This is a genomic window from Pseudomonas sp. RW409, from assembly GCF_003184125.1.
Classification (GTDB): Bacteria; Pseudomonadota; Gammaproteobacteria; order Pseudomonadales; family Pseudomonadaceae; genus Aquipseudomonas; species Aquipseudomonas chlororaphis_I.
Genome location: NZ_QHHP01000021.1, coordinates 113,994 through 169,568, shown reverse-complemented (window position 1 = coordinate 169,568; position 55,575 = coordinate 113,994). Strand labels below are relative to the sequence as shown.

55 protein-coding genes and 1 tRNA gene (1 of these 56 cut by a window edge) are annotated in these 55,575 nt (G+C 61.4%); 24 read left to right on the top strand and 32 right to left on the bottom strand.

All coding sequences use genetic code 11. From position 1 onward, the window contains the following. Positions 1–262: 262 nt before the first annotated feature. From DK261_RS09575 to DK261_RS09540, 8 genes are all read right to left on the bottom strand, one after another. Positions 263–1,018: a secretin N-terminal domain-containing protein gene (locus DK261_RS09575; RefSeq protein WP_110175640.1), complete on the bottom strand. Its 756-nt coding sequence runs from the start codon at positions 1,016–1,018 to the stop codon at positions 263–265. Positions 1,019–1,214: 196 nt separating this feature from the next. After that, complete coding sequence (locus tag DK261_RS09570) at positions 1,215–1,640, bottom strand: GNAT family N-acetyltransferase (RefSeq protein ID WP_041986238.1); 426 nt, start codon at positions 1,638–1,640, stop codon at positions 1,215–1,217. Then, the gene (locus DK261_RS09565; RefSeq protein WP_009049780.1) at positions 1,633–2,799 is read right to left on the bottom strand and encodes a cupin domain-containing protein; all 1,167 of its coding nucleotides are present in this window, start codon (positions 2,797–2,799) and stop codon (positions 1,633–1,635) included. The genes DK261_RS09570 and DK261_RS09565 overlap by 8 nt, the downstream gene beginning before the upstream one ends. Positions 2,800–2,881: 82 nt before the next feature. After that, on the bottom strand, positions 2,882–4,252 hold the full coding sequence (purB, locus tag DK261_RS09560) for an adenylosuccinate lyase (protein ID WP_007929192.1): 1,371 nt from the start codon (positions 4,250–4,252) through the stop codon (positions 2,882–2,884). 126 nt (positions 4,253–4,378) lie between these two features. Continuing rightward, entirely contained in the window at positions 4,379–5,002 is a 624-nt protein-coding gene (gene hflD / locus DK261_RS09555) for a high frequency lysogenization protein HflD (RefSeq protein WP_009049779.1), read from the bottom strand. After that, on the bottom strand, positions 4,999–6,123 hold the full coding sequence (gene mnmA / locus DK261_RS09550) for a tRNA 2-thiouridine(34) synthase MnmA (protein ID WP_110175639.1): 1,125 nt from the start codon (positions 6,121–6,123) through the stop codon (positions 4,999–5,001). The genes hflD and mnmA overlap by 4 nt, the downstream gene beginning before the upstream one ends. Positions 6,124–6,194: 71 nt before the next feature. Continuing rightward, positions 6,195–6,641, bottom strand: a complete 447-nt coding sequence (locus DK261_RS09545) for an NUDIX hydrolase (protein WP_103331606.1) — start codon at positions 6,639–6,641, stop codon at positions 6,195–6,197. A 208-nt stretch (positions 6,642–6,849) separates the two neighbouring features. Further along, entirely contained in the window at positions 6,850–9,075 is a 2,226-nt protein-coding gene (locus tag DK261_RS09540) for an NADP-dependent isocitrate dehydrogenase (RefSeq protein ID WP_101282824.1), read from the bottom strand. A gap of 504 nt (positions 9,076–9,579) precedes the next feature. On the opposite strand from DK261_RS09540, the gene icd reads away from it, so the two are divergent. Continuing rightward, complete coding sequence (gene icd, locus DK261_RS09530) at positions 9,580–10,836, top strand: NADP-dependent isocitrate dehydrogenase (protein WP_110175638.1); 1,257 nt, start codon at positions 9,580–9,582, stop codon at positions 10,834–10,836. Positions 10,837–10,929: 93 nt separating this feature from the next. Here icd and cspD read toward each other — a convergent pair whose 3' ends face one another. Then, positions 10,930–11,187, bottom strand: coding sequence for a cold shock domain-containing protein CspD (gene cspD, locus DK261_RS09525; protein WP_009049775.1), 258 nt, complete (start codon positions 11,185–11,187; stop codon positions 10,930–10,932). A gap of 225 nt (positions 11,188–11,412) precedes the next feature. Here cspD and clpS point away from each other — a divergent pair, with 225 nt between their 5' ends. Both clpS and clpA read left to right on the top strand, forming a co-directional pair. Further along, on the top strand, positions 11,413–11,775 hold the full coding sequence (gene clpS, locus DK261_RS09520; RefSeq protein ID WP_009044582.1) for an ATP-dependent Clp protease adapter ClpS: 363 nt from the start codon (positions 11,413–11,415) through the stop codon (positions 11,773–11,775). A 29-nt stretch (positions 11,776–11,804) separates the two neighbouring features. Next, complete coding sequence (gene clpA, locus DK261_RS09515; RefSeq protein WP_009049774.1) at positions 11,805–14,075, top strand: ATP-dependent Clp protease ATP-binding subunit ClpA; 2,271 nt, start codon at positions 11,805–11,807, stop codon at positions 14,073–14,075. A gap of 138 nt (positions 14,076–14,213) precedes the next feature. On the opposite strand, the gene infA is transcribed toward clpA, so the two are convergent. From infA to trxB, 4 genes are all read right to left on the bottom strand, one after another. Then, positions 14,214–14,432, bottom strand: coding sequence for a translation initiation factor IF-1 (infA, locus tag DK261_RS09510; protein ID WP_002553999.1), 219 nt, complete (start codon positions 14,430–14,432; stop codon positions 14,214–14,216). Positions 14,433–14,532: 100 nt separating this feature from the next. Beyond that, on the bottom strand, positions 14,533–15,240 hold the full coding sequence (locus DK261_RS09505) for an arginyltransferase (RefSeq protein WP_007929216.1): 708 nt from the start codon (positions 15,238–15,240) through the stop codon (positions 14,533–14,535). Positions 15,241–15,297: 57 nt separating this feature from the next. Then, the gene (aat, locus tag DK261_RS09500) at positions 15,298–15,978 is read right to left on the bottom strand and encodes a leucyl/phenylalanyl-tRNA--protein transferase (RefSeq protein WP_110175637.1); all 681 of its coding nucleotides are present in this window, start codon (positions 15,976–15,978) and stop codon (positions 15,298–15,300) included. Positions 15,979–16,049: 71 nt separating this feature from the next. Continuing rightward, positions 16,050–17,000: a thioredoxin-disulfide reductase gene (gene trxB / locus DK261_RS09495; RefSeq protein ID WP_110175636.1), complete on the bottom strand. Its 951-nt coding sequence runs from the start codon at positions 16,998–17,000 to the stop codon at positions 16,050–16,052. Between the two features lie 318 nt (positions 17,001–17,318). On the opposite strand from trxB, the gene ftsK reads away from it, so the two are divergent. The 6 genes from ftsK to cysG all read left to right on the top strand — a co-directional run bounded on the left by ftsK (position 17,319) and on the right by cysG (position 24,838). After that, positions 17,319–19,727: a DNA translocase FtsK gene (ftsK, locus tag DK261_RS09490; RefSeq protein ID WP_009049771.1), complete on the top strand. Its 2,409-nt coding sequence runs from the start codon at positions 17,319–17,321 to the stop codon at positions 19,725–19,727. A gap of 68 nt (positions 19,728–19,795) precedes the next feature. After that, a complete protein-coding gene (gene lolA, locus DK261_RS09485) occupies positions 19,796–20,419 on the top strand; it encodes an outer membrane lipoprotein chaperone LolA (protein ID WP_007929220.1) in 624 nt (207 codons plus the stop codon). Between the two features lie 30 nt (positions 20,420–20,449). Then, positions 20,450–21,775 carry a replication-associated recombination protein A gene (locus DK261_RS09480; RefSeq protein WP_038633628.1) on the top strand — a complete coding sequence of 442 codons (1,326 nt, stop codon included), beginning with the start codon at positions 20,450–20,452 and terminating at the stop codon, positions 21,773–21,775. Then, positions 21,772–22,146, top strand: coding sequence for a fluoride efflux transporter CrcB (gene crcB, locus DK261_RS09475; RefSeq protein WP_016701881.1), 375 nt, complete (start codon positions 21,772–21,774; stop codon positions 22,144–22,146). The genes DK261_RS09480 and crcB overlap by 4 nt, the downstream gene beginning before the upstream one ends. Positions 22,147–22,162: 16 nt before the next feature. After that, positions 22,163–23,443: a serine--tRNA ligase gene (serS, locus tag DK261_RS09470; RefSeq protein ID WP_110175635.1), complete on the top strand. Its 1,281-nt coding sequence runs from the start codon at positions 22,163–22,165 to the stop codon at positions 23,441–23,443. Beyond that, positions 23,444–24,838: a siroheme synthase CysG gene (cysG, locus tag DK261_RS09465; RefSeq protein WP_016701880.1), complete on the top strand. Its 1,395-nt coding sequence runs from the start codon at positions 23,444–23,446 to the stop codon at positions 24,836–24,838. It abuts the gene before it with no gap. Between the two features lie 98 nt (positions 24,839–24,936). On the opposite strand, the gene DK261_RS09460 is transcribed toward cysG, so the two are convergent. The 8 genes from DK261_RS09460 to DK261_RS09425 form a co-directional block, all read right to left on the bottom strand. After that, the gene (locus DK261_RS09460; protein ID WP_016701879.1) at positions 24,937–25,944 is read right to left on the bottom strand and encodes a glutathione S-transferase family protein; all 1,008 of its coding nucleotides are present in this window, start codon (positions 25,942–25,944) and stop codon (positions 24,937–24,939) included. A gap of 89 nt (positions 25,945–26,033) precedes the next feature. Beyond that, entirely contained in the window at positions 26,034–27,035 is a 1,002-nt protein-coding gene (locus DK261_RS09455; protein ID WP_110175634.1) for a glycosyl transferase family protein, read from the bottom strand. Beyond that, positions 27,032–27,367, bottom strand: a complete 336-nt coding sequence (locus DK261_RS09450) for a TusE/DsrC/DsvC family sulfur relay protein (protein ID WP_016701877.1) — start codon at positions 27,365–27,367, stop codon at positions 27,032–27,034. The genes DK261_RS09455 and DK261_RS09450 overlap by 4 nt, the downstream gene beginning before the upstream one ends. After that, a complete protein-coding gene (gene tusB / locus DK261_RS09445; protein ID WP_009049763.1) occupies positions 27,364–27,663 on the bottom strand; it encodes a sulfurtransferase complex subunit TusB in 300 nt (99 codons plus the stop codon). Before tusB ends, DK261_RS09450 begins: the two co-directional genes overlap by 4 nt. Then, positions 27,663–28,025, bottom strand: a complete 363-nt coding sequence (gene tusC, locus DK261_RS09440) for a sulfurtransferase complex subunit TusC (protein ID WP_009049762.1) — start codon at positions 28,023–28,025, stop codon at positions 27,663–27,665. The genes tusB and tusC overlap by 1 nt, the downstream gene beginning before the upstream one ends. A 3-nt stretch (positions 28,026–28,028) precedes the next feature. Beyond that, a complete protein-coding gene (gene tusD / locus DK261_RS09435; protein WP_009049761.1) occupies positions 28,029–28,421 on the bottom strand; it encodes a sulfurtransferase complex subunit TusD in 393 nt (130 codons plus the stop codon). Positions 28,422–28,485: 64 nt separating this feature from the next. Then, positions 28,486–29,190, bottom strand: a complete 705-nt coding sequence (locus DK261_RS09430; RefSeq protein ID WP_009049760.1) for a YoaK family protein — start codon at positions 29,188–29,190, stop codon at positions 28,486–28,488. 51 nt (positions 29,191–29,241) lie between these two features. Further along, on the bottom strand, positions 29,242–29,574 hold the full coding sequence (locus DK261_RS09425; RefSeq protein ID WP_009049759.1) for a DUF6388 family protein: 333 nt from the start codon (positions 29,572–29,574) through the stop codon (positions 29,242–29,244). 282 nt (positions 29,575–29,856) lie between these two features. Here DK261_RS09425 and DK261_RS09420 point away from each other — a divergent pair, with 282 nt between their 5' ends. After that, a complete protein-coding gene (locus DK261_RS09420; RefSeq protein WP_009049758.1) occupies positions 29,857–30,105 on the top strand; it encodes a DUF1652 domain-containing protein in 249 nt (82 codons plus the stop codon). Positions 30,106–30,195: 90 nt separating this feature from the next. Here DK261_RS09420 and DK261_RS09415 read toward each other — a convergent pair whose 3' ends face one another. Beyond that, on the bottom strand, positions 30,196–30,432 hold the full coding sequence (locus DK261_RS09415; protein ID WP_009049757.1) for a DUF6555 family protein: 237 nt from the start codon (positions 30,430–30,432) through the stop codon (positions 30,196–30,198). Between the two features lie 482 nt (positions 30,433–30,914). Between DK261_RS09415 and DK261_RS09405 the strand changes: the two genes are divergently transcribed. From DK261_RS09405 to DK261_RS09395, 3 genes are all read left to right on the top strand, one after another. Next, on the top strand, positions 30,915–31,250 hold the full coding sequence (locus DK261_RS09405) for a hypothetical protein (protein WP_016701875.1): 336 nt from the start codon (positions 30,915–30,917) through the stop codon (positions 31,248–31,250). 707 nt (positions 31,251–31,957) lie between these two features. Continuing rightward, positions 31,958–33,604 carry a malate dehydrogenase (quinone) gene (gene mqo / locus DK261_RS09400; protein WP_038633613.1) on the top strand — a complete coding sequence of 549 codons (1,647 nt, stop codon included), beginning with the start codon at positions 31,958–31,960 and terminating at the stop codon, positions 33,602–33,604. 258 nt (positions 33,605–33,862) lie between these two features. Then, complete coding sequence (locus DK261_RS09395; RefSeq protein WP_038633611.1) at positions 33,863–34,261, top strand: hypothetical protein; 399 nt, start codon at positions 33,863–33,865, stop codon at positions 34,259–34,261. Positions 34,262–34,273: 12 nt separating this feature from the next. Here DK261_RS09395 and DK261_RS09390 read toward each other — a convergent pair whose 3' ends face one another. From DK261_RS09390 to DK261_RS09365, 6 genes are all read right to left on the bottom strand, one after another. Then, the gene (locus tag DK261_RS09390) at positions 34,274–36,457 is read right to left on the bottom strand and encodes a TonB-dependent siderophore receptor (protein ID WP_110175633.1); all 2,184 of its coding nucleotides are present in this window, start codon (positions 36,455–36,457) and stop codon (positions 34,274–34,276) included. Between the two features lie 326 nt (positions 36,458–36,783). Continuing rightward, entirely contained in the window at positions 36,784–38,190 is a 1,407-nt protein-coding gene (locus DK261_RS09385) for an ATP-binding protein (protein ID WP_038633605.1), read from the bottom strand. Continuing rightward, positions 38,187–39,998, bottom strand: a complete 1,812-nt coding sequence (locus DK261_RS09380; RefSeq protein WP_110175632.1) for a DAHL domain-containing protein — start codon at positions 39,996–39,998, stop codon at positions 38,187–38,189. Before DK261_RS09380 ends, DK261_RS09385 begins: the two co-directional genes overlap by 4 nt. Then, complete coding sequence (locus DK261_RS09375; RefSeq protein ID WP_016701870.1) at positions 39,995–40,948, bottom strand: cytochrome-c peroxidase; 954 nt, start codon at positions 40,946–40,948, stop codon at positions 39,995–39,997. Before DK261_RS09375 ends, DK261_RS09380 begins: the two co-directional genes overlap by 4 nt. 25 nt (positions 40,949–40,973) lie before the next feature. Further along, the gene (locus DK261_RS09370) at positions 40,974–42,842 is read right to left on the bottom strand and encodes a GGDEF and EAL domain-containing protein (RefSeq protein ID WP_009049749.1); all 1,869 of its coding nucleotides are present in this window, start codon (positions 42,840–42,842) and stop codon (positions 40,974–40,976) included. Further along, a complete protein-coding gene (locus tag DK261_RS09365; RefSeq protein ID WP_053269436.1) occupies positions 42,839–45,115 on the bottom strand; it encodes an EAL domain-containing protein in 2,277 nt (758 codons plus the stop codon). Before DK261_RS09365 ends, DK261_RS09370 begins: the two co-directional genes overlap by 4 nt. A gap of 213 nt (positions 45,116–45,328) precedes the next feature. On the opposite strand from DK261_RS09365, the gene DK261_RS09360 reads away from it, so the two are divergent. Further along, complete coding sequence (locus DK261_RS09360; protein WP_009049747.1) at positions 45,329–46,687, top strand: HD domain-containing phosphohydrolase; 1,359 nt, start codon at positions 45,329–45,331, stop codon at positions 46,685–46,687. A gap of 17 nt (positions 46,688–46,704) precedes the next feature. Here the strand turns inward: DK261_RS09360 and DK261_RS09355 are convergent, their stop codons facing one another. Next, on the bottom strand, positions 46,705–47,418 hold the full coding sequence (locus tag DK261_RS09355) for a murein L,D-transpeptidase catalytic domain family protein (protein ID WP_009049746.1): 714 nt from the start codon (positions 47,416–47,418) through the stop codon (positions 46,705–46,707). A 141-nt stretch (positions 47,419–47,559) separates the two neighbouring features. Between DK261_RS09355 and DK261_RS09350 the strand changes: the two genes are divergently transcribed. The 8 genes from DK261_RS09350 (at position 47,560) to DK261_RS09315 (ending at position 52,748) form a co-directional block, all read left to right on the top strand. After that, positions 47,560–49,131, top strand: coding sequence for a murein L,D-transpeptidase (locus tag DK261_RS09350; RefSeq protein WP_101282814.1), 1,572 nt, complete (start codon positions 47,560–47,562; stop codon positions 49,129–49,131). Positions 49,132–49,238: 107 nt separating this feature from the next. Further along, positions 49,239–49,511, top strand: coding sequence for a hypothetical protein (locus DK261_RS09345; protein ID WP_009049744.1), 273 nt, complete (start codon positions 49,239–49,241; stop codon positions 49,509–49,511). A 171-nt stretch (positions 49,512–49,682) separates the two neighbouring features. Next, the gene (locus DK261_RS09340; RefSeq protein ID WP_169751699.1) at positions 49,683–50,006 is read left to right on the top strand and encodes a hypothetical protein; all 324 of its coding nucleotides are present in this window, start codon (positions 49,683–49,685) and stop codon (positions 50,004–50,006) included. A 153-nt stretch (positions 50,007–50,159) separates the two neighbouring features. After that, on the top strand, positions 50,160–50,396 hold the full coding sequence (locus tag DK261_RS09335) for a hypothetical protein (RefSeq protein ID WP_028682827.1): 237 nt from the start codon (positions 50,160–50,162) through the stop codon (positions 50,394–50,396). Between the two features lie 83 nt (positions 50,397–50,479). Continuing rightward, the gene (locus DK261_RS09330) at positions 50,480–50,896 is read left to right on the top strand and encodes a VOC family protein (protein WP_009049741.1); all 417 of its coding nucleotides are present in this window, start codon (positions 50,480–50,482) and stop codon (positions 50,894–50,896) included. 130 nt (positions 50,897–51,026) lie between these two features. Continuing rightward, positions 51,027–51,218, top strand: coding sequence for a hypothetical protein (locus DK261_RS09325; RefSeq protein WP_009049740.1), 192 nt, complete (start codon positions 51,027–51,029; stop codon positions 51,216–51,218). 311 nt (positions 51,219–51,529) lie between these two features. Beyond that, positions 51,530–52,105, top strand: coding sequence for a hypothetical protein (locus tag DK261_RS09320; protein WP_016701863.1), 576 nt, complete (start codon positions 51,530–51,532; stop codon positions 52,103–52,105). A gap of 208 nt (positions 52,106–52,313) precedes the next feature. Beyond that, the gene (locus DK261_RS09315; RefSeq protein WP_110175822.1) at positions 52,314–52,748 is read left to right on the top strand and encodes a GNAT family N-acetyltransferase; all 435 of its coding nucleotides are present in this window, start codon (positions 52,314–52,316) and stop codon (positions 52,746–52,748) included. 151 nt (positions 52,749–52,899) lie between these two features. On the opposite strand, the gene DK261_RS09310 is transcribed toward DK261_RS09315, so the two are convergent. After that, positions 52,900–52,987 (bottom strand) — tRNA-Ser (locus DK261_RS09310). A gap of 123 nt (positions 52,988–53,110) precedes the next feature. Here DK261_RS09310 and DK261_RS09305 point away from each other — a divergent pair. Next, entirely contained in the window at positions 53,111–53,782 is a 672-nt protein-coding gene (locus DK261_RS09305; protein ID WP_007929309.1) for a Bax inhibitor-1/YccA family protein, read from the top strand. 121 nt (positions 53,783–53,903) lie between these two features. On the opposite strand, the gene DK261_RS09300 is transcribed toward DK261_RS09305, so the two are convergent. Further along, positions 53,904–54,233, bottom strand: a complete 330-nt coding sequence (locus DK261_RS09300; protein ID WP_036985051.1) for a YceK/YidQ family lipoprotein — start codon at positions 54,231–54,233, stop codon at positions 53,904–53,906. Positions 54,234–54,316: 83 nt separating this feature from the next. Beyond that, positions 54,317–54,754 (bottom strand): Lrp/AsnC family transcriptional regulator, encoded by a 438-nt coding sequence (locus DK261_RS09295; protein ID WP_009049736.1) that lies wholly within the window; start codon positions 54,752–54,754, stop codon positions 54,317–54,319. 132 nt (positions 54,755–54,886) lie between these two features. On the opposite strand from DK261_RS09295, the gene DK261_RS09290 reads away from it, so the two are divergent. Next, on the top strand, positions 54,887–55,575 hold the 5' portion of the coding sequence (locus DK261_RS09290) for a DMT family transporter (RefSeq protein WP_009049735.1). 208 nt of this gene lie beyond the right edge of the window; the window shows 689 of its 897 coding nt (coding positions 1–689); the start codon lies at positions 54,887–54,889; its stop codon lies beyond the right edge, outside the window.

The window sequence follows — 55,575 nt, the reverse complement described above, 5'->3', positions numbered from 1 at the left end:
TCTACCTAATTAGCTTCCGTCCCTCGGGACAACCTCGTTCCAGTCGCAATCTCGTCAAACACACCTTGTGGGCGGTACAGACACGAATCGGCTCAGGTGGGTAGGTTAGAGCGGCGATCCGAAGGCCCTTGCCAGGGCCCCTGATTAGCGGGAGCGAGGCCATCATGCCTTCGGTTTTTTGCCTCGTCAAACGTTTTGTAGTGCTTTTTTTCTAACACTACATCTTTGGTCTAATACGACTAATCAGTCAGTTTTCGGTGCTTTAGTCCAAGGCGTCGACTTTCACTCGCAAGGTCATGTCATCCCGGCCCTGAGTCGAGTAGCTGCGGGTTCCAGCCTGTTTGTCGGCCTGGTTCTGGCGATTGACGCCGGCCAGGGTGATCCACTCGCCAAGACGGCCGCTGACAGTTGTGTCGGTACTTTGCACATTCACTACATCAGGACGTTCCTGGCTCATGCGGTCACGGTTGGTACTGATGCTCAGGTGAACGGTTTCGCCGGTGACGCTGGCCGTGACGTAGAAGCCCTGGGTGACATTGCGATACTGGGTCTGGTTCTGCAGGCGACCGTAAGGGTCGGTCTGGGTGGTGGTCAGTGGCACGCTCTGGCCGACCTGGATCAGGGCCGGTATGCCTTCGCTGGCCTGAATCTGCTGTATGCCGCCATCGCGGCTGACGGTGCTGCGGGTAATGGTGCGGGTTTGCGGAGCTCCGTTGACCGAATAACCCTGATTGTTCTGGGTGTTGTTTTCGTTGGTGTCGACCGTGATCAGCAGGCGTTTGGCGGCGGTATCCAGTTGCGCGATGAAGGCGCGCAGTTCCTCGATCTTCTCCGGTTCAGCGTTGACGATCAGCTGGTTGCCGTAGGCGCTGACCCGGCCTTCCTTGCCGAGGAAGTTCTGGGCGACGGGCAGCAGGTCGGCGCTGGTGCGGTTGTTCAGGGGCACGATCTCGGTCGCGGCCGTGACTGAAAAGCTCGCAGTCAGCAGCAGCGTCGTGAGCAGGGTGCGTAGGGACATGTCCGTTATCTCCGCTAGGGGTGGAAGCCTTGAGTTTGACAGTTTGTCGGCTCGCGGTGGGGCAAGTTGAATCGCCGATGGCAAAACGCCCCGGCCTCCAGGGAGCCAGCTTAGCTTGCTGGATCCGGGGAGGGCGGGGCGTTGTGTGACGGCTGGCAGGATATCGCCAGCAGGCTCGCTGCTGCGCAGAGCTTGCTCAGGCGCTGCCGCGGACCATGTCGACGTGAGGAATGCCTGCTTCCAGGAATTCCTCGCTGACGATACTGAAGCCCAGGCGCTCGTAGAAGGCGGTGGCCTGAACCTGGGCGCTGAGCATCAGCTGCTTGAGACCGCGTTTCTCGGCTTCGCCGATCACTGCCTGCATCAGTGCGTCGCCGACCTTCAGGCCGCGCCAGTCCTTGAGGACCGATACCCGGCCGACCTGCCCGTCGGGCAGCAGGCGTGCGGTGCCGATCGGAAAGTCGCCTTCGAGCGCGAGGAAATGCACCGCGCTGTCGTCGTCGGCGTCCCACTCCAGTTCAGGCGGGACGGATTGCTCGACGATGAACACCGCTTCACGAATGCGCCGGATCTCGGCGTTATCCTTTTGCCAGTCTGCGACACGTACGCGAATCTTATTCATCGGCAAATCCCAGGCTTCCTTGCTTGACCAGTTCGCACAGCAGGCCGCGTCCATCCTCGTCCGCCAGCCATGGGCCGAGGTTGTCGAGGTGCAGCGCGTCGGCGGCGCAAATCATCTTCAGCAGTTCACGCAGCTTGCCCGGCAGGTAGCGGCTCTGGCCGCTGGCGAACAGCAGCAGGTCGTCGTCGACTTCGGACCAGGCCAGGCGCGCGCTCGGGTTGCGGATCAGGATGGCGCCCTGTTCGAGGCTACCGAGCAGGTCTTCTTCTTCCAACTCGGGGCCGACCACCAGTTCCGGGTAGCGCGGCTCGGTCATGAACTGGCCGAACCAGGTCAGCAGCATGCGCTCGTCGCTCATGTGTTCGGCCAGCAGGCCCTTGAGGCGATCGAGGGCGTCGTGCTGGATCTGGTGCGGATCGCTGACAGGTTGCACGTCGGCGTCGGTATAGCGGTCTTCGTCCGGCAGGTACTGGCTGAGGAAGTCGGTGAAGTGGGTCAGCACTTCGGCGGCGCTCGGGGCGCGGAAGCCCACCGAGTAGGTCATGCAGTCGTTCACCGCGACGCCATAGTGGGCCAGGCGCGGTGGCAGGTAGAGCATGTCGCCGGGTTCCAGGACCCAGCTCTCGGTTTCTTCGAACTCGGCGAGGATACGCAGGTCCGCGTGCTGCAGCAGTGGGCTCTCGGCGTCGCACATCTGGCCGATCTTCCAGTTGCGCTTGCCGTGGCCTTGCAGCAGGAACACATCGTAGTTATCGAAGTGCGGACCGACGTTACCGCCGGGAGCGGCGAAGCTGATCATCACGTCGTCGATGCGCCAGCTCGGCAGGAAGCGGAAATGCTCCAGCAGTTCGGCGACTTCCGGCACGAACTGGTCGACAGCCTGGACCAGCAGGGTCCAGTCACGCTCCGGCAGCTTGCTGAACTCGTCTTCGGCGAACGGGCCGCGGCGCAGTTCCCAAGGGCGTTCGCCGTGCTCGATGACCAGGCGCGACTCGACCTCTTCTTCCAGCGCCAGGCCGGCCAGTTCGTCGGCGTCGATCGGGCTTTCGAAGTCGGGCAGGGCCTGACGGATCAGCAGGGGCTTTTTCTGCCAGTAGTCACGCAGGAATTCCCGTGCGCTGATGCCGCCCAGAAGTTGAAGAGGAATGTCAGGATTCATGTGTAACCTATTGAAAAAATGCACTTTTCATACGGGAATAAAAACGCCCGGCGCTGCCGGGCGTCAAAGGTCTTGCCATCGATCAGATGCGTTTGGCTTGGGCCGCGGCATTACCGATGTAGCTGGCCGGGGTGAGCTTTTTCAGCTCGGCCTTGGCGGCTTCAGGCATTTCCAACGCGTCGATGAAGGTCTGCAGCGCTTCAGGGCTGATGCCCTTGCCACGAGTCAGTTCCTTGAGTTTTTCGTACGGGTTTTCGATGTTGTAGCGGCGCATCACAGTCTGGATCGGCTCGGCCAGGACTTCCCAACAGGCGTCCAGGTCTTCGGCGATCTTCTGGGCGTTGAGCTCCAGCTTGCTGATGCCTTTGAGGCTGGCTTCGTAAGCGATCACGCTGTGGGCGAAACCGACACCGAGGTTACGCAGGACGGTGGAGTCGGTCAGGTCGCGCTGCCAGCGGGAGATCGGCAGTTTGCTCGCCAGGTGCTGGAACAGCGCGTTGGCGATGCCCAGGTTGCCTTCGGAGTTCTCGAAGTCGATCGGGTTGACCTTGTGCGGCATGGTCGAGGAACCGATTTCGCCGGCGATGGTGCGCTGCTTGAAGTAGCCCAGGGAGATGTAGCCCCAGATATCGCGATCGAAGTCGATCAGGATGGTGTTGAAGCGGGCGATGGCGTCGAACAGCTCGGCGATGTAGTCGTGCGGCTCGATCTGCGTGGTGTACGGGTTGAAGCTCAGGCCCAGCTCGTCTTCGATGAAGGCGCGGGCGTTGGCTTCCCAGTCGATTTCCGGGTAGGCCGACAGGTGCGCGTTGTAGTTGCCCACGGCGCCGTTGATCTTGCCCAGCAGCGGCACGGCGGCGACCTGAGCGATCTGGCGCTCCAGGCGGTACACCACGTTCGCCAGCTCTTTGCCCAGGGTGGTCGGCGAGGCCGGCTGACCGTGGGTGCGGGACAGCATTGGCACGTCGGCGAAGCGCAGAGCCAGTTCGCGGATAGCCCCGGCGGTCTGGCGCATCAGCGGCAGCATCACCTCGTCACGGCCTTCGCGCAGCATCAGGGCGTGGGACAGGTTGTTGATGTCCTCGCTGGTGCAGGCGAAGTGGATGAATTCGCTGACGTTGGCCAGTTCAGGCAGCTTGGCGGCCTGTTCCTTGAGCAGGTACTCGATGGCCTTGACGTCGTGGTTGGTGGTGCGTTCGATCTCTTTGACGCGCTCGGCGTGTTCCAGAGAGAAGTTTTCCGCCAGGGTGTTCAGCACGGCGTTGGCTTCGGCGGAGAACGCCGGTACTTCACTGATGGCGGAATGGGCGGCCAGGCGCTGGAGCCAGCGCACTTCGACCAGGACGCGAGCACGGATCAGGCCGTATTCGCTGAAAATGGGGCGCAGGGCCTGGGTTTTGCCGGCGTAGCGGCCGTCAACAGGGGAAACCGCAGTGAGCGAAGAGAGCTGCATGGGGTGTTCTCGGACAGTCGGGCAACGAAATGGGGCGCGTATCATACATGAAAATATCCGCCGGTCCGTTGCCAACTGACCAGCGTCTTACGCGTTACTGACTACAAAAGGTCTTGCGGGCGCAGTTCAGCTGCTGCGCATCAGCGGATAAAGCTCTTTGAGCAATTTGCGGCGGCTGATCACCAGCTGCCAGCGGTGGCCACCCAACTGGCGCCACAGGCGCGCCGAACGGATGCCGGCCAACAGCAGCGCGCGGATCTTCGAGGCGTTGCTCGGCTGCTGCAGGTTGCGCATGTCGCCATGCACCTGGATCCGCTGGCGCAGGGTGCTCAGGGTGTCCTGATACAGCGAGCCGCAGGCGGCAATCACGTTTTCGTGGGCCGGGCCGAAATGTTCGACCTGGGACTGAATCTGCGGCAGGCGCTTGCCGATGATTTCCAGCAGGTCGTCGCGCTTGGCCAGCTGGCGCTCGAGACCGAGCATCGACAGGGCATAGCGCAGCGGCTCGCGCTGCAGGGTGCTGGGGTCGCGTTCCAGGGCGCCGATCAGGGCGCGATAACCTTCACGCAGATTGATGTCGTCGCCACCGTAGACTTCCAGGGTGTCTTTCGGGTCGCGGATCAGCAGGCTGCCGAGCATGCAGCTCAAGGCTGCTTCGGTGACCTGGCCGGTCTTGGCGATCTTGTCCACCAGGACGGCGGCGAGAAACACGCCGCCCAATGCCGTCAGTTGTTCCTGGGTCGGGCTCATGCCTTGCTGCTCCAGGGCTCTGCGACTTCGATCACGCCGCCGCCCAGGCAGATTTCGCCGTCATAGAAGACGACGGATTGGCCGGGGGTGACCGCGCGTTGCGGGTCGTCGAAGGTGGCGCGATAGCCGTTAGCGGTCTTTTCCAGGGTGCAAGGCTGGTCGCTCTGGCGATAGCGCACTTTCGCGGTGAGGCGGCGCGGTTCGCTCAAATCGATCGGGTTGACCCAATAGATGTCGGAGGCGAGCAGGGCGCGGGAGAGCAGCCACGGGTGATCGTTGCCCTGGCCAACGATCAGCTCGTTGTGTTCCAGGTCCTTGATCAGCACGTACCACGGCTCATCACCCGCGTCCTTGAGGCCGCCGATACCCAGGCCCTGGCGCTGGCCGATGGTGTGGTACATCAGGCCGTGGTGGTGGCCGATCACTTCACCTTCGGTGGTCTTGATCTCGCCGGGCTGGGCCGGCAGGTATTGCTTGAGGAAGTCGCTGAAGCGTCGTTCACCAATAAAGCAGATACCGGTGGAGTCCTTCTTCTTGGCGGTGGCCAGGTCGTGTTTCTCGGCGATCGCGCGGACTTCGGGCTTTTCCAGCTCGCCGACCGGGAACAGGGTCTTGGCGATCTGCTCGCCGCCGACGGCGTGCAGGAAGTAGCTCTGGTCCTTGTTCGGGTCCAGGCCCTTGAGCAGTTCGGTGCGCCCGTCGATGTCGCGGCGGCGCACATAGTGGCCGGTGGCGATCAGGTCGGCGCCGAGCATCATGGCGTAGTCGAGGAACGCCTTGAACTTGATTTCACGGTTGCACAGGATGTCCGGGTTCGGCGTGCGGCCGGCCTTGTATTCGGCCAGGAAGTGCTCGAACACATTGTCCCAGTACTCGGCGGCGAAGTTGGCGGTGTGCAGCTTGATGCCAATCTTGTCGCACACGGCCTGGGCGTCCGCGAGGTCGTCCATGGCGGTGCAGTACTCGGTTCCGTCGTCTTCCTCCCAGTTCTTCATGAACAGGCCTTCCACCTGGTAACCCTGCTCCATCAGCAGGAGGGCGGAAACGGAAGAGTCCACGCCGCCGGACATGCCGACGATGACGCGCTTCTTTTGGGTGTCAGAAGGGGCTGGATCACGCATAGGAATTCAACGGGTGTCTTGAAAAAGGACGCGATTCTAACAGGCTGAGGCCTGCAAGGCTAAAACTGCGGTTAAAGCGACGGACGGATCAGCTCGAGGCTGTGCAGTTGCCCGGCCAGATAGTCGTCGACGCAGCGGATGATCAACTCGCTGCGCCATTGCGGGCGCAAGGCCAGCAGTTCGTCGCGGCTCAGCCAGCGCGGGCCGATGATGCCGTCGTCCAGTGGGTAATCGGGGTGGTGCCTGAGCGGTTTGCCGGCAAAGCAGACGCGCTGGTAGGTCACGCCATTGCTGGGGGCGGTGTACAGATAGATGCCGACCACGCCGGTCAGCTCGATGTCCCAGCCGGTTTCTTCCAGGGTTTCGCGAATGGCGGCCTGGAGCAGGCTTTCGTCCGGATCCAGGTGCCCTGCGGGCTGGTTGAACACCGCCTGGTCGCCCTGGAACTCCTCGACGAACAGAAAGCGTCCCTGGTTCTCAATGATGGTGGCGACGGTGATGTGGGGTTGCCATTCCATATATAAAGCTCTGTCTTGAGTGGGTGGTCATCATAAGGCGAACGCCAGTCCTGTAGGAGCGAAGCTGGCTCGCGATGAAAGCAGCGCGTTTCGCCTGACTCACCGCAGCGCCACTATCGCGAGCAAGCTTCGCTCCTACAGGGAGGGTGTTGTCCAAAAAAGCACAAACCCCGGCACCTGGCCGGGGTTTGTATTACAGCGGTGTTGCTTAGACCAGCGCAGCGATAGCCGCGTTGAGGGTGGCGCTTGGGCGCATGGCCTTGCTCACCAGCTCAGGGTTGGCGCTGTAGTAGCCGCCGATGTCCACTGGCTTGCCTTGAACGCCGTTGAGCTCGGCGACGATGGTCGCTTCGTTCTCGGTCAGGGTCTTGGCCAGGGTGCTGAACTGCGCTTGCAGGGCGGCATCTTCGGTCTGGGCGGCCAGGGCCTGGGCCCAGTACAGCGCCAGGTAGAAGTGGCTGCCGCGGTTGTCGATGTTGCCGACTTTGCGCGATGGCGACTTGTTGTTGTCCAGGAACTGACCGGTTGCCTGGTCGAGAGTCTTGGCCAGTACCAGCGCTTTCGGGTTGTTGTAGGTGGTGCCCAGGTGCTCCAGGGAAGCGGCCAGGGCCAGGAACTCACCCAGGGAGTCCCAGCGCAGGAAGTTCTCTTCCAGCAGCTGCTGCACATGCTTAGGAGCCGAACCGCCGGCGCCGGTTTCGAACAGGCCGCCACCGTTCATCAGCGGCACGATCGACAGCATCTTGGCGCTGGTGCCCAGTTCCATGATCGGGAACAGGTCGGTCAGATAGTCGCGCAGCACGTTGCCGGTAACGGAGATGGTGTCCTTGCCTTCGCGGGTGCGGGCCAGGGTGAACTTCATGGCATCGACTGGCGACATCACACGGATGTCCAGGCCGGCGGTGTCGTGATCCTTCAGGTACGCCTGGACCTTCTCGATCATCACGCCGTCGTGGGCGCGCATCGGGTCCAGCCAGAAAATCGCTGGAGTGCTGCTTGCGCGAGCGCGGTTGACGGCCAGTTTGACCCAATCCTGGATCGGCGCGTCCTTGGTCTGGCACATGCGGAAGATATCGCCGGCTTCGACGGCCTGTTCCAGCAGCAGGTTGCCCTTGCTGTCGGTGACGCGTACGACGCCGTCAGCCTTGATCTGGAAGGTCTTGTCGTGGGAACCGTACTCTTCGGCTTTCTTCGCCATCAGGCCAACGTTCGGCACGCTGCCCATGGTGGTCGGGTCGAAGGCGCCGTTGGCCTTGCAGTCTTCGATCACGGCCTGGTAGATGGTGGCGTAGCAGCGATCCGGGATCAGCGCTTTGGTATCGTGCAACTGGCCGTCGGTGCCCCACATCTTGCCGGAGTCACGGATCATGGCCGGCATCGAGGCGTCGACGATCACGTCGCTCGGCACGTGCAGGTTGGTGATGCCTTTATCGGAGTTGACCATGGCCAGGGCAGGGCGCACGGCGTAGACGGCCTGGATGTCGGCTTCGATCGCAGCTTGCTGCTCTGCAGGCAGGGCCTTGATGCGGGCGTACAGGTCGCCAATGCCGTTGTTCAGGTTGAAGCCGATCTGGCTCAGCACGTCGGCGTGCTTGCTCAGGGCGTCCTGATAGAACTCGGCAACGATCTGGCCGAACATGATCGGGTCGGAAACCTTCATCATGGTGGCTTTCAGGTGTACCGACAGCAGTACGCCTTGTTTCTTGGCGTCTTCGATCTCGGCGGCAACGAAAGCACGCAGGGCTTTCTTGCTCAAGACTGCGCAATCGAGGATCTCGCCGGCTTGTACGGCGGTTTTTTCCTTCAGGACGGTAGCGCTACCGTCTTGAGCGATCAGCTCGATCTTTACGGTGTCCTGGGCGTCGATCAGGGCGGCTTTTTCGCTGCCGTAGAAATCGCCCTGGCTCATGTGAGCCACGTGGGACTTGGAGTCTTTGGCCCAGGCGCCCATTTTGTGCGGGTGCTTGCGCGCGTAGTTCTTGACCGACAGTGGAGCGCGGCGGTCGGAGTTGCCTTCACGCAGGACCGGGTTCACGGCGCTGCCCTTGACCTTGTCGTAGCGCGCCTTGGCGTCTTTGTCGGCGTCGCTGGTCACGGTTTCCGGGTAGTCCGGCAGGGCGTAGCCCTTGGCTTGCAGCTCTTTGATCGCGGCCTGAAGCTGCGGTGCCGAGGCACTGATGTTCGGCAGCTTGATGATGTTGGCTTCAGGGGTTACAGCCAGGTCGCCCAGCTCGGCCAGGTGGTCCGGTACGGCTTTGTCGCCCAGCAGCTCCGGGAAGCTGGCAAGAATACGCCCTGCGAGAGAGATGTCGCGGGTTTCCACGGCAATATCAGCGGAAGCGGTGAAGGCTTCGACGATAGGTAGCAGCGAGTAGGTGGCGAGGGCGGGGGCTTCGTCGGTGAAGGTATAGATGATCTTCGAGCGGGTGGGCATATTCGGATTAACTCTCTTCTTTGCTAAAGCGTGCGCAGAAACTCGAGGGGCGCCGGGTAAGCGCGTTCGTTCAAAGTCATCCATGAACCGAATATCGAGGTTTCTTCGCGGTGATGTTGGGTGCATCAGTCGAGCGTCAAGCGGGTGGGCTGCGATAACAACCCGGCTTTGGGCGGAAAGTCTCGGCTCCTTTTTTCCAGTAGCAGAGCGCTCAGCCGTCGTGACTCTGTGGTCAGCGGCGGCATTATACATAGGTAGCTGGCAAAACGCCGACGGTTCATATGCAACCGCTCTCGTCCATTGGTCTAAAGGTCGCAGGCGGGGCGGCGGCGTAGAGTCCTGCGCAGTGCTCGAGTTTGGCGCTTTTCCCTTTGCTTTCAGGCTTGTAGGCCACGAACTGCGCCGCCTTCACGGTAGATGAGTGGAACATGAGGTTCCCGTCCAGATTCAACTGGGGTACGCTCGAACGCAGCCAGATGTTCAATCCACACAACGGAGTTCAGCATGGGATACAAGAAGATTCAGGTTCCAGCAGTCGGCGACAAAATCACCGTCAACGCAGACCATTCTCTCAATGTTCCTAACAACCCGATCATCCCTTTCATCGAAGGTGATGGTATTGGCGTTGATATCAGCCCGGTCATGATCAAGGTTGTCGATGCTGCTGTTAAGAAGGCCTACGGCGGCGAGCGCAAAATCTCCTGGATGGAAGTCTATGCCGGCGAGAAAGCAACTCAAATGTACGACCAGGACACCTGGCTCCCTCAGGAAACCCTGGACGCAGTCAAGGATTACGTGGTTTCCATCAAGGGCCCGCTGACCACTCCGGTAGGTGGTGGTATCCGTTCCCTGAACGTGGCCCTGCGTCAGCAGCTTGACCTGTATGTGTGCCTGCGCCCGGTGCGCTGGTTCGAAGGCGTGCCGAGCCCGGTGAAGAAGCCTGGCGATGTCGACATGACCATTTTCCGTGAGAACTCGGAAGACATTTACGCCGGTATCGAATGGAAGGCCGGCTCCGCCGAAGCCACCAAGGTCATCAAGTTCCTCAAAGAAGAAATGGGCGTCACCAAGATCCGTTTCGACGAAAACTGCGGTATCGGCGTCAAGCCGGTTTCCCTGCAGGGCACCAAGCGCCTGGCGCGCAAAGCGCTGCAATATGTGGTCGACAACGATCGCGATTCGCTGACCATCGTGCATAAAGGCAACATCATGAAGTTCACCGAAGGTGCCTTCAAAGAGTGGGCCTATGAAGTGGCGGCGGAGGAGTTTGGCGCGACGCTGCTCGATGGCGGTCCGTGGATGCAGTTCAAGAACCCGAAAACCGGCAAGAACGTGATCGTCAAGGACGCCATCGCCGATGCGATGCTCCAGCAGATCCTGCTGCGTCCGGCCGAATATGACGTGATTGCGACCCTCAACCTGAACGGCGATTATCTGTCCGACGCACTGGCTGCCGAAGTAGGCGGGATCGGTATCGCTCCGGGCGCCAACCTGTCCGACACCGTGGCCATGTTCGAGGCGACCCACGGTACGGCGCCGAAGTACGCGGGCAAGGACCAGGTGAACCCGGGTTCGCTGATCCTCTCCGCGGAAATGATGCTGCGTCATATGGGCTGGACCGAAGCGGCCGACCTGATCATAAAGGGCACCAACGGCGCCATCGGTGCCAAGACCGTGACCTACGACTTCGAGCGCTTGATGGAAGGCGCCACGCTGTTGTCATCGTCGGCGTTCGGCGATGCGCTGATCTCGCACATGTAAGCAGTACGCATCAAACGAAGCGGCCGGTTCAAATGATTGAACCGGCCGTTTTTTTATGACTGTTTTTTAGGGTTGGATCTGGATACAGGTGTTTCAGCTCAGGACCGTTTCCTGCTGGGGGGAGGCTGCGGCGGAGGCATTCTGGGTCTTGATGGAGTTGATCTTCACCGCGTGCAGGCCCTTGGGCCCTTGGGTGATCTCAAAACTCACGGCCTGTCCGGCTTTCAAGGTTTTGTAGCCTTCCATCTCGATGGCCGAGTAATGGGCGAAAAGGTCGTCGCTCTTGCCCTCCTCATTAATGAAGCCATAACCCTTGGCGTTGTTGAACCACTTGACCTTGCCGCTTGCCATGCTCATATCCCTCTGCAACAGACTCCATCACTGGAGTATCATCCTGTTAATCCGTACCGAAATCCGCAATATAGGATTGACTGTACGGACCTTTATTACCCAATGTGGGCTCTATTGGTTGTAACACCGTTTTGCCGATAGTCAAGGTGACCCGGCGGTCGGAGTTGAAATCCCCCCAGAGCGCCCCCACCACTGTATTTGCACAACTAACGAACCTTTCTTTCCATGCATGCAATCAGCCAGATTCGACTAACATTCAATCAGGATCGCCCGGATTTCCAAGACGACGATTCCGCTGGCTTGGCTGTACAGGAAGCTAAGCCGACGTTGCAGGCTCCGCCGATGTACAAGGTGGTTTTGTTCAATGATGACTACACACCGATGGATTTCGTCGTCGAAGTGCTCGAGGTGTTTTTTAACCTGAATCGCGAGCTGGCGACCAAGGTAATGCTGGCCGTTCATACAGAAGGACGGGCAGTATGTGGATTGTTTACCCGCGACATCGCCGAGACCAAGGCCATGCAGGTCAACCAGTACGCCAGGGAAAGCCAGCATCCGCTACTCTGTGAAATCGAGAAGGACGGTTAACGCCGACCACTTGGGTATGAGGTGAAGCTATGTTAAACCGCGAGCTCGAAGTCACCCTCAATCTCGCCTTCAAAGAGGCTCGTTCGAAGCGTCATGAGTTCATGACCGTCGAGCACCTCTTGTTGGCTCTTTTGGATAATGAGGCCGCCGCCACCGTTTTGCGTGCCTGCGGAGCAAACCTCGACAAACTCAAGCATGACCTGCAGGAGTTCATCGACTCCACCACGCCGCTGATTCCCGTGCATGACGAGGATCGCGAAACCCAGCCAACCCTGGGCTTCCAGCGTGTACTGCAGCGTGCTGTCTTCCATGTGCAGAGCTCGGGCAAGCGCGAAGTGACTGGCGCCAATGTGCTGGTTGCGATCTTCAGTGAGCAAGAGAGTCAGGCGGTGTTCCTGCTGAAACAGCAGAGCGTTGCCCGTATCGATGTCGTCAATTACATCGCCCATGGCATCTCCAAGGTGCCCGGGCATGGCGATCATTCTGAAGGTGAACAGGATATGCAGGACGATGAAGGCGGTGAGTCTTCCTCTTCAGGTAATCCGCTGGATGCTTATGCCAGCAACCTCAATGAACTGGCGCGCCAGGGGCGTATCGACCCGTTGGTGGGGCGTGAGCAGGAAGTCGAGCGTGTGGCGCAGATTCTTGCGCGCCGGCGCAAGAACAACCCGCTGCTGGTAGGCGAGGCCGGTGTAGGTAAAACCGCGATCGCCGAAGGTCTGGCCAAACGCATCGTCGATAGCCAGGTGCCTGATCTGCTGGCCAGCAGCGTGGTGTACTCCCTGGATCTCGGTGCATTGCTGGCGGGTACCAAATACCGCGGCGATTTCGAGAAACGCTTCAAGGCGTTGCTGGGCGAGTTGAAGAAACGTCCGCAGGCGATCCTGTTCATCGACGAGATTCACACCATCATTGGCGCCGGTGCGGCGTCCGGTGGGGTGATGGACGCCTCGAACCTGCTCAAGCCGCTGCTTTCTTCGGGCGACATCCGTTGCATCGGTTCGACCACCTTCCAGGAATTTCGTGGAATTTTCGAGAAGGACCGGGCCTTGGCTCGTCGCTTCCAGAAGGTCGATGTATCCGAGCCTTCGGTAGAAGACACCATTGGTATTCTGCGTGGCCTCAAGGGGCGTTTCGAGCTGCACCACGGCATCGAGTACAGCGATGAGGCATTGCGCGCGGCTGCCGAACTGGCGTCGCGCTATATCAATGACCGGCATATGCCCGACAAAGCGATCGATGTGATCGACGAGGCGGGCGCCTATCAGCGTCTGCAGCCGTCCGACAAGCGCGTCAAGCGCATCGAGGTGGCTCAGGTCGAGGATATCGTGGCGAAAATTGCGCGAATTCCGCCGAAACACGTCACCAGTTCCGACAAGGAGCTGCTGCGTAACCTCGAGCGCGACCTGAAGCTGACAGTATTCGGCCAGGATGCAGCGATCGACTCGCTGTCGACCGCGATCAAGCTGTCCCGTGCCGGCCTGAAATCGCCAGACAAGCCTGTCGGTTCGTTCCTGTTCGCCGGACCTACCGGTGTCGGTAAGACCGAGGCCGCGCGGCAGTTGGCCAAGGCGCTGGGCATCGAGCTGGTGCGTTTCGACATGTCCGAGTACATGGAGCGCCACACCGTATCGCGTCTGATCGGTGCGCCTCCAGGTTATGTCGGTTTCGACCAGGGCGGTTTGCTGACCGAAGCGATTACCAAGCAGCCTCACTGCGTATTGCTGCTCGATGAAATCGAAAAGGCACACCCGGAAGTCTTCAACCTGCTGCTGCAGGTGATGGACCACGGTACCTTGACCGATAACAACGGGCGCAAGGCGGATTTCCGCAACGTGATCGTGATCATGACCACTAACGCAGGCGCCGAAACGGCGGCTCGGGCTTCCATCGGGTTCACTCATCAGGATCACTCTTCCGATGCCATGGAAGTGATCAAGAAGAGCTTCACGCCGGAATTCCGTAACCGTCTGGACACCATTATCCAGTTTGGTCGCCTCAGTCATGAGGTCATCAAGAGCGTGGTGGACAAGTTCCTTACCGAACTGCAGGCGCAGTTGGAGGACAAGCGCGTTCAGCTGGAAGTCACCGATGCGGCCCGCAGCTGGCTGGCGGCAGGTGGTTACGATGTGACCATGGGCGCTCGTCCTATGGCGCGCCTGATCCAGGACAAGATCAAGCGTCCGCTGGCGGAAGAGATACTCTTTGGCGAACTGGCCGAACATGGCGGTGTGGTGCACATCGACATCAAGGATGGCGAGCTGACCTTCGAGTTCGAGACCACCGCAGAAATGGCCTGACCGGCCGCAATGAAAAAGGCGCCGCAAGGCGCCTTTTTTATATCTGTTCTGTCTTTATATCTGTTCTGTCGGCATGCAGGGCAAATCGCAGGCAAACAAAAACGCCCGGCATGAGCCGGGCGTCTTGTATTGACTTGCTTAGCGAGCGCGGTAAGTGATGCGCCCTTTGCTCAAGTCATAGGGCGTCAGTTCGACGCGCACTTTGTCACCGGTAAGAATACGAATGTAGTTCTTGCGCATCTTGCCGGAGATATGCGCGGTTACGACGTGCCCATTTTCCAACTCCACACGAAACATGGTGTTGGGCAGGGTGTCGACGACAGTGCCTTCCATTTCGAAGCTGTCTTCTTTCGACATGCAGTAAAGCCCTCGGTGTCCAGTGAATGGCCCGGTGCAACTGCGCCAGGCAAAAGCGGCGTGCATTGTGCCCGAAAAGTGGGGTTCAAGCCAAGGGCTTCTAGTTCAGGATGACCCATCTCTGGTTGATCAGCAGCTCAATGGGCCGATATTGGGTCTTGTAGTTCATCTTTTTGCAGTTCTTGATCCAGTATCCGAGGTAGACCGCGTCCAGGCCCAGGCGCAAGGCCTCGCCGATTTGCCACAGAATGGCGTAGCGACCGAGGCTGCGACGCTCTTCATCGGGTTCATAGAAGGTGTAGACCGCGGAAAGGCCATTGGGCAGCAGGTCGGTGACGGCCACGGCGAGCAGGCGCCCATCGAGGCGAAACTCGTAGAACCTGGAGAAGGGCAGGTCGCGCACCAGAAAAGTCGAGAACTGATCGCGGCTGGGCGGGTACATGTCGCCATCGGCGTGGCGTTGCTCGATGTAACGCTGGTAAAGGTCGAAATACTCTTCGCTGAACCCCGGTTTGACAGGTTGGACCTTCAGGTCGGCATTGCGTTTTAGAATGCGTTTTTGCTGACGATTGGGTACAAACTGCGCGGCAGGAATGCGGGCAGGAACACAGGCATTGCAGTTCTGGCAATGCGGCCGGTACAGATGGTCGCCACTGCGACGAAAGCCCATTTCCGACAGGTCTGCGTAGACATGCACATCCATGGGCTGACTAGGATCGAGGAACAGCGTGGTCGCCTGTTCTTCGGGCAGGTAGCTGCAAGAGTGGGGTTGAGTGGCATAAAACTTCAAACGCGCCAACTCGGTCATGAATCAACCCTCGGGATTAGCTTTGAATTAAGTGTAAGCCACACCGGCAAAACCCGCCTAGGAAACCCATATGGCGCGGCTGGGCTGGTCCAGATGGCGCTGCAGATAGCCGGCGAACTCCTGGCGTGGAATGGCGCGGGCGCCCAGGCTGTGCAGGTGGTCGGTGGGCATCTGGCAGTCGATCAGGGCAAAACCCCATGCCTGTAAATGTTGGACCAGCGTGACGAAACCGAATTTCGACGCATTGTCGGCCCGGCTGAACATTGATTCGCCAAAAAACAGCTGGCCCATTGCCAGTCCATACAGTCCACCTACCAGTGCCCCCTGATCCCAGACTTCGACCGAATGGGCATGGCCGCGCCTGTGCAACTCGAGGTAGGCATTCTGCATCGATTCGGTGATCCAGGTGCCGTCGGCATAAGGGCGTGGCGCCGCGCAGGCGCTGATGACCGCGGCAAAATTCTGATCGAAGGTGACCTGATAGCGTTGCTGGCGCAGTAGCTTGCCCAGGCTGCGGGATACATGCAGTTCGTCTGGAAATAACACGGTGCGCGGGTCGGGTGACCACCAGAGGATGGGCTGGCCTTCGGAAAACCAGGGAAAGCAGCCGTGGCGATAGGCCTGGATCAGCCGGTCGGCCGACAGGTCGCCGCCGGCGGCCAACAGGCCGTTGGGGTCGCGCAGGGCCTTTTCCAGTGGGGGAAAGTCGAAGTTGTTGCGTTGTAACCAGGTCAGCATGGCATTCAGACTTGCGGAAGGGGAGGGCGGTGGCGGGCCTGCAAGGCCCGCCGCAAGCGTAGGTCGGGAGGTCAGTTGTCGTCGAGGAATTTCTCCGCATCCAGGGCCGCCATGCAGCCCGCGCCCGCGGACGTGACGGCCTGGCGATACACATGGTCGGCCACATCGCCCGCGGCGAACACGCCCGGGATGCCGGTGGCCGTGGCGTCGCCTTCGCTGCCGCCCTTGACCAGCAGATAGCCGTCGCGCATTTCCAACTGGCCCTTGAACAGGTCCGTATTGGGCTTGTGGCCGATGGCGATGAAGACGCCGGTCAGCGCCAATTCCTGGGTTTCTCCGCTGAGGCTATCGCGCAGGCGTGCGCCAATGACGCCGCTGGCATCGCCCAGCACTTCGTCGAGGTTCTGGTTCCAGTGCAGGCGGATATTGCCCTTGGCGGCTTTGTCGAACAGCTTGTCCTGGAGGATTTTCTCCGCGCGCAGCTTGTCGCGTCGGTGCACCAGGTGTACCTCTTGGGCGATGTTGGAGAGGTACAGGGCTTCCTCCACGGCGGTGTTACCGCCGCCGATCACGGCAACTACTTGATTGCGATAGAAAAAGCCGTCGCAGGTAGCGCAGGCCGAGACACCCTTGCCGGCGAAGGCTTCTTCGGAGGGCAGGCCCAGGTACTGGGCCGATGCGCCGGTGGCGATGATCAGTGCATCGCAGCTGTAGACGCCGCTGTCACCCTTGAGGATAAAGGGTCGCTGCTGCAACTCCGCGGTATGGATGTGGTCGTAGACGATCTCGGTGTCGAAGCGTTCAGCGTGTTTTTGCATGCGTTCCATCAGCACCGGGCCGGTCAGGCCCTCGACATCGCCAGGCCAATTGTCGACTTCGACAGTGGTGGTCAACTGGCCGCCCGCTTGCAGGCCGGTGATGACGGTCGGTTTGAGGTTGGCGCGGGCGGCATAAACGGCAGCGCTGTAACCGGCAGGGCCGGAGCCCAGAATGATCAGGCGTGAATGCTTCGCTTCGGTCATAAAAACACCTCATAAGCCTTTGTCACAAAAGAGAATGCGTGCTCAAATTGAATACTGCGTAAAGTGTTCCTGACTTATGCTACACCCAGTATTGAGCCGCGTGGCACGGCGCTTACAAACCCGTACAATGCGGATTTGCACGCCTATATGGAATCCATCGGCATTGCACGCAGCAGCTCTTACAGTTTCGCAATGCGTGGGCAGAATGTTAAAAGTAGCCCCAGTTACGCTCGTCAACTTTTTTACCTGCTCGGATTGGGCAGTATTTTTTAGTCGATCAACAGTTGGACGCGCCCATGGCGCAGGAAAAGACGCGTTTTGAAGAAATCCACCGCAGCACCTAAAACAGTAGTCCCACTCTGGCGCCAGCAATTGCACTACCGCCTCAAGGAAGGTGCGTTGATCGCCATTGGGGCCTTGTGCCTGTTTCTGATGATGGCATTGCTGACATATGGCAAAGACGATCCGGGCTGGAGTCATAACAGCAAGATCGAAGATGTGCAGAACTTCGGTGGTCCTGCCGGTTCTTACAGCGCCGATATCCTGTTTATGGTCTTGGGTTACTTCGCCTATATCTTCCCGTTGTTATTGGCGATCAAGACTTATCAGATCTTCCGTCAGCGCCATGAGCCGTGGCAGTGGAGCGGCTGGCTGTTTTCCTGGCGCCTGATCGGCCTGGTGTTCCTGGTGCTGTCCGGTGCCGCGTTGGCGCATATCCATTTCCATGCGGCGACTGGCCTGCCGGCCGGCGCGGGCGGGGCGTTGGGCGAAAGCCTGGGCGACCTGGCCAAGAACGCACTGAACATCCAGGGCAGTACCCTGATGTTTATTGCGTTGTTCCTGTTTGGCCTGACCGTGTTTACCGATCTTTCCTGGTTCAAGGTCATGGATGTGACCGGCAAGATCACCCTCGACCTGTTCGAACTGTTCCAGGGCGCCGCCAACCGCTGGTGGGCGGCCCGTACCGAGCGCAAGCAGCTGGTTGCCCAATTGCGTGAAGTGGATGCCCGGGTCGACGAAGTGGTCGCTCCGACCGTCACCGACAAACGTGAGCAGGCCAAGGTCAAGGAGCGCCTGATCGAGCGCGAACAGGCCCTGAGCAAGCACATGTCCGATCGTGAGAAGCAGGTCCCGCCGGTGATCGCCCCGGCCCCGGTAAAAGCGCCCGAGCCAAGCAAGCGCGTGCAGAAAGAGAAACAGGTCCCGCTGTTCATCGACAGCGCGGTCGAAGGCACCTTGCCGCCTATCTCGATTCTCGATCCGGCGGAAAAGAAACAGCTCAACTATTCCCCCGAGTCGCTGGCCGCCGTCGGCCATTTGCTGGAAATCAAGCTCAAGGAGTTCGGGGTCGAGGTGTCGGTGGACTCCATCCATCCGGGCCCGGTGATTACCCGTTACGAAATCCAGCCGGCCGCCGGGGTGAAAGTCAGCCGTATCGCCAACCTGGCCAAGGACCTGGCGCGCTCGCTGGCGGTGACCAGCGTGCGGGTGGTGGAAGTGATTCCCGGCAAGACCACCGTGGGTATCGAGATTCCCAACGAAGACCGGCAGATCGTGCGCTTCTCCGAAGTGCTGTCGACCCCGGAATACGACAACTTCAAATCCCCGGTCACCCTGGCCCTGGGCCACGATATCGGCGGCAAGCCGATCATCACCGACCTGGCGAAGATGCCTCACCTGCTGGTGGCCGGTACCACCGGTTCCGGTAAGTCGGTGGGTGTGAACGCGATGATCCTGTCGATCCTGTTCAAGTCCGGCCCGGAAGACGCCAAGCTGATCATGATCGACCCGAAAATGCTCGAGCTGTCGATCTACGAAGGCATCCCGCACCTGCTGTGCCCGGTGGTGACCGACATGAAGGACGCCGCCAACGCCCTGCGCTGGAGCGTGGCCGAGATGGAGCGGCGCTACAAGCTGATGGCGAAGATGGGCGTGCGTAACCTGTCGGGCTTCAACGCCAAGGTTAAAGAAGCGATCGAAGCCGGTACGCCGCTGACCGACCCGCTGTACAACCGCGAAAGCATCCACGACGAAGCGCCGCTGCTGACCAAGCTGCCGACCATCGTCGTGGTGGTCGACGAATTCGCCGACATGATGATGATCGTCGGCAAGAAGGTCGAAGAACTGATCGCGCGGATCGCCCAGAAAGCCCGTGCCGCGGGGATCCACCTGATCCTGGCGACCCAGCGGCCGTCGGTGGACGTGATCACCGGCCTGATCAAGGCCAACATCCCGACCCGCATGGCGTTCCAGGTATCGAGCAAGATCGACTCGCGGACCATCATCGACCAGGGTGGTGCCGAACAGCTGCTGGGTCACGGTGACATGCTCTACATGCCGCCGGGCACCAGCCTGCCGATCCGTGTCCATGGGGCCTTCGTCTCCGACGATGAAGTGCACCGGGTGGTGGAAGCCTGGAAGTTGCGTGGCGCGCCGGAGTACAACGACGACATCCTCAACGGTGTCGAAGAGGCCGGTAGCGGCTTCGACGGTGGCGGCGGCGGTGGCGACGGTGACGACGCCGAGACCGACGCGCTGTACGACGAAGCGGTGCAGTTCGTCCTCGAGAGCCGCCGGGCGTCGATTTCCGCGGTTCAGCGCAAGCTCAAGATCGGCTACAACCGCGCGGCCCGCATGATCGAAGCCATGGAAATGGCCGGGGTGGTGACCGCCATGAACACCAACGGCTCCCGCGAAGTGATAGCGCCGGGTCCGATGCGCGACTGACAATGACCCGATACAGGCGGCGCGACCCTGCGCCGCCGGTTTTTTCCACGAATCTAATGAGGACTCCCATGCGTCTTATCCGCATGTTGCTGGTACCGGTACTGGCTTTAACGACACTGTCGGCCCATGCCGATCAGAAAGACGTGGCGCGCCTGACCCAGTTGCTCGAAAAGTCCCAGACCCTGACCGCGCGTTTCTCGCAGCTGACCCTCGACGGCAGCGGCACCCAGCTGCAGGAAACCGCTGGTGACATGGCACTCAAGCGCCCGGGCCTGTTCTACTGGCACACCGATGCACCGCAGGAGCAACTGATGGTCTCCGACGGCAAGAAGGTTTCCCTGTGGGACCCGGACCTGGAACAGGTCACCATCAAGACCCTGGACCAGCGCCTGACCCAGACTCCGGCCCTGTTGCTGTCGGGCGATGTGTCGAAAATCAGCGAAAGCTTCGATATCAGCGCCAAGGAAGCCGGTGGCGTGGTCGACTTCATCCTCAAGCCGAAAACCAAGGACACCCTGTTCGACAGCCTGCGCCTGTCGTTCCGCAACGGCCTGGTGAATGACATGCAGCTGATTGACAGCGTTGGCCAGCGCACCAATATCCTGTTCACCGGGGTCAAGGCCAACGAGCCGATTGCCGCTTCCAAGTTCAAGTTCGACATCCCCAAGGGTGCCGACGTGATTCAAGAATAAGTCGACGCCAAGAGGTTTCAATCGTCCGCCATGGATCTGTTTCGCAGTGACCCGATCGCCCAACCCCTGGCCGCGCGCTTGCGCCCGGCCAACCTGGACGAGTACGTCGGTCAGGAGCATGTGCTCGCCCGCGGCAAGCCTCTGCGTGAAGCGCTGGAGCAGGGGGCCCTGCACTCGATGATCTTCTGGGGGCCGCCGGGGGTGGGCAAGACCACCCTGGCGCGGCTCCTGGCGAAAGTCTCGGATGCGCACTTCGAAACGGTCTCGGCGGTGTTGGCCGGGGTCAAGGAGATCCGCCAGGCGGTGGAAATCGCCAAGCAGCAGGCGGCCCAGTACGGGCGCCGGACCATCCTGTTCGTCGACGAAGTGCACCGCTTCAACAAGTCCCAGCAGGATGCCTTCCTGCCTTACGTTGAAGACGGCACCCTGATTTTCATCGGCGCGACCACCGAGAACCCATCCTTCGAGCTGAACAACGCACTGTTGTCCCGGGCCCGGGTGTATGTGCTCAAGAGTCTCGACGAGGCGGCGCTGCACAAGCTGGTACAGCGCGCGTTGAGCGAAGAGCGCGGGCTGGGCAAACGCCAGCTGAGCCTCAGTGACGAAGGCTTCCAGATGCTCCTGGCGGCGGCGGACGGCGATGGCCGGCGGCTGCTCAACCTGCTGGAGAACGCCTCCGATCTCGCCGAAGACGGCACGGAAATCGGTGTCGAGCTGCTGCAAAGCCTGCTGGGCGATACCCGTCGGCGTTTCGACAAGGGCGGCGAAGCCTTTTACGACCAGATTTCGGCGCTGCACAAGTCGGTCCGTGGTTCCAACCCGGACGGCGCCCTGTACTGGTTCGCGCGGATGCTCGACGGTGGTTGCGACCCGCTGTACCTGGCACGGCGCGTGGTGCGCATGGCCAGCGAAGACATCGGCAACGCCGACCCACGGGCGCTGAGCCTGTGCCTGGCCGCCTGGGATGTGCAGGAGCGCCTGGGCAGCCCCGAAGGCGAGCTGGCGGTGGCCCAGGCCATCACCTACCTGGCCTGCGCGCCGAAAAGCAACGCCGTGTACATGGGCTTCAAGGCCGCCATGCGCAGCGCCGCCGAACATGGTTCGCTGGAAGTGCCGCTGCACCTGCGCAATGCGCCGACCAAACTGATGAAGCAGCTGGGCTACGGCGACGAATATCGTTATGCCCACGATGAGCCGGATGCCTACGCGGCCGGTGAAGACTACTTTCCCGAGGCGCTGGAGCCGCAGCCGTTCTATCAGCCCGTGCCCCGTGGCCTGGAACTGAAGATCGGCGAGAAGCTCAAGCATCTGGCGGAGCTTGACCAGGCCAGCCCCAAGCAGCGGAGAAAGCCGTGATCCCATTGATCGTTGCTGTCTCGGTGGGCGGTGTTGCCGGCACCCTGTTGCGCTTTGCCACCGGTAACTGGATCAGCGCCAATTGGCCGCGGCACTTCTATACCGCGACGCTGGCCGTTAATATCGTGGGCTGCCTGCTGATCGGCGTGCTGTACGGCCTGTTTCTGATACGCCCGGAGGTGCCCATCGAGGTGCGTGCCGGGTTGATGGTGGGCTTCCTTGGCGGCCTGACGACTTTTTCATCCTTTTCACTGGATACGGTGCGTCTGCTGGAAAGCGGACAGATACCGTTGGCCCTGGGCTATGCGGCCATCAGCGTATTCGGCGGGCTGCTCGCGACCTGGGCCGGCCTGTCCCTGACCAAACTTTGATAAACGAGAGACCGACATGCTCGATTCCAAACTGTTACGTAGCAACCTTCAGGACGTAGCGGACTGCCTGGCATCCCGTGGCTTTGCCCTGGATGTAGCACGCATCGAAGCGCTGGAAGAACAGCGCAAGACCGTCCAGACCCGCACCGAGCAACTGCAGGCCGAACGTAACGCGCGCTCCAAGTCCATCGGTCAGGCCAAGCAGCGCGGCGAAGACATCGCGCCGCTGATGGCTGATGTCGAGCGCATGGCGGGCGAGTTGGCGGCCGGCAAGGTCGAGCTGGACGCCATTCAAACCGAGCTGGATGCGATCCTGCAGGGCATCCCGAACCTGCCTCACGAATCGGTGCCGGTTGGCGACGACGAAGACGGTAACGTCGAAGTACGCCGTTGGGGCACGCCGACGGCGTTCGACTTCCCGATCCTGGACCACGTCGCCCTGGGTGAAAAACACGGCTGGCTGGACTTCGAGACCGCGGCCAAGCTGTCGGGCGCGCGTTTTGCCCTGCTGCGCGGGCCGATCGCCCGCCTGCACCGCGCCCTGGCGCAGTTCATGATCAACCTGCACACCAGCGAGCACGGCTACGAAGAGGCCTACACCCCTTACCTGGTGCAGGCACCGGCGTTGGTGGGGACCGGCCAGTTGCCGAAGTTCGAAGAAGACCTGTTCAAGATCAGCCGTGAAAACGAAGCCGATCTGTACCTGATCCCGACCGCCGAAGTGTCGCTGACCAATATCGTGGCCGGCGAGATCCTCGATTCGAAGCAACTGCCGATCAAGTTCGTCGCCCACACCCCGTGCTTCCGCAGCGAAGCCGGTTCGTCGGGCCGCGACACCCGCGGCATGATCCGCCAGCACCAGTTCGACAAGGTCGAGATGGTCCAGATCGTCGAGCCATCGACTTCCATGGAAGCCCTGGAAGGCCTGACTGCCAACGCCGAGAAAGTCCTGCAACTGCTGGAGCTGCCTTACCGCACCCTGGCGCTGTGCACCGGCGACATGGGCTTCAGCGCGGTCAAGACCTACGACCTGGAAGTGTGGATCCCGAGCCAGGACAAGTACCGCGAGATTTCGTCGTGCTCCAACTGCGGCGACTTCCAGGCCCGTCGCATGCAGGCGCGCTTCCGCAACCCGGAAACTGGCAAGCCGGAACTGGTGCACACCCTGAACGGTTCCGGCCTGGCGGTCGGTCGTACCTTGGTGGCGGTGCTGGAGAACTACCAGCAGGCCGACGGTTCGATCCGGGTGCCTGAGGTGCTCAAGCCTTATATGGGCGGCCTCGAGGTCATCGGCTAAATGGAATTTCTGCCGCTGTTTCATAACCTGCGCGGCAGTCGTGTGTTGGTGGTCGGCGGCGGGGAGATTGCCTTGCGCAAATCCCGCCTGCTGGCCGACGCCGGTGCGCTGCTGCGGGTAGTTGCACCTGAAGTGGAACCCCAATTGCGCGAGCTGGTCACGGCCAGCGGCGGCGAATGCCGGTTGCGCGGTTATCTCGATGCGGACCTGGACGGCTGCGTGCTGATCATCGCCGCCACCGACGACGAACCGCTCAATGCCCAGGTCTCCGCCGATGCTCATCGGCGTTGTGTGCCGGTCAATGTGGTGGACGCGCCGGCCCTGTGCAGTGTGATCTTCCCGGCGATCGTCGACCGTTCGCCGCTGGTCATTGCCGTCTCCAGTGGCGGCGATGCGCCGGTGCTGGCGCGCCTGATCCGGGCCAAGCTGGAAACCTGGATTCCCTCGACCTACGGTCAACTGGCCGGCCTGGCTGCGCGTTTTCGCAATCAGGTCAAAGGCCTGTTTCCGGACGTGCAGCAGCGTCGTGCCTTCTGGGAAGACGTGTTCCAGGGACCGATCGCCGACCGGCAGCTGGCCGGGCAGGGCGAGGAGGCCGAGCGCTTGCTGCAGGCCAAGATTGCCGGCGAAGCGCCCCATGCGCCGGGCGAGGTGTATCTGGTGGGGGCGGGGCCGGGCGATCCGGACCTGCTGACCTTCCGCGCCTTGCGCCTGATGCAGCAAGCCGACGTGGTGCTCTACGACCGCCTGGTAGCACCGGCGATTCTCGAACTGTGCCGTCGCGATGCCGAGCGGGTGTATGTCGGCAAGCGCCGCGCCGATCACGCCTTGCCCCAGGAGCAGATCAACCAGCAACTGGTGGACCTGGCCAAGCAGGGCAAGCGCGTGCTGCGTCTGAAAGGGGGCGATCCGTTCATCTTCGGCCGTGGCGGCGAAGAGATCGAAGAGCTGGCGGCCCAGGGCATTCCGTTCCAGGTGGTGCCAGGGATTACCGCGGCCAGCGGCTGTGCGGCCTATGCCGGGATTCCGCTGACTCATCGTGACTATGCGCAGTCCGTGCGTTTCGTCACCGGGCACCTGAAGGATGGCACCACCGATCTGCCCTGGGCCGACCTGGTCGCGCCTGCACAGACCCTGGTGTTCTACATGGGCCTGGTGGGCTTGCCGGTGATCTGCGAACAACTGATCCAGCATGGCCGTTCGGCGGACACGCCGGCCGCCTTGATCCAGCAGGGCACGACCTCCAACCAGCGGGTGTTCACCGGCACCCTGGCGGACCTGCCGAAGCTGGTGGCGGAGCATGAAGTGCATGCGCCGACCCTGGTGATCGTCGGCGAAGTGGTGCAGCTTCGCGAGAAGCTCGCCTGGTTCGAAGGCGCGCAGTCGCAGGTCTGAACAGCATCGCGGGCAATCTCACTCCTACACAGAACATCTCTTCTGTAGGAGCGAGGCTTGCCCGCGACAGCGATCTCAAGAACGATCGCTCTCCTGAGTTATTGCTTGTTGCCTTGCCAAACCCCACGCCCGCTCAAACGCTCGCGATCATGCGCTGCATCGAAGTCCTGCACCGGCCCTTTCGGCACGATGCCGGTCGGGTTGATGGTGCGGTGGCTGGCGTAGTAGTGCCCCTTGATATGGGTGAAGTCCACGGTTTCGGCGATCCCCGGCCACTGGTACAGCTCTCGCAGCCAGTTCGACAGGTTCGGATAGTCGGCGATCCGCCGCAGGTTGCACTTGAAGTGACCGTAATACACCGCGTCGAAGCGAATCAGCGTGGTGAACAGGCGGATGTCCGCTTCCGTCAGGTATTCGCCGGCCAGGTAGCGTTGGCCGGCCAAGCGCTGTTCCAGCCAGTCGAGTTCGGCGAACAGATCGTCGAAGGCCGCTTCGTAGGCTTGCTGCGAAGTAGCGAAGCCGGCGCGATAGACGCCGTTGTTCACCGCCGGATAGATGCGCGCGTTCAGTTCGTCGATTTCACGGCGTAGCGGTTCCGGATAGAAATCCAGGCCGTTGCCGCTCAAGTCATCGAAAGCACTGTTGAACATGCGGATGATTTCCGCCGATTCGTTGCTGACGATGCGTTTCTGCTGGGTGTCCCAGAGCACGGGCACGGTGACCCGGCCGGTGTAGTCGCGGGTATCGGCGGTGTAGCGCTGATGCAGGAAATCCAGGTGGTCCAGCTTGTCGCCGCTGGAGCCCAGGGTCCGGTCGAAAGTCCAGCCTTGTTCCAGCATCAGCCAGCTAACCACTGACACATCGATCAGGCTTTCCAGGCCCTTGAGCTTGCGCAGGATCAGCGTGCGGTGCGCCCAGGGGCAGGCCAGAGAGACATACAGATGATAACGGCCGGCTTCCGCGCGAAAGCCGCCTTCGCCACTAGGGCCGGGTTTGCCGTCGGTGGTCACCCAGTTGCGGCGTTGCGCCTGTTCGCGCTGGAAGGCGCCGTCTTTGCTGCTTTCGTACCACTGGTCGTGCCAGCGTCCTTCAATCAGCAGGCCCATGAAAAAGCTCCTCGGTCAGTGTGCATTGGCGTGCAGTTTAATCCGAGGAGTTCGAACGAATTACGCAAAAGTCGGGCGGTTATGATCGGTTAAATCGATCTGTTGCGAGCGTCCCAGTATTGCCGAGCCTGCTCGAACGCCTGCTCCCGCGGCACGCCGAGCCCGCGCAGGGCGAGGGCCATGGTGGCGGTCAGCGCCAGTTGCGGGTAGCTGTCCTGCACATCGCCGCGCCAGACGGCTTTCAGGTGCTCGGGGTCGAGGGCGGCTGGTTTGACATGGCGCTGCTCGGACAGCGCCGGCCATTCCTCATCCCAACTGACGCCGCCAGTAGTGCCGTACAGATGGCTGGCGCTGTCCGGGTTGATCTCGATTTCGCCGCCGTCGCCCTTGATCACAATGACGTTGTCCCCCAGCAGCCCGCTGGCATCGCGGTGCACGCCCTGATAGCCGGGGTGGAAGATGCTTTGCAGGCCGCAGCGCGCGCCCAGCGGGTTGAGGATGCGCGCCAGGGAGTGGATCGGCGAGCGCAGGCCCAGGGTGTTGCGCAGGTCGATCATGCGCTGCAACTGGGGCGCCCAGTCGCCCAGGGGGATAAAGGCCAGGTTGCCCTGGTCCAGCGCCTTGCCTACCGCCTGCCAGTCGCGGCACAACGGGATGTGCAATTGTTCCAGCAATTGCTCGGTGTACAGCCGGCCGGCGGTGTGGGCGCCACCACCGTGCAGCAGGATGCGCACGCCGTTCTGTGCCAGGCACTTGGCGGCCAGCAGGAACCAGGGCAGGTGGCGCTTTTTGCCGGCGTAGCTGGGCCAGTCCAGGTCGACCTTGATCGGTGGCGCCTGCAGTCGCTCGCGCAGGGCCTCGGTAAAGCCGGCCAGTTCCTCGGGGCTTTCTTCCTTGTGCCGCAACAACATCAGGAAGGCGCCGAGCTGGGTGTCCTCGACCTTGTCGTCGAGCAGCATGCCCATGGCTTCGCGGGCTTCTTCACGGGTGAGGCTGCGGGCGCCGCGTTTGCCTTTGCCGAGAATGCGCACGAACTGTGCGAAAGGATGCTCGGCGGGCGTTTCGGTGGTCAGCGAGGTGAAGTCGGTCATAGGCAATTGGTCGGCTTGGGCAGGCCCGCCAGCTTGGCGGCAAGTTTGGCGGGAGTGCCTTTGAACAGTCGGTTGAGGTGCAGGCTGTTGCCCTTGTCCGGGCCCAGCTTCAAGGCGGTGTATTTGATCAGCGGGCGGGTCGCGGGCGACAGCTGGAACTCTTGATAGAAGCCGCGCAGCAGCTCGAGGATTTCCCAGTGCTCGGGCGTCAGCTCGATCTGTTCCGCCGCGGCCAGGGCATCGGCCACCTCGCTGGACCAGTCGTCCAGCTCCACCAGGTAGCCGTCCTTGTCCAGGGCGATGGCGCGTTCGCCGACAGTCAGTGCATTCATAACCAGCTGTTGACCTTGTCGTAGTGGATCGACAGCGCGACGAACCCCGGGTAATCGACGCTGGTGGCCCAGGCCGGAACTTCCAGGCCTCGGGCCTGGTGGTCTTCCGCCAGGACGTAGAGCGCCAGCGCTTCCCCGCGTGCCTGCAAGGCCGCCAGCGGTGCGCTGCCAGGCTGCAGGGCGTACACCGCGTCGCCACACAGGAGAATGGCATCCTGCGCGCCAAGCAGGCGCAGGCAACTGGTCAGCCGGGAGTCGGTGAAGGGCGAGTGGGACAGCACGTGCAAGGTCGACATCAGAGGGTGATCACCTGGTCAAAACGGTCAATAAGTGCGCCGAGTTCGGCCGGGGCCAGGACCTGCACCTCGTCCAGGTTCAGCGCGGCCGGGTCGAGGCCACGTTCCGCCACGCTGGCGCCACAGGCGAACACCTGCTCCACACCGAACAACGACAGGGCCTGCAGATTGGCGCTGAGATCCTTTTGCTGCACGGCGGCGGCTTGTTGCCCGGGGGCGAGCTGAAACACGCCGTCGTCGAGAAACAGCAGGCCGATCGGCAAGTCGAAGGCGCCGCCGGCCAGCACGATATCCAGTGCCTCGCGGGCGCCGGGGCCGGACCAGGGCGCCTGGCGGCTGATAATCAACAGGGATTGCGCCATGTTTCATGGCCCTCCAAAACAGATCAGGCGGTCGGCCGCCTGTACGGCGTCGTGCAACTGGCCGAGCCCGGAAAGCTCCCAGGGCGCGCTCAGGTTGACGGCCGGGCGCTGGTAGCGTGCGGCTTCCTCCTGGTTCAACACCCCGCGGCGCAGGGCCGCGGCAATGCACACCACGCCATCGAGCTGGTGCTCGCTGACGAAGGTCCGCCATTGCGCGGGCAGGTCCAGCTCGTCCTGCGGGGTGACGATGTTGTCCGATGCGCTGTGCACGCCATCCTGATAGAAAAACAGCCGCACGATCTCGTGGCCACCGGCCAGCGCTGCCTGGGCGAATGCCAGGGCGCGGCGCGAGGAGGGCGCGTGAGCGGCGGAGAAAAGGGCAATGGCGAACTTCATGAAGAACTCTGTCTGCAAACCTGGGGCCATGATAAAGCTTTATGCCGGGCCCGGCGAAGTGGCTTTAGCGCGGCATATAGCCCAGTTGCCAGCGATGGGGGATCTTCAGCGACAACAGCCCCAGCAGCGCCGACAGCAGGCCGCTGACGAACAGGGCCGCGAGGCCGAGATGCTGTTCCAGAACGGCGCCCAGCACGGCGCCGGCGAACATGCCGCTCCAGGGCACCAGCTGCACGCGCCAGCCATTGCGCCGCTCGCCGAGCATCCAGCGGCCCAGGCCGCGGCCAAAGCGCGACAGGGCGCCGGTGACATAGGTCAGGCCCACGGGAAGCCCGTTCACTTCCTCGACGGCGGCATTGAGCATGCCCATGGAGATGATCGCGGCCAGCACGGCCGGTAGCCGTTGTTCAAACGGCCAGGCGGCTGCCGCGCACAGCAGCGTGGCAATGCACAGCAGCAGCGGCAGGGCGCGGCGCCCGCCAAAGCGGCTGACGACTATGCCCAGGGCGTTGCCGGCGATGAAGGTGGCGACCAGCAGCACCAGGTGCAGGGTCAGGGCCAGGTCGGCATCGCTGATGGCGACGGCCAGGCGCGTGGTGTTGCCGCTCATGAAGGAGACGAAATCGCCGGTGGCCATGAAGCCGATGGCGTCGGTCATGCCGGCCAGGACCGACAGGCTGGCGACCAGGCACAGGCCTATGCGGCCGCGCCATTTCTGGCGCCGCAGCAGCTCCGGGTTACTACGAAGACTGGTGGAAGAGGGCAGCATCAGCGTTGACTCATGGTGACAGTGATCCTTTATCGAAGGCTCGAGCGGCGCTCAATCGCGCGGCAGGCCATGTAGCTCGCAATACTCGCTCCAGGGCATGCCGGCCATTTCCGCCACTTCCCGGTGCACTTCGAGCCGCCGCACGGCAAATTCCTCCGCGCTCTGTGCGGTCAGTTGCAGGCTCAGTTCCCAGGCAAACAGGCCCTGACGTTCCGCCTCGGCCTCGAAGGCTTCGTGCAGTCGCTCGGCGCGGTATTGTTCCTGGGTTTCGCCCCTGGCCTGGGCGGCCAGAGGGTTGAGGTGATCGAGTGCTTCACGAAGCTCCGGGCGCGCCGCGAGAAACTTCTGCAGGGCCACTTCATGCGGGTGTTCGGGGGCGGCCATCGGTGATCCTGGATGGGGTTGGAGGAAGTCGTTTCGGCTTGGGGCTGTGCGAAAGCCCAGCGACCATAACGCCTGGCCGGTCCAGCGTCAAAATGCTCCCGGGCGGAGCTGCCGCGACGGACGGTCGAAGCCATGTCCGCGCCATGCCACTGAGCGGATTGGCTTGGCAAAAATGCGTGCTGGATAACACTTTCCACTGAATGCCTTGGTATGAGCCCCGTTCTTGTGACCTATTCTCAACAGGCACTCTCTCCAAGTGGCGTCGCCAAGGAGGAATTTCTCATGCTCTCGATGGACGAGCTTTGCCAGATCCTGGAGTCCGGTTTCCTGCCGCTTTCCTGCACCTGCACCGTCAACCCCGACGGCTCCCTGGCGATCAAGGTTTTCGAGCCGCAAAGCGGACGGATCGACCTGTTCATTACCAGGGTATCGACCGAACATCTCACCAGTGTCCGCGCGGCGGCCAATTTTGTCGGTGAGTTGCGGACTGAAATCAGGGCGGGGCGTCGGGCATTTGCCGGCGGTTTCTAGTGATTGAACACGTTGAGCATTGGGCAGGTCGAGCGCGCTTCCTTGCGCGAATGTGGCAGGTGACGTCTGAACGGTTGCGGGGAGGGGGGGCTAGTTCTTTTCAGACAGCTCTCTCCAGTTCGCCAGCGTGACGCCACTGCGCTCGGCGAATGTCTGCATGGTGCGGTAGGTCCCGCCGCAGGGGGTGTCGAGGGTAATCAGGCACCCTGAATGCAGAAAGGCAAGATACCAGGTATCGCTGTCGCTCAATCGCGCGCCCTGGTAGGTGAAGGTCCTTTGCGAACCTGCGAAACAGTAGCGGATTTCGAAAGTCTTGATGCTGTTCATCGCCGCGTCCTTTGGGCTGTATTTGGGTGTTGGCGATTCAAGATATTCCCAAAAGGACGCGTTGGCGTGCACCGCTCATCCGAACTCTATGAACAGTCGCGGTTCGTTCCTCAAATGCTTCGCCGCATTCTCCTGCACCTCACGCGCGCCTGGCTGCAACCGCCCTCAATAGGTGTCATGTTGAGCCAGGTCGTCGGTGATGCTGAACCAGGGCGCCTTGCTCCCGACAAAGATATGGCGGCTGGCGCTGACCCGAGGATCGCTGTCCAGGGTCCCCAGGGGGAACCCGGGTACGTGTGGGGCGGCATCAAAACGGGTGAACCATTTGCCTGTTCGGGACGTGATGGGGTTAACGGTTTTTTGACAGCTGTCAGGTGATGATCGCCGGGCGGGGGGACCGTTCGGCGAAAGAGGCAGGTGCTGCTAACGGTCGGCGCGGGCAAATGATACATTTCTCGATTTTTTAGGGGTGAGGAAGACATATGCGAGTTTGGCTAGGGGCGTCGTTGATGGGACTGTTGGCCGGGTGTTCGTTACCCACGGCTTTGGCACCGGGCAAGCCGAATGTCAGTGAGCTGACTGGCAAAACGCCAAAAGACTATGCGCAGTGTGTTCTGCCAGCCTGGCAGCGTGAGACGCCCAGGAGCACCCAGGCCGATATCTCCAACGGTTATCGGATCACCGCTCCTGGCAGCCTGGCATCGGATGAGGTCGTGGAAGTGGTGAAGTCGAAGAACGGCAGCCTGGTCTCGCTCTACCAGGGAACACCCTGGGCCAAGTCCGCGGTGCTGAAAAAGGCCGTGCACGATTGCCTGTAAGGCCGCTTCATGCCTTGCGTGAACGACCTGTCAAAGTGACAGCCCGCTGCCGTGGAACCGCAGGATCCCACCCACAAGAAAGCCCTGACCGTTCAGGGCTTTTTTGTGCCGGGTATTCGCCGGGCCTTGTCCGGAGGGCTCACTTCGCTCGCATCAAGGCAAGTTCTTGAATCATCAAGGTGCTTTTCTGCATAAAAACAGGATAAATCTGACAGTTTTTTTGACGGCTTTATCCGTCCAGTAGACAATGGCGCGTTAGCCACCACCCATGATGGCCATTTCGTTTTCAGCAGGAGGGCTGCCAGGGTTGGGGGCGATCCCTGTTGCGATACCCGTGGCCTTGCCGCTGTCAGGCGGTGATCGGGTCATTGGCAGCAGGCCGATCGTGATACCGGGTGTTGTTGACTCACTCCTTTGGTTACACCCGACTAGTCTCTCTGTGGGAATGTGGTTTTAGCGGGCGTTTCGGACCGTCGATCGATGCTGTCCGAAGGCGTCCCAACAAAAGAGTGTCACTCAAGTAGCTGAAGCCAATAGCGAATAAGAAGTCAGCGCAGGAGCGACATATAAACTGAGGTCGATAGTGTCATGTCGGCCTTGTGTGCCCACCCTTCAGTTCTTCTGAGTGCGGGAACCCATGGCGGTGCCGGGGCGACTGATGATCGAGAATGGGGGGGCGGATGGCGTTCTATCGTAGGAACTACTGTATGTTGAAAAAAGTGAACACGGCCCTGCTGGGCTTGGCGATGACGATGGGGCTCAGCTCCGCGTACGCCGCCGAGACCAAGAAAGTGGATGTGCTGCTCATCGGTGGCGGCATCATGAGTTCGACCCTGGGTGTCTGGCTCAATGAGCTGGAGCCGGGCTGGTCGATGGAAATGGTCGAGCGCCTCGACGGCGTTGCCGAAGAAAGCTCGAACGGCTGGAACAACGCCGGTACCGGTCACTCTGCCCTGGCGGAACTGAACTACACCCCGGAAAACAAGGACGGCAAGGTCGAGATCGCCAAGGCCATCGAGATCAACGAAGCGTTCCAGATTTCCCGCCAGTTCTGGTCGTGGCAAGTCAAGAACAATGTCCTGAAGAACCCGCGTTCGTTCATCAACTCCACTCCGCACATGAGCTTCGTGTGGGGCGATGACAACATCAAGTTCCTGAAGAAACGCTACGAAGCGCTTCAGGCGAGCCCGCTGTTCGCCGGCATGCAGTACTCCGAAGACCCGGAGCAGATCAAGAAGTGGGTCCCGCTGATGATGGAAGGGCGCGATCCGAAGCAGAAGATCGCCGCCACCTGGTCGCCGCTCGGCACCGACATGAACTTCGGCGAGATCACCCGCCAGTTCGTCGGCCACCTGAAAGCCCAGCCGAACTTCTCGCTCAAGCTGTCGAGCGAAGTGGAAGACATCAAGCGTAACGAAGATGGCTCCTGGCGCGTGGTGTACAAGAACCTGAAAGACGGTACTGAAACCCAGACCGACGCCAAGTTCGTGTTCATCGGCGCGGGCGGCGGTGCCCTGCACCTGCTGCAGAAGTCGGGCATCCCTGAAGCCCAGGAATATGCCGGTTTCCCTGTGGGCGGCTCGTTCCTGGTGACCGAGAACCCGGCGATCGCCGAGCAGCACCTGGCGAAGGCCTACGGCAAGGCGTCGGTCGGCGCTCCACCGATGTCGGTGCCGCACCTGGACACCCGCGTGCTGGACGGCAAGCGCGTGATCCTGTTTGGCCCGTTCGCGACCTTCTCCACCAAGTTCCTCAAGGAAGGTTCGTACCTCGACCTGCTGACCACTACCACCACTCACAACATCTGGCCGATGACCAAGGTCGGCATCAAGGAGTACCCGCTGGTCGAGTACCTCGCCGGCCAGCTGATGCTGTCGGATGAAGACCGCCTGAATGCCCTGAAAGAGTACTTCCCTAACGCCAAGGCTGAAGACTGGCGTCTGTGGCAGGCCGGCCAGCGTGTGCAGATCATCAAGCGCGACGAGCAGCTGGGTGGCGTGCTGAAACTGGGCACCGAGATCGTCAGCGCCAAGGACGGCAGCATTGCCGGCCTGCTGGGTGCCTCGCCAGGTGCTTCGACCGCCGCGCCGATCATGCTCAGCGTGCTGGAGAAGGTCTTCAAGGACAAGGTCGCGACTCCTGCCTGGCAGGCGAAGCTGCACCAGATCGTGCCGAGCTACGGTACCCAGCTCAACGGCAGTCCTGAGCGTGTCGCTCAAGAGTGGGCCTACACCAGCGAAGTGTTGCAATTGACTCCGCCACCGGCCATCGGTCAGACCGCTGCTCCTCAGCAGCCGGCTGGCGACAAGCCGAAAGCGCAAGAGAGCAACCCGTCGGCTGACATGGCTCTGTAATACCCGGCTGCGCCCAACACCGTTGGATGCAGCCAATGCCCGGAACCCGCTGTTCGTTCCAGGTAAAAAAAACGCCGCTCCCAGGAGCGGCGTTTTTGTTTGTGCGGTGGGCTCAAGCGCCTTTGCCCTCGCGTCCTGCGACCCTGCCTTGCGCCCATGGCGCCTTGCTGACCGAAACATCCAGGTCACGCCTGCCCGGGAACTATTGCCGGGAAATCCCTTTCCATAAGCTCGACGCAATGATGCCTGGAGAAGGCGATGTTCAGAGCTGGCTCTTTAATCTCGATCGTCTCGATTCTGCTATCGATCCCGCTGGATGCCGGCGCCGCGCCTGGCGCGCAGGCGAACGCGCGGTACTCCGACGATCATGCGAATTGGGAGCGTCTTCCCGTGGTCAACTACTACCAGGTGAAAACGCTGTTGCAGGCTTCGAAGCGGGACTGGAGCCCGACCGCGGCCCTGCCGGCGGACGTCAGGCAGAACCTTCGCCGGGGCAGGACGTTGCCCGCGCAGCAATCGCGACGCTTGAACCCCAGGCTGCTCCGGCAGTTGCCGCGTTACGACGGCTACCAATGGTGGCGTGCGGGTTCCGATCTGCTGCTGGTCAGGACCTCGAACCAGATGATCTTCGACGTCCTGGCCGATGCCTTCCAGTAGGCCTGGCCCCGATCAGAAGTTGATCGAGGCACTCAAGCGCGCGGTCAGGGGCGCGCCCTGGAACAGGTAGCCATCGCCCATGTATTCACCGGCGTCACGCCAGTAGCGCTTGTCGAACAGGTTGTCCACGGTCAGCCGGAACACGGTGTCGTAACCGTCGATGCGGGTGCTGTAGCGACTGCCGATGTTGAACACGGCGTAGCTGCCGGTCTGCACTTCGCCCTCGCGGTTGGCGTATTTGCGACCGCTGTACTGCACCCCGCCGAGCAGCGCCAAACCGTCGAACCAGGGCAGGGCGTAGTCGCCATAGAGGCTGGCGCGCAGGGTCGGCACGTTGAGCGCCTGGTGACCTTCGTACTCCGGGGTGTCGCTGCCGGTGACCCGCGCGCGGATCGCCGCGACACTGGCCGAGACTTGCAGGCGTTGGGTGGCCCAGCCATTGGCCGAGAGTTCCAGGCCGGTGTTCTTCTGTTCGCCCTGCTGGGTGAAGGTAAAGGTGCCGTCGCCATTCGGCCGGGAATACTGGTAGGCCTGGCGGATCTGGAACAGCGCCGCGGCCAGGCTGATGCGCTGCCAGTCGTATTTGATGCCGGCCTCGATCTGCCGCGACACGGTGGGCGCGAGGATCTCGAAGGCATTGCTGGCGAACCACGGCGCTTCGCCGCCCAGGGACAGGCCCTTGCTGTAACGGGTGTACAGCGCCAGGTTCTGCACCGGCTTATAGATCAGCGCGGCCTGGGGCAGGAACACATAACGCTGGGTGTGGCGGGTGGTGTCGCCCTGGCTGTCGAAGGTTTCCTCGTCCAGGCGTACTTCGCGCCCGCCGAGCACGGTCTGCCAGTGTTCGTTGAAGCTGATGCGGTCGTTGAAGAACAGCCCGTACTGGCGGCTGTCCAGGCGGCGATAGGCGTCGTTGAGCGGTCCGTCGTAGCGGGCGAAATCCGCTGGTTCGCCGTTGATATTGGCGCTGCCGATCATCTGGTTGATCGGGTCGCGCTTGTCCACCACGCGGCGGAAGGCGCTGGTCCCGACGCTGAGTTCGTGGCCCAGGCCGGCAGTGTCGAAGCTGCCGCTGAGGACGGCCTGTACCTCATCGTTGCGCCGGGTATCGTCGGGGCTGCGGAAGTCGTAGATGTCGTAGTCGCCCTCGGGGCTGAAGTGATTGGGCACCGCTGTGCCGGCGCAACTGGCGGCGCCATAGCAACCCCAGGCGAACGAGCTGTAGTCGTCGATCACCACCCGGCTGCGCGAGGCGCTGAGGTTGCCTTTCCATTGATCGTTGAAGCGGTATTCGAAATTGCCATTGAGGTTCAGCGCGTCGGTGCTGACCGGCTTCGAGCCGCTCTGGTGCGCCAGGAGCTTTTTCGGCGAGGCGTGGTGCGGCAGGCTGGAGCCGCCGAGCAACTGATAGCCCGGGGCCGAACGCTGTTCCTTGGTCTGGTACTCGACATCCAGTTGCAACAGGGCGTCGGGGCTGATGTTCCAGTCGAAGGCCAGGGACGCGAAGTCGCGCTGGCCATTGGTGTGTTCGACGTAAGAGTGGATGTCCTCGTGGGCCAGGTTGGCGCGCAGCCCGAACTGCTGCTCGCTGCCGAACCAGCCGCCGACGTCGGTGGCCACATAGCCGCTGCCGCGATCGTCGGTGGAGACCGTGACCGAGCGCACGTCGGTGGGGCGCTTGGTCACGTAGTTGATCAGCCCGCCGGGCTCGCTGACGCCGCTCTGCAGGCCGTTCAGCCCCTTGAGCAATTCCACCTGCTGCTTGTTTTCCAGGCCGACGTTCTGCTCGCCGGTGATGCTGCGACCATTGATCCGGTAGCTGCTGGCGGCGTTCAGGGAGAAACCGCGCACCGTGAAGTTCTCGTAGTAGCCGACCGGCGCGTAGCTTTCGCCGACCGAGGCGTCGTTCTTCAGCACCTCGCTGAGCAGGCGGGCCTGCTGGTCCTTGATCAAGTCTTCGTTGATCACCGCAATCGAGGCTGGCGTGTCGAGCAGGGGAGCGGCCTCGAAACCACCGACCGCGGCGCTGCTGGCCTGATAACCGGAGCGGTCTTCGCCGGTCACGGTCAGCGCCGGCAGTTCGGTTTCGGCGGCCTGGGTCACGGGGGCGGCACCGGCCAGCAGCAGGCTCAGCAGATTGCGCGCGAACCGCGGGGCGGGCAGCCCCTGGCGGGAGGCCCGGTAAAGCATATCCATGAAAAGCTCCTCGACGATGGCGATCCCGGCCCCGGCGAATACCAGGCACGGAGGCCCAGGCGCGCTCGGGAAAGCATCGTGCTGTTTAAGACGGGGGAAGCGCTGTGTGCCCTGAAGGCGTCAGGCCGGATTTGCTCCGGTGGTCATTGGCAAGACGAAATCCGCGACCCATTCTTGAAGCGCGCCATCATACAAGAGATCGGGCTCGTGGCATGCACGGTCCCTGTAGGAGCGAGGCTTGCCCGCGATCGCGGCCTGCCTGACCCACCGCACTGCCTGGATCGCCGGCAAGCCTGGCTCCTACAGAGGCGATAGCGTGGGGTCGTTCAGCCGGCCTTTCGACTCTGGTGTACCGGGAGCTCGACGCGGAAGGTGGTGCCGACACCGACCTCGCTGCGCACCGAGATGTCGCCGCGGTGCTTCTTGACGATGCCGTAGGACAGCGACAGCCCCAGCCCTGTGCCCTGGCCCACGGGCTTGGTGGTGAAAAACGGGTCGAAGATCTTCTGCAGGCTGTCCGGCGGGATGCCCGAGCCGTTGTCGGCCACTTCGATCCATACGTTTTCGCCCTCGACGCCATTGCGCAGGGTAATGGTGCCCCGTTCGTTGCCCATGGCCTGGGCGGCGTTGACGATCAGGTTCATCACCACCTGGTTGATCTGCGAAGGCAGGCACTCGACCTCCGGCAGCTCGGCGTATTCCTTGATCACGTCGGCCTTGTACTTGATCTCGGCGGCGACGATGTTCAGGGTCGAGTCGATGCCCTGTTGCAGGTTCGCCCATTGCCATTCCTGGGTCGAATCGACCCGGGAAAAGTCCTTGAGGTCCTTGACGATCTGGCTGACTCGGCCGATGCCGTCCTTGGACTCCTTGATCAGCAATGGAATGTCCTCGAGGAGGAAATCCAGCTCGATGTCCGTGCGCAGCTGTTTCAGCCGATCGCGCAGCTCGTTGGCGCCGATCCCGGTTTCGGCGTTGGCGTAAGCCTCGAGCATCTCCTGCAAGCGCTTGAAGTAATTGTCCAGGGCGCCGAGGTTGGAGGAAATGAAGCCGATCGGGTTGTTGATTTCGTGGGCGACCCCGGCGGCCAACTGGCCCAGGGAGGCGAGCTTTTCCGATTGCACCAGCTGGCTTTCCAGCAGCTTGCGCTCGTCGATTTCCCGTTGCAGCGCGGCGCTGGCCTGCTTGAACGCCAGGGTGCGTTGCTCCACCCGTTCTTCCAGCTCGCTCATCTGCAGCTGCGCGCGCAAGGTCATTTCCCACTTGGTGGTGAGGGTGTTGGCCATCTGCTGGACTTCGATATTGTCGAAGGGCTTTTTCAGGATCAGCAGGCGGTCATGACCGTTCAGGCGATCGAGCAACTCGTCCCAGGAGTAGTCGGAATAGGCGGTGCACACCACCACCTGCAGCAGTGGGTCGTGTTTCCACAACTCTTCGATGGTTTGCGCGCCATCCCAGCCATCGGGCATACGCATGTCGACAAAGGCCAGGGCATAGGGCTGGCCCTTGCTCGCCGCCTCCAGCAGTTTGCCCAGGCCTTCCTGGCCACCGTAGGCCGAGTCCAGTTCGAACACCGTGGCGGCGGTTTTCGGCGCACTGCCGAACAGCGTGCTTTCCATTGCATCGAGGTCGGCGCTGTCGCCGGTCTTGGGGGTGAGGATCTTGCGGAAGTCGTCGTGGATCGCAGGGGTGTCGTCGATCAGCAGGACGCGCCGGTTTATCGGGTTGTTCATGACTCACCTTCGGCGGGGATCAAGGGGATCTGCAGGACGAACAGCGCGCCTTTGCCCGGACCGTCGCTGTGGGCGGTCAGGTGGCCATTCATCTCGATGGCCGCCAGTGCGCAACTGTGCAGGCCGAACCCATGGCCTTCCTTACGGGTGGTGAAGCCGTGGGCGAAGATGCGGGTCATGTTTTCCGGGGCGATGCCTTCGCCTTCGTCGCGCACGCTGATCTGCAAGGTTTCGCCGTCGACCACCGCTGCCGCCAGGGTCATGTTGCGCGTCTGGTTGGCCAGGTCGGACATGGCGTACTTGGCGTTGCTGATCAGGTTGATCAGGATCAGCAGCAGGCGGTGTTTGTCGCCCATGATCCGCGGCACATCGGCGTAATCCTTGAGCACGGTCACATGGTGGCGGGTGAGGGCGCCGGAGTTCATGCGCAGCGCGTCTTCGAGCAGTTCGCTGATCGACAGGGGTTCCAGCAGGCTGCTGGCACCCGCATAGGATTGCTGGGTGGCGACGATGTCCTTGATGTGATCGACGCTTTTGCTCAGTTGCGTCAGCTCCTCGGTCATGCCTTGCTGTTCCAGGTCGATGGCCTCGACCAGCTGGTTCAGGTAGCCGGGCAGCAACTTGCCTTTTGCATCCTCGGTGAGAAAGCTGCCCAGGTCCTCTTTGTGTTCGTTGATCAGTTGCATCGCCTTGCCCAGCCCCTGGGCCTTGCTGTTGCGCAGCTTGCGGCTGACCAGGTCGGCGGAGATGTTCACGCTGTTGAGCACGTTGCCGACGTTGTGCAGGACGTTGGTGGCGATTTCCGCCATGCCGGCCTGGCGGGCGGTGTCGAGCAGCTCGCTCTGGGTGTCCTTGAGCTGGCGCGTGCGCTCTTCGACCCTTTGCTCGAGTTCGTCGTTGGCGGTCACCAGGGCCCGGTTCATCTGGTTGATCTCGGCAAAGCTGCGGATCAGGCGGATGCCCAGCCAGATCAGCAGCAGCACCAGCAGCGCGGAAAACAGCAGCAGGTAGAAATGGTACTGCTGGTCGACGGTCTCGGCCTGCTGCTGGTCGCGGTTGAGCAGGACGGTGATGTCGTCCAGGCGTTCGTCGACCGGCACCACTTCTATTTCCTCGAGCAGGCGGTTGACCTTGGGTTGCTCGCGCAGGATCAGCCCGACGTGGTTGCTGAGGGTATCGATCAGCTCATGGAAGTCCGTGGGCAAGCGCTCCTTGTTGACCGCCAGCTTGTTCAGGCCCACCAGGATGTCCGCGGCCCGGTCGGCGGAGGTGACCTGGGCGAACTCCAGGCTGCTGAGCAACAGGTCGTAGGTATCGGTGGCGATGTTCTGCAACTGCAATTTGTCCACGTCCTGCAGTTGCGCCAGCTCCTGCTGGATGTCGTCCTCGGCGGTCGGCAGGAAGGCCAGGGAGTTGCGCAGCACGGAGTTGTGCGACTTGAACTGTTCCACCAGCCGGGTCTTTTCCTTTATCGCGCTCAGGTAGCCGTCATGGGCGTTGCGCCACAGCGGCGAATCGTTGCGCTGGTTCTGAGCCTCTATCGAGTCGAATTTCTGCCACAGGCGCGTCATTTCGCCCAGGGGTGAAACCAGTGGGTCGTAGTTGTGGGTGATGGCCACCCTGGCCTTGAGTATTTCGTTCTCCCACAGCGAATCCTGCTGCTTGATCTGGCGGATCAGGTCGCGGGATTCGGTGTAGGTCACGGTCTGGTCGGACCTGGACTTGAGGTAGAGAAACAACAGGATCGAAGCCAGCAGGGCCGCCAGGGCGGACAGCAGCAGGATGCTCACGCGACGGGATACTTTCATAAGGGTTTGCCTTCCCACTCGCCGGTCAGGGTCTTGAGAAACTTGACGATCAGACGTTTGTCTTCCTCGGACGGTGTACGCCCCAACTGGTACTTGAACATCACCGCCACGGCGCCTTCGAGGGTGGCTTGCGAGCCGTCGTGGAAGTACGGCGCGGTGACCGCGACGTTACGCAGGCTCGGCACCTTGAACACATTGCGGTCTTCTTCTTCGCCCGTGACGTTGAACCGTCCCAGGTCGGCCTCGGTCGGATTGCCCCGGGCCGCGAAGTAGTCGCCGAGCACGCCGAATTTCTGGAACATGTTGCCGCCGATATTCACCCCCTGGTGACAGGCGATGCAGCCGTATTCCTGGAAGCGCTGGTAGCCGTACTTTTCCTCGATGTCGAGGATCTCGGTGTTGCCCGCCAGGTACTGGTCGAAGCGCGAGTTGACACTGAGCAGGGTGCGCTCGTAGTCGGCCAGGGCGCCCTGGATATTGCTCTGGGTCACGGCGTCGGGGTAGGCGTCGGCGAAGGCGGTGCGATAGGCCGGGTCGTCGGCAATGCGTTGCACCACGACTTTCCAGTCGCTGCCCATTTCACTGGGGCTCTGCACCACGATATGCACCTGGTCTTCCAGGGTCTCGACCCGACCGTCCCAGAACTGATGGAAGTTCAGGCTGGCGTTGAACACGCTCGGGGTATTGACCACCACCGGCTTGCCATCGAAACCCAGGGAGTGCGGGACGGTGTCGGCACCACCTTGGTCGAGGCGATGGCAACTGGCGCATGACAGGCTGTTGTTCACCGACAGGCGTGGGTCGTTGAACAGTCGTCGTCCCAGTTCGACCCGTTTGCTGTCCAGCACCGGAACTGCGGGGAGGGGTTTGAGCGGTCCTTCCAGTGGCGCAGCCGCGGCGCCTGGAGCGAACAGCAAGCCAGTCGAAAGGAGTAAGACGAGTGACAACATGGAGGTTTCCTTACCAGGCACAACTTCATGGATGGGGCAGGTGAGGTTGCAGGGAGTCGACCAGGAAGCGGGCGAAGGCGTCGGGCTCCACGGCCTTGCTGAAGTAGAAGCCCTGGCCTTCCTCGCAATGGTGGCGCTTGAGGAAGTCCAGTTGCTCGAGGGTCTCGATCCCTTCGGCGATGATGCTCAGGTTGAGGCTCTTGCCCAGGTCGATGATGCTGCTGACCAGTTTCGCGTCGTTGCTGTCGGTACCCAGGTCACGCACGAACGACTGGTCGATCTTCAGCACGTCGACCGGGAACTTCTGCAGGTAACTCAAGCTCGAGTAGCCGGTGCCAAAGTCGTCGATGGCCAGGCGCACGCCCAGTTGCTTGATGGCGCGGAGCGTGGCGATGGTGGCGTCGACGTTCTGCATCAGCACGCTTTCGGTGATTTCCAGCTCCAGCAGCTTCGGGGCGAGCCCGGTCTCGGTCAGCGTGCGGGTGAGACGCTCGACGTAGTCGCGCTGGCGAAAATCGATGGCCGACACGTTCACCGACATGCAGATGGGGGGCAGGCCCTGCTTTTGCCAGGCCTGGGATTGCAGGCAGGCTTGGCGCAATACCCATTGGCTGAGGGCGACGATCAATCCGCTGTCTTCGGCCACCGGGATGAAGGCCGAGGGGAACACCCAGCCATGGCCGGGCCGGTTCCAGCGCACCAGCGCTTCGGCGCCGACCACCGTGCCCCGGGCCAGGTCCAGCTTGGGCTGGTAGTGCAGGACGAACTCTTCGCGCTGCAACGCCAGGCGCAGGCCGGTTTCCAGGGTCTGCTGCTGGCGCGCGCGCAGGTTCATGTCGTCGATGAAAAAACTGAAGTCGTTGGGGCCGCAATCCTTGACGTTGCGCATGGCGGTCTCGGCCTTCTTGATCAGCGTTACGGCATCGGAACCGTCGTCGGGGTAGATGCTGATGCCCAGGCTGGCGGTGACCGTCAGGTCGTGGCCTGCCACGGAGTGAGGGGTATTGACGGCGGCCAGGAGTTTTTCGGCCACCCCTCGGGTCTGCTGCGGATGCAGGATGTCGCCGAGAATCACCACGAACTCGTCCGAACCGTAGCGAAACACCGAGTCGGACTCGCGCACCGCCGCCGCCAGGCTCTGGGCGACGAGCTTGAGCATTTCGTCTCCCGCCGGGTGCCCGAGGGCATTGTTGATGCGTTTGAAACGGTCCAGGCCGATGAACATCACCGCCAGCTTGCGGTCATGACGGCGTGACTGTGACAGGTGCTGGGTCAGGCGGTCGCCCAGCAAGGTGCTGTTGGGCAGCCCGGTGAGCACATCGTAATGCAGCAGGTGCGACACGCTCAGCAGTTCCTGGACCCGTTCCTCGATGGTCTGTTCCAGGTTGCGCATCTTGCTCGCCACGTCCTGCGCCAGTTGCCACTTCCAGGTCAGGGCACTGGCCATCTGGCGGATCTCCAGGCTGTCGAATGGCTTTTTCAGGATCAACAGCTGGTCGCCGAACTCGATGCGTTCGGCCATGGCTTCCCAGGAGTAATCGGAGAACGCCGTGCATAAAGCGATCTGCAGCTGCGGGTCGGTTTTCCAGAGGCGTTCGACGGTCTGCAGGCCATCCCAGCCGGGTGGCATGCGCATGTCGATGAAAGCCAGGGCATACGGCCGGCCTTCGGCCTGGGCGCGCTTGACCAGTTCCACGGCCTCTTCGCCCTGGTAGGCGGAGTCGATCTGGAAGTGCTGGTGAGGCCTGCTGTTGACGCCGAACAGCAAGGCTTCGGTGCTGCCCAACAGCCCTTCGTCTTCGGGGCTGAGAATCTTGCGAAAATCCTGATGGATCGCCGGTGTGTCGTCGATGATCAGAATCCGCCGATTGGGCGCCACGGATAAAGGGCTCACCTGAAATGCTCCGACGTGGGATCCGCCGACCAGGCACTGCCATCCATAGCGACAGACCTGGCCTTGAGCAGTTCGCCAGCCTGGTCGCTGTCGACTGCCGTACCAAGTGAGTGCCCCAGTGGCGTGCCGCTGGATATCAGGGTGGTGCGCTGCTCCTGGGTTTCCACCCCTTCAGCGGTGACCCCGATCCCCACCTCGCGGGCGAAGTTGAGGATGGCCCGCAGCGTCATGGCGTTGTCCGGGTCGCTGCTGGCGCTGTCGAGAAAACGCTGGGCAAGCTTGAGGTGGTTGACCCTGTAGGTCTTGAGGTAGTCGAACGAGGAATACTCGGTGCCGAAATCGTCGATGGCGATCTTCACGCCCAGCTCGCACAACCTCGGCAGGATATCGTTGTGGGTCCACTTGGTCTGGGCCAGGGTACCCTCGGTGACGTCGAATCTCAGGTCCCACGGGCACAGGCCCCAGCGCGTGGTGGTGCGCAGCACGTCGTAGATCAGTTCCGATCCGGTCTTGAGCTGGACCAGGGACAAATGGATCGCAATCAACGGCGGCGCCACGTTCTGGTCGCGCCAGGCGCTCATCTGCCGGCAAGCCTGGTCCAGCAGCCAATGGCCGAGAGCGATGACGATGCCGGTCTTCTCGGCCGCGGGCATGAAATCCTCGGCCTCGAGCCAGCCGCGCCGGGGGTGGAGCCAACGGACCTGGGCCGCCATGCCGAGGATCCTGCCGGTGCCGAGATCGACTTCCGGCAGGTAATGCAGGTGCAGTTCGTCGCGTTCCAGGGCCAGCTTCAACTCGTTGGCCAGGGTCACCCGCTCCGTGACTTCCCGGTTGATTTCCTCGCTGTGGAAATGGAACTGGTTGCGGCCCTGGTCCTTGGAGCGATACAGCGCCATGTCCGACTGCGCCATCAGGCTGTCGGCGCTCAGGGTCTGCGGGCTGTAGAGGCTGATGCCGATGCTCACCGAGATACGCACCTCGTTACCTTCCAGCGAGTAGGGCAGCACCAGGGTGTCGCGGATTTTCGTCGCCAGCGCGGCGCAGTGCGTGGCCTCGTCGACGTCCAGTTGCAGGATCGCGAACTCGTCGCCACCCAGGCGCGCCACCACATCGTTTTCCCGGGTACAGGCCCTGATACGTCGGGACACTTCCTGCAACAACAGGTCGCCGATGGGGTGGCCGAGGGTGTCGTTGATGCGCTTGAAGTGGTCCAGGTCCAGGTAAAACATCGCGAAGGGCGAGGATCCCCGCCGGGCCGCGGCGAATGCCTGGTGCAGGCGCTCGATCAGGGTGGCGCGGTTGGCCAGCCCGGTCAGGCTGTCGGTGCGGGCCATCAGGGCCATCTTTTCTTCGGCTAGCTTGCGTTCGGTGATGTCGAGGATGATCCCTTCCACTTCGACCAGTTGGCCCTGGTCGTTGCGCACCGGGATGTAGCGGTTTTCCACCCAGCGGAAGGCACCGTCGCCGGTGCGCATGCGGAACTCGATGGACGCTCCCGCCACATCCCGGTCGAGGACCCGGAGCATGGCGCTCTCGACCTTGGCCTGGTCATCGGGGTGGATCAGCGTCTGGGCCCAGTCGGCCGAGGCCACCAGTTGCGCCGCCACATGGCCGAACTTGGTGATGTTGTGGGAGATGTACATCAACTTGAACGACGGCTCGCCGCGCAGGCGATAGAGGATGGTGGGGCTGTTCTGCACGATGATGTTGGCATCGGCCAGCTCGCGGGTGCGTTCCTCGACCGCCTGTTCCAACTGGTCCATTTTCAGCGCGGCGTCTTCGGTCATCTGCCATTTGACGGTCAGGGCGCTGGCCATCTGGCGGATCTCGATGGCATCGAAGGGCTTTTTCAGGATCAGCAGGCGGTCGCCCAGTTGCAGGCGCTCGGCGATGTCTTCCCACGAGTAGTCGGAGTAGGCGGTGCACAGGGCGATTTGCAGCTTGGGGTCGACCTGCCACAGCCGCTCGATGGTTTCCAGGCCGTCCCAGCCAGGCGGCATGCGCATGTCGATGAAGGCCATGGCATAGGGCGCATTGCGTTCCAGCGCCGCTTGCACCATGTTCAGCGCCTCCCGGCCCTGGAACGCCGAGTCGAGGAAAAAATGCTCCAGCGCGGCACTCACGGGCGTACCGAACAGGGCGGCCTCGGCGTCGCTGAGGCCGTCTTCGGGGGCATCCGTGGCGGCGAGGATCTTGCGAAAATCCTCGTGGATCGACGCCGTGTCGTCGACGATCAGAATTCGCCGGTTGGTCCGGTCTGCCGACGCCATCATCGTCGTGCTCCAACCCAGCGCGGGGACCTTATAGATAGGCTCATCGGGCTTCCCTTCCTGCTTCCTGGACATGCAATCCATTTTCGCCTTGAGCATAGTCAGGCTCCCCTGTATGCGCTAATCGGCCGGCGTCAAATCCATGCCGAAACGCTACAAGTCATCTAGCCTGTCCCAGAAGGCAGGTCTGATCGAAGTCAAAGGGGAGGGGGAGACATGGAAGAACATACAGCGGGCGCAGCCCAGGACAGATCGACGGTACTGCTGGTCGACGATGAGGAATCGATTCTCAATAGCCTTCGCCGGCTGTTACGCAGCCAGCCTTACGACATCCTGCTGGCCGACAGCGGTACCAAGGCCCTGGAAATCCTCGAGCAGCGGCCGGTCGACGTGGTCATGAGCGACGCCCGAATGCCGGGCATGGACGGCGCGACCTTGCTGGCCCATATCCATCAGCGTTATCCATCGACGCTGCGCATCCTGCTCACCGGTTATGCCGACATGACGTTGATCGCCAAGGCCATCAACGAAGGGCAGATCCATCGCTATATCAGCAAGCCCTGGAACGACGAGGACATGCTGGTGACGCTGCGCCAGGCCCTGGCCCATCACCATTCCGAAAGCGAGCGCCTGCGTCTGGAAGCGCTGACCCGGCAGCAGAACGAGCAACTGAAGAGCCTCAACTCGACCCTGGAAAAGCGCGTTGCGGCGCGCACCGCCGAGCTGCAACAGACCGCCGACATGCTCGACCTGGCCTATGAAGAGCTCAAGCGCAGCTACGTGACCGGCACCGAGGTGTTTTCGCTGCTGGCGAACCTGCGCTTGCCCAAGGCCAAGCAGACCAACCGGCAGATCATCGAACTGATTCGCGTCTACTGCATCACCCATGGCCTGGATGAAAGCGAAAGCCGCGACATGACCATGGCCGCCGCGTTGTACAACATCGGCAAGCTGAGCTGGACCGACAGCATGATGACCGCGCCGGCGGATCTGCTGCACCACACCGAGCGCGACCTGTACCGCGCCTACCCGAAACAGAGCGAATCGCTGCTGATGACCCTGGAGCCGATGAAAGACGCGGCGCGCATCATCCTGCATCACCAGGAGCGCTGGGATGGCAGTGGTTTTCCCGATCATCTCAAGGGCGAGGCGATTCCGCTGGGCTCGCGCTGGCTCAAGCTGGCCGTGGACTTCATCGAGTTGCAGCGTGGGCTGATCCTCGAACGGCAGATGAACAGCGATGAGGCGCTGCTGTTCATTCGCAAATACGCCGGCAAACTCTACGATCCGGACCTGGTGGAGGACTTCGTCGGCGTCTGCGCGGCCTATCAGAACGATGTCACCCTGGCCGATCCGACGGTCAGGGTCCTGACCACCCGGGACCTGGCTGCCGGCATGACCCTGGCGCGCAACCTGAATGCCGACAACGGCATGCTGCTGCTCAATGCCGGCAAGGTGCTGAGCGGCCCGCTGGTGGACAAACTCATCGCTTTCGAAGCGATGGAAGGGGCCAAATACAGCATCTTCGTCAAAATACCCGAAGAGCCGGAAACGGCGGCCTTAGCCGCCGGTTGAGGGACGAACGGAACGGATTAACCGCCGCTGGCGGCGACAATGCTGGCCACCTGGCGTGGCTGGCAGTTGAGATAGGGCGAGGATTTCAGCCATTGCTGGTCGGGGTACCAGGAAAACATGAACTGACCGTCCTTGAGGCGGTCGATCACCTGGCGTGCCACCTGTGGCCGCACGGCCGGGCAACCCAGGCTGCGGCCGATGCGCCCTTGGCGTCGGCTCCACAGGGGGCTCACGTAGTCGGCCGCGTGAATCACAATGTCCCGATCGCGGGCGAGGTCGTTGAAGCCTGGTTCCAGGCCGTCCATGCGCAGCGAATAACCGTGGCTGCCTTCATAACTTTCCTGGGTACGAAACAGGCCGAGGCTGGACTGGAAGCTGCCCATGCGATTGGAAAACTGGGTGGCGAAGTTTTCCCCGGATTTCTGCCCGTGGGCGACCAGGTCGCGCAGCACCAGGGTTCTTTTATTCAAATCGAAGATCCACAGGCGGCGGGCGGTGGAAGGTTGCGAATAGTCGATGACCGCCAGGTGCCGGGCCTGCCTGGCGCCGCTGTTGACGGCGCATTGCATGGCGCTCAAGGCACTTTTCAGCACTTGGGGATTGAGTTCTGGAGCGGCGTGGGCGAGGCTGTTGTAAAGCAGCGGAGTCGTGTTGTTGGCGGCGAGCGCGGGGCTGCAGATCGCGCCTAGGGTGGTCATTGCCAGGCAGAGCCGGCGCAGAAAGGTCAGCATTCTAGAGTGTCCCCACAGTCACTTTGGCTCCCGACGTCCTATCGCTCTTCTGGCAGTTCTGGTTACAGGTGGTTGGACGATTTTTCGCAGCCACTGCCGAGGTTGACCATCACCATGATGGCCATGATTGGAGTAAAGCAGTTGTTCAAAAAACACGCATGTTACTTGAGCCTTTTCCTGCTCGCTGCGCCGTTGGTCGCGACTGCTCAGGATGTACCGGTCAATCATGAGAACCCTGTGCAACTGGTATTCACTCGATTGTCCGCTGCCTGTCCGGGGTTGGCGGCGCACCTGGACATTCCCGCCCAGAGCCTGCTACAGGCCTTTTACCAACAGCAGGGTGACCAGCCGCTCTGGTCGTCCAGCGCACGTTTGGAGGCGTTGCAGGCACAGTTGCAGCAACTGGCCGACGATGGACTGGACCCGGCCGACTACCGGTCACCGGCCAGCGCGCTCGCGGGCGACGCGCTGTGCGCCGACCTGAGCTTCAGCCAGCATTACCTGCAAGCCCTGCATGACCTGCATTACGGCCGTCTGTCGCAAGCCCGTTTCGAGCCGATGTGGCACGCCCACCCTTTGCAGCTGGATCGCCAGGCGCAGGTGCTCGCCATTGCCGGGCCCGGCCTGCAAGACATCCCGGCGGCCTTCGCGCTGGCGCGGCCGAGCCTCGAGCAATATCAGAACCTGCGCCAGCTGTATGCCCAGCAGCGCCAACTGGAGTTGCCCCATTGGCAACCGCTGCCCAGCGGGCCGCTGCTGCGTCCGCAGATGCAGGACGCGCGGGTGCCGGAGTTGGCGCAACGGCTGTTCAAGGAGGGATACCTGAGCACCCTTGGCAACGGGGGCGATACCCTTTACAGCGGCGATCTGGTGAGCGCGGTGAAAAGCTTCCAGCTCAGCCATTCGCTGCAAGCCGACGGGGTGATCGGTGCGGGGACCTTGAATGAACTGAATATCAGCCCGCAGATGCGCCGCGAACAGCTGCGCATCAACCTCGAACGCTTTCGCTGGCTGGCGCAGGACATGGAACCCGACAGCCTGCTGGTCAACCTGGCCGCGGCGCAGTTGATCGTCTATCAGGACGGCGTACCGGTGTGGCAGACCCGGACCCAGGTGGGGCGTGCCGAGCGCCAGACGCCCTTGCTGAAATCCCAGGTCACACGCCTGACCCTGAACCCGACCTGGACGGTGCCGCCGACCATTTTCCGCGAAGACAAACTGCCGGAAATTCGCCGTGACCAGTCCTTCCTCAATCGGCAGAACCTGCAGGTGCTCGATAGCGAGGGGCATCCCCTGGCGGTGGAAGATATCGACTGGGACAACCCCGGCAATATCCTCCTGCGCCAGGAGGCCGGGCCGAGAAACCCGCTGGGGCAGATGGCGATCCGGTTCCCCAACCCATTCTCGGTGTACCTGCACGACACGCCCAGCCAGGCGTTGTTCAACAAGGGGCCGAGGGCCTTCAGTTCGGGCTGCGTACGGGTCGAGCATGCGTTGCAGCTGCGCGATCTGCTGGTGAGTCCGGCGGAGCGGGTGCGTACCGACGAGTTGCTGAGCACCGGGCTCACGCATGAGTTCAGGCTGTCGACGCCGGTACCGATCCTGCTCACGTACTGGACGGCGCAAGCCGACAGCCATGGCCAGCTGTCCTATGCCCCGGACATCTACGGACGGGACGCGGCCTTGCTGGTGGCGCTGAACAGCAAGCTTTGAGCGCCTGGCCATGGGCATGGGGCGCTGTGCCTTTGGTCAGGAACTGCTGAACATCCGCCGGCGCGCGACGATCTGAATAAATAAGAGGGCCATAAAGGAGAACCAAAATGGTTCAGCGTCGCCGCCACCACATCTCGCAGCTGTCCCTTCGTATCGAAGGGCTGCGGGCCAATGTCCTGCAATTCAAGCAGGATGAGTTCCAGATCCAGCAAGCCCTGTGCGGTGCTTCGGCGACAGCGAGGGTGCGCGATCTGGAGGATGCCTTCGATGAGATCCGGGAATCGATCAACCACACCGAGGCCTTGCTGGAAGCCCTGGTCCAGGTCGCAGGAGGCGTGGGGGAAGAGGGCGCAGGAGCCTGCCAGGCCGCTGGCCGATAAAGGGGCCCGGCACAGGACCGGATTCGCGGCTCCAGCTGCAGGCACCGCTACGCGATTGATGAAAACCCGGCCATTGCGCCGGGTTTTTTATGGCGACGCGAATGGCTATCATCGCTCGGTGATTTTTCAGCGTAGGTTGCCATGGCCTTTTTCGAGTTATTCGATCAATTCATGAGAAGCATGCTGGCGGCCTGGCTCTTTGTCGGTATCTGCCAGCTGGCCCGGTTCGTCTTCTCGCAGGCCCCGTCCAGGTTGTCCGGATGGATCACCCTCGCCGGGCTGGCCTTCTTGATGGTGTACCCCTGTGGGTGGGACTGGGCTTCCGGTTTCATGGAAAACGCCTGGGTGGCGATGTGCAGGGTCTACCAGCATTCGGCCTCTCAACTGGCGCTGTTTCTGGCCGATGCGGCGGGCGCGGCATTGGGCGGCCTGGTCGCCTACCTGATGTCCCGTTATGTCATGGCCGCCCCGGCGCCACTGAAACCTGCCGGCTGAAGTGCTGACAGATACAAAAACAGCCTCGCCACTTGTGCGGGGCTTTTTATTGCCTTCGGAAAATCTGTCTCTAACTCTTGATGGGGGCCTATCGACTGGCATGAATCAATGGGCTGTGCCTTACTCGAACTTCATTTACTGAGGGATGCGGCCATGACTGAGCGCCATTTGAACCACAGTGAAACCCTTTCCAATGGGTGCAAGATCAAGGTGCGATCAGAGATCCTCAGAGATGGCTCGCTCAAGATGTTCATCGGCATCTACAAGCCGGATGGCAGCGTTATTGTCGAGGATAATGACCTGGCCCCGGATGGCCTGGATATGGAGGATGCGTTTGAGTGGGGGATCGACAGGGCCAAGAAGATTGGCAGCGAGCAGAAGGTGCAATGACAGGTCATTCCGCGCGCTAAATAAGCCGGCATGCAGAGAACCAGGTAAATTGGCCGGCCAAGGAACTGAATGGATGCTAGAGCATGTTCAAGTTGAACGCCCTGGTGCCGGAACTGATCGTTTCGGACCTGCAGCAGAGTCTGTATTTCTACTGTGACGTGTTGGGTTTCAGGGTCGAGTACGACCGACCCGAAGACAAGTTTGCCTTTCTCTCCTTTGGCAACAGCCAGATCATGCTGGAGCAGGACTGGCATGACGATTCACCCTGGCGTGTGGGCCCCCTGGAGCCTCCCTACGGACGTGGCATGAACCTCTCCATCGAGTGTCCGGATGCCTTTGCCCTGGTTTGTGCACTGGAGAAGGCTGGTTGCGCGATCAGGAGATCCGTCGAAGAGCATTGGTACCGCAGCAATGACCGGCAATTCGGGCAGAGGAATTTCCTGGTCCTGGACCCTGACGGTTATCTGCTTCGTTTTGCAGAAGATATTGGCGTGAAATAACTGCCAAACAGCACCGGAAGCTCGAACGGTTCGACAGGTATCACGCCATTTGCCGGCTATCCGTTACGGCAGGGGTTGCCCGCGATTCAGGCGTAAAATGGCGGTGCTACCTCGTCAAAAGGAGTCCCATATGATCGCCGACCAAGTAAGCAAGCAGGCGTCGGAACAAAGAGTCTGGGATCAATACTTCTGCGCTGCGTTGATTGCCGAAAGCAACCTGACGGCACCGGTCGTAGGAGTGGCCACTCACGAAGACAGGCAGAACCTGTTGATCGAAAGAGCCAAGACGCTCGCCGACAAGATGATGGAATCCAGAAAATAACCAGAGCCCGGCCATAGTGCCGGGCTTTTTGCATCCATCTCCTTGCACATGACCAAGGTCTGCCGACCGTTATACCCATGATGACGGTGCTCTGTGGTATCGATTGAGCACTCGACCCTCAGACTTTCTCGAGGCAGGTACAAGCCGGTTTTCAAGGGCAAATGTATGCCGTAGGCGCCGGCCAGGCGACTCCAGATCCAGATGGACGGCTGGGCAGGTAACTTGTTGATACAAATATGAGTACGTATCATTTAGTTTCAAATCAAGGGTGCGAGGGAGTGCATTGCCCACATAAGAATAAGGTCAAGGTAATGCTCAAAATGCTACTCGTGTATGGTCATCTGATTGCCACCTGTATTGCTCTGGGGAGGGTGTTACAGGCTGATCAAAAGCTCTGGAGCTGGCGCAAGGATGTGCTGGGCCAGGTGCAGCGTGAGTACCTCGACGAGACTCAAAAGATCGTCATGCTCGCGCTATTGGCTCTTTGGGGAAGTGGCTTGTTGCTGGTGCTCCAAGGCTACCTCTATGAGGGCAGTGCGTATCTGCTCAATCAAAAACTCTGGGCCAAGGCCAGTGTCGTCGCGCTGCTTAGCCTCAACGGCGCTTTGTTGCATCGGATCGGTTTCCCGCTGCTGCAGAAGGCTCCTTTTGCCTCGTTACCCAACTCCGCCCGTACTCGCCTTGCTCTCTTGGGCGCGCTCTCCATGAGTGGCTGGTTATTTGCCGCCTTCCTGGGGGTGGCTCGAGCGTGGAATAACGCACTGCCTTACTTGCATGTGATGGGGGTCTTTGCCGTGTTCGCGTTGTTTGCCTGTGTCGTGGCGCTGATAGTCGCCAATACCGCGGGCGCTATGGATGATGAGTGGTCGCGCACTGGCAGCAAGTGAGGTTTGGATCTGTCATGCATTGTGCTGCGAGTGCCGTATAGCGTGCTGTAGAGGCACTGGACCTTCGGCGTACCCAGTGTAACCAGCGTCAATTAGCCCGTTCATGGTCGAATTTGCGCTTTGCATCAGAACTATCGCTGAGCGTAATAGCATCTGGGGCATCGGAGCTGAAGTAAACTCCGGCGAATTTGACCGAAGGGACGCGATCATGAATTGGCAAATCAGACAGGCCGTCTTGAGCGATATCGAATGGTTGGTGCGTGTGGATCCTATAGCGGCAAAAGACCACGGCCGTCGAGCACAAATAGAATGGGTAGTAGGCTCGGGCGAATGCTGGGTTGCTTGTGAGCCGAACGATCCCAGTGTCCCGATCGGTTACGGCTGCTTGGACAAAAGCTTTTTCGGGGAGTGGTTCATCCCGCTTGTAGTCGTTTCAAACGCTCATAGACGTTCTGGTGCAGGTAGGCAAATCATTGCTCACTTGGAGCATTGCTCCTCTGCCAGAAAGATCTTCACTTCGACCAACACGTCCAATACACCCATGCGGCAATTGTTGGTACAGAGTGGATATCAATACAGCGGGACTGTGGAGAATCTTGACCCTGGTGATCCAGAGCTGATTTTTGTGAAGTTTTTGAATTAACTCCGCACAACAACGGCGGCAAGGTCTTCACCATCCATGTTGCGCTGTCGACGCTGGTTACCTTTGCGGCGGGACTCCCAAAAGCAGCATCGATCCTCAAACCCCAGAAACGAAAAAGCCCCGAATAATCGGGGCTTTAGCGTGACGAATATGGCGGAGGCGATGGGATTCGAACTCATGGACCTGTTACAGTCGACGGTTTTCAAGACCGTTGCCTTAAACCACTCGGCCACACCTCCGTTTTTGTTGCGGGCGCCATAATACCTGAATGAAACACACTGTCAAACTCTGTGCATGGCTTGTTGCAGAGCGTCTGTTATGATCTTTGCCACTGAACGTTTCAAACCAACAGGAGTGTCGCCATGCGCGAACAGGATTACGCAGTTAATAACAGCGTGCAGGCCGAGCAGCTAGAAGTTAGCCGCGTCCTGCGCAACACCTACGGCCTACTCGCTCTCACTCTCGCCTTCAGTGGCGTGATGGCTTACGTGGCCCAGCAGATGCGGGTCGGTTATCCGAACATCTTCGTGGTGCTGATCGGTTTCTACGGTCTGTTCTTCCTCACCAACAAACTCCGTGATTCGGCCTGGGGCCTGGTGTCGGCGTTTGCCCTGACCGGTTTCATGGGCTTCCTGCTCGGCCCGATCCTCAACCGTTACCTGGGCATGCAGGGCGGCGCGGAAGTGGTCAGCTCGGCCTTTGCGATGACCGCGCTGGTGTTCGGTGGCCTGTCGGCCTACGTGCTGATCTCCCGCAAGGACATGAGCTTCCTCGGTGGTTTCATCACCGCCGGTTTCTTCGTCCTGCTGGGCGCGACGCTGGCCAGCCTGTTCTTCCAGATCAGCGGCCTGCAACTGGCGATCAGCGCGGGCTTCGTGCTGTTCTCCTCGGTGTGCATCCTGTACCAGACCAGCGCCATCATCCATGGCGGCGAGCGGAACTACATCATGGCGACCATCAGCCTGTATGTATCGATCTACAACCTGTTCGTCAGCCTGTTGCAGCTGTTCGGCATCATGGGCCGCGACGACTGATCGCCAGCCTTGAAAAAAAAGCCCGCTTCGGCGGGCTTTTTGTTGTCTGCGATCTGGTCGCCCGGCCAGGGTCAAGCCGGGTCGTGGCAGCACACGCAGAGTTTGTTGCCGTCCAGGAGCGCTACTCGGCAATGATCAGGCTGCCGTCGGTTTGTTGTTGATAGATGGTGTAGGGCAGCAGCAAGGTGTCGAGCACGCCTGAAACGGCCATGTCGAGCAGCATGCCTTGGGTCGAGGCAGGGCCGGTGGGAGTTCTTCCGTTTTCTGGCACAGGGGCGTGCATGCTGCAGAAGTCATAAGTCACGCCACTGTAGATGCGCGGGACTCCACCGCAGTACGATTTTCGCTCCTTGAGTTTCTGGCTGGCCACCGCATCCTCCCTGAAGACGGTATCGATGGTTCCACAGCCCGAGAGCATCAATGCCGCCAGCAACAGAAAACAGGTTTTCACGGTGCGAGTCCTTCGTCGATGAGGCCCTGAGTCTAGTCAGTTTTTAGGCGCCAGGGGACAAGCGCCGTGCGTGAGCTCATGCATTACGCCATCGGCGGCAATCGCCGTTTCACCGGGCTTTTCTTGACGATCGCGGTGTTGGTTTCCGCGCAGCTGTTGAGGTGGTCGAGCAGGTTGTCCAGTTGCTCCATGTCGCGCACATGCAGGCGGGCGATAAAGCAGTCTTCGCCCGTGACCTTGTCGCATTCGGTGAACTCGGGGATGGCCAGGATCTGCCGTTCGACTTCCTGGAGTTTCCCCGGCAGTGGCCGGATGCGCACGATGGCCTGCAACTGATAGCCGAAGAACCTGGGGTCGACTTCGACGGTATAGGCCTTGAGCACGCCGCGCTCTTCCAGGCGTCGCAGGCGTTCGGCGACGCTGGGCGAGGACAGCCCGCTGATCTGTGCCAGCGCCTTGAGCGAACGGCGTGAGTCTTCCATCAGGGCGCTGATCAGCGCCTGGTCAATCTCGTCGATCATGTCAGCCTCATTAGGTAAAACCTAAGAAATACCTTGATAAAAAAGGTGTAAGCCGAGTTTAGCCTGCCGTTGAGTCTTGAGCGGGGCAGGAGCCGATTGTCATACTTTTGGCTCTTGTTGAGGAGAGTGATCATGGACAAATTGTTACGCCGCGGCTCACTGGAAATGACCGCTGCCATGTTGATTTCCGGGACCATCGGCTGGTTCGTGCTGGTGTCCGGGCAGCCGGTGCTGGACGTGGTGTTCTGGCGCTGCGTGTTCGGCGCCGCGACCCTGCTGCTGATCTGCGCCGGCTTCGGTTTTCTGCGCCCCGGCATCCTGACGCGCACCACCTTTCTCCTCGCCGTGCTCAGTGGTGTCGCCATCGTCGGCAACTGGGTGCTGCTGTTCGCCTCCTATTCCCGGGCCTCGATCGCCATCGGCACCGCGGTCTACAACGTCCAGCCGTTCATGCTGGTGGGGCTGGCGGCATTGTTTCTCGGCGAGAAAATCACCGCGCAGAAACTGTTCTGGCTGAGCATTTCCTTTGCCGGGATGCTGGCGATCGTCAGTGCCCATGGCGAGCAGGGCGCGGGGGGCAATGATTATCTGCTGGGGATCGCCCTGGCGCTGGGGGCGGCCCTGCTGTACGCCTTCGCCGCGTTGCTGATCAAGCGCCTGACCGGCACGCCGCCGCACCTGATCGCGCTGATCCAGGTCTGCACCGGGGTGTTGCTGCTGGCGCCCTGGGCCAATCTTTCCGCGCTGCCCACGGCGCCGGGTGCCTGGGCCAGCCTGCTGACCCTGGGCATCGTGCACACCGGGGTGATGTACGTGCTGTT

Coding starts and splice junctions, on each gene's coding strand:
- DK261_RS09405 (WP_016701875.1), top strand. CDS start 30,915: ATGCGAGTTTGGCTAGGGGCGTCGTTGATGGGACTGTTGGCCGGGTGT.
- DK261_RS09430 (WP_009049760.1), bottom strand. CDS start 29,190: ATGCTGCCCTCTTCCACCAGTCTTCGTAGTAACCCGGAGCTGCTGCGG.
- tusD (WP_009049761.1), bottom strand. CDS start 28,421: ATGAAGTTCGCCATTGCCCTTTTCTCCGCCGCTCACGCGCCCTCCTCG.
- DK261_RS09575 (WP_110175640.1), bottom strand. CDS start 1,018: ATGTCCCTACGCACCCTGCTCACGACGCTGCTGCTGACTGCGAGCTTT.
- DK261_RS09390 (WP_110175633.1), bottom strand. CDS start 36,457: ATGGATATGCTTTACCGGGCCTCCCGCCAGGGGCTGCCCGCCCCGCGG.
- DK261_RS09380 (WP_110175632.1), bottom strand. CDS start 39,998: ATGAAAGTATCCCGTCGCGTGAGCATCCTGCTGCTGTCCGCCCTGGCG.
- lolA (WP_007929220.1), top strand. CDS start 19,796: ATGCGTCTTATCCGCATGTTGCTGGTACCGGTACTGGCTTTAACGACA.
- mnmA (WP_110175639.1), bottom strand. CDS start 6,123: ATGCGTGATCCAGCCCCTTCTGACACCCAAAAGAAGCGCGTCATCGTC.
- icd (WP_110175638.1), top strand. CDS start 9,580: ATGGGATACAAGAAGATTCAGGTTCCAGCAGTCGGCGACAAAATCACC.
- tusB (WP_009049763.1), bottom strand. CDS start 27,663: ATGTCGACCTTGCACGTGCTGTCCCACTCGCCCTTCACCGACTCCCGG.
- DK261_RS09545 (WP_103331606.1), bottom strand. CDS start 6,641: ATGGAATGGCAACCCCACATCACCGTCGCCACCATCATTGAGAACCAG.
- DK261_RS09295 (WP_009049736.1), bottom strand. CDS start 54,754: ATGATCGACGAGATTGACCAGGCGCTGATCAGCGCCCTGATGGAAGAC.
- trxB (WP_110175636.1), bottom strand. CDS start 17,000: ATGACCGAAGCGAAGCATTCACGCCTGATCATTCTGGGCTCCGGCCCT.
- DK261_RS09325 (WP_009049740.1), top strand. CDS start 51,027: ATGATCGCCGACCAAGTAAGCAAGCAGGCGTCGGAACAAAGAGTCTGG.
- DK261_RS09365 (WP_053269436.1), bottom strand. CDS start 45,115: ATGATGGCGTCGGCAGACCGGACCAACCGGCGAATTCTGATCGTCGAC.
- infA (WP_002553999.1), bottom strand. CDS start 14,432: ATGTCGAAAGAAGACAGCTTCGAAATGGAAGGCACTGTCGTCGACACC.
- purB (WP_007929192.1), bottom strand. CDS start 4,252: ATGCAGCTCTCTTCGCTCACTGCGGTTTCCCCTGTTGACGGCCGCTAC.
- DK261_RS09330 (WP_009049741.1), top strand. CDS start 50,480: ATGTTCAAGTTGAACGCCCTGGTGCCGGAACTGATCGTTTCGGACCTG.
- aat (WP_110175637.1), bottom strand. CDS start 15,978: ATGCTGACCTGGTTACAACGCAACAACTTCGACTTTCCCCCACTGGAA.
- clpS (WP_009044582.1), top strand. CDS start 11,413: ATGCATGCAATCAGCCAGATTCGACTAACATTCAATCAGGATCGCCCG.
- DK261_RS09450 (WP_016701877.1), bottom strand. CDS start 27,367: ATGAATGCACTGACTGTCGGCGAACGCGCCATCGCCCTGGACAAGGAC.
- DK261_RS09540 (WP_101282824.1), bottom strand. CDS start 9,075: ATGCCCACCCGCTCGAAGATCATCTATACCTTCACCGACGAAGCCCCC.
- DK261_RS09570 (WP_041986238.1), bottom strand. CDS start 1,640: ATGAATAAGATTCGCGTACGTGTCGCAGACTGGCAAAAGGATAACGCC.
- serS (WP_110175635.1), top strand. CDS start 22,163: ATGCTCGATTCCAAACTGTTACGTAGCAACCTTCAGGACGTAGCGGAC.
- DK261_RS09320 (WP_016701863.1), top strand. CDS start 51,530: ATGCTCAAAATGCTACTCGTGTATGGTCATCTGATTGCCACCTGTATT.
- clpA (WP_009049774.1), top strand. CDS start 11,805: ATGTTAAACCGCGAGCTCGAAGTCACCCTCAATCTCGCCTTCAAAGAG.
- DK261_RS09345 (WP_009049744.1), top strand. CDS start 49,239: ATGGTTCAGCGTCGCCGCCACCACATCTCGCAGCTGTCCCTTCGTATC.
- DK261_RS09460 (WP_016701879.1), bottom strand. CDS start 25,944: ATGGGCCTGCTGATTGAAGGACGCTGGCACGACCAGTGGTACGAAAGC.
- DK261_RS09305 (WP_007929309.1), top strand. CDS start 53,111: ATGCGCGAACAGGATTACGCAGTTAATAACAGCGTGCAGGCCGAGCAG.
- mqo (WP_038633613.1), top strand. CDS start 31,958: ATGTTGAAAAAAGTGAACACGGCCCTGCTGGGCTTGGCGATGACGATG.
- DK261_RS09360 (WP_009049747.1), top strand. CDS start 45,329: ATGGAAGAACATACAGCGGGCGCAGCCCAGGACAGATCGACGGTACTG.
- tusC (WP_009049762.1), bottom strand. CDS start 28,025: ATGGCGCAATCCCTGTTGATTATCAGCCGCCAGGCGCCCTGGTCCGGC.
- DK261_RS09355 (WP_009049746.1), bottom strand. CDS start 47,418: ATGCTGACCTTTCTGCGCCGGCTCTGCCTGGCAATGACCACCCTAGGC.
- DK261_RS09415 (WP_009049757.1), bottom strand. CDS start 30,432: ATGAACAGCATCAAGACTTTCGAAATCCGCTACTGTTTCGCAGGTTCG.
- DK261_RS09395 (WP_038633611.1), top strand. CDS start 33,863: ATGTTCAGAGCTGGCTCTTTAATCTCGATCGTCTCGATTCTGCTATCG.
- DK261_RS09335 (WP_028682827.1), top strand. CDS start 50,160: ATGACTGAGCGCCATTTGAACCACAGTGAAACCCTTTCCAATGGGTGC.
- DK261_RS09480 (WP_038633628.1), top strand. CDS start 20,450: ATGGATCTGTTTCGCAGTGACCCGATCGCCCAACCCCTGGCCGCGCGC.
- cspD (WP_009049775.1), bottom strand. CDS start 11,187: ATGGCAAGCGGCAAGGTCAAGTGGTTCAACAACGCCAAGGGTTATGGC.
- cysG (WP_016701880.1), top strand. CDS start 23,444: ATGGAATTTCTGCCGCTGTTTCATAACCTGCGCGGCAGTCGTGTGTTG.
- DK261_RS09420 (WP_009049758.1), top strand. CDS start 29,857: ATGCTCTCGATGGACGAGCTTTGCCAGATCCTGGAGTCCGGTTTCCTG.
- DK261_RS09340 (WP_169751699.1), top strand. CDS start 49,683: ATGAGAAGCATGCTGGCGGCCTGGCTCTTTGTCGGTATCTGCCAGCTG.
- DK261_RS09315 (WP_110175822.1), top strand. CDS start 52,314: ATGAATTGGCAAATCAGACAGGCCGTCTTGAGCGATATCGAATGGTTG.
- hflD (WP_009049779.1), bottom strand. CDS start 5,002: ATGAGCCCGACCCAGGAACAACTGACGGCATTGGGCGGCGTGTTTCTC.
- DK261_RS09505 (WP_007929216.1), bottom strand. CDS start 15,240: ATGACCGAGTTGGCGCGTTTGAAGTTTTATGCCACTCAACCCCACTCT.
- DK261_RS09565 (WP_009049780.1), bottom strand. CDS start 2,799: ATGAATCCTGACATTCCTCTTCAACTTCTGGGCGGCATCAGCGCACGG.
- DK261_RS09375 (WP_016701870.1), bottom strand. CDS start 40,948: ATGTTGTCACTCGTCTTACTCCTTTCGACTGGCTTGCTGTTCGCTCCA.
- DK261_RS09455 (WP_110175634.1), bottom strand. CDS start 27,035: ATGACCGACTTCACCTCGCTGACCACCGAAACGCCCGCCGAGCATCCT.
- DK261_RS09425 (WP_009049759.1), bottom strand. CDS start 29,574: ATGGCCGCCCCCGAACACCCGCATGAAGTGGCCCTGCAGAAGTTTCTC.
- DK261_RS09385 (WP_038633605.1), bottom strand. CDS start 38,190: ATGAACAACCCGATAAACCGGCGCGTCCTGCTGATCGACGACACCCCT.